Genomic DNA, 55,189 nt, shown 5'->3' with positions numbered 1-55,189 from the left:
GGAGGCGGGCAAGCCCCAGCCGGAGGGGTACGCCGCACGGCTGCCGGAAACCCCGGTCGGCCGGGGGGCCGGCCGCCCCGTGCTGCCCGGCCAGCGGGAGCGCCCCGTAGGGTGAGACGCATGAACGATCGCATGGTGTGGATCGACTGCGAGATGACCGGGCTCTCGCTGGCGAACGACGCGCTTATCGAGGTGGCCGCCCTGGTCACCGACTCGGAGCTGAACGTATTGGGTGACGGCATCGATGTGGTGATCCGTCCCCCGGCCGAGGCGCTGACCACCATGCCGGAGGTGGTGCGGCAGATGCACACCACCTCCGGGCTGCTGGCCGAGCTGGACGCCGGGACGACGCTGGAGGAGGCCGAGGCACAGGTGCTGGCTTACATCAAGCAGCACGTGCCGGAGCCGGGGAAGGCGCCGCTGTGCGGGAACTCCGTCGGCACCGACCGCGGCTTCCTGCTGCGCGACATGCCGACCCTGGAGAGCTACCTGCACTACCGGATCGTCGATGTGTCGTCCGTGAAGGAACTGGCCCGGCGCTGGTTCCCGCGGGCGTACTTCAACAGTCCGGACAAGAACGGCAACCACCGGGCGCTGGCCGACATCCGTGAATCCATCGCGGAGTTGCGCTACTACCGGGAGGCCGTGTTCGTGCCGCAGCCCGGGCCGGACTCGGAGACCGCGAAGGCCATCGCGGCCAAGCACAAGCTGCCCGCCGAACCGGAGGCGGCGGCACAGTGACGCAGCTCGCTCCCGGGGACACGAAACCTGGGAGCGAGCACCCCTCCGGAGCCTGTACACTTTTTCTCAGCCGGTGGGGAAAAGGAACCACACAGCACCGGTCTTGGTGGGTATAGCTCAGCTGGTAGAGCACCTGGTTGTGGTCCAGGATGTCGCGGGTTCGAGTCCCGTTACTCACCCCAGCATCAAGGCCCCCGATCTTCGGATCGGGGGCCTTCGGTGTTTCCGGGTCAGATGCCGCCGCCGGCACCGGCGGCGCCGGAAGCTCAGTAGCCGACGGTGTAACGCTCGCCGACGTGGCGGGGCTCCTCGACCTCGTCGAGGACGGCCACCGCGTAGTCCTCGGCGGAGATCCGGCTGCTGCCGTCCGCGGCGACGATCAGGTCGTCGGTGGCGGTGCGGTAGCTGCCGGTGCGCTCGCCGGGGGCGATGGTGGCGGCCGGGCTGAGGTTGGTCCAGCGGACGTCGGAGACGGTGCGGTAGAAGTCCAGCGCGTCGCCGTGCGCGTGCATGATCTGCAGCAGCGGGACCGGCAGGCCCTCGGCGTCCCAGACCTGGGTGCCGTCGGGCTTGCGGAGCGAACCGGCGCCGCCGACCGTGATCAGGCGGGGCGCGTCGGCGCGCAGCCGCCGCACTCCCTCGACGAGCGCCTCGGCGGCCGGCCGGATGGTGGCGATGTGCCCGGCGCCGTCACCGCCGCCGACCGCGCTGACCACCACGTCCTGTCCCTTGGCCACCTCGGTGACGGACTCCGAGTCGAGCGCGTCGCCGTAGACCACGGTGAGGGCCGGGTGGGTCACGGTGACCTTCGCGGGGTCGCGGACCACCGCGGTGACCTGGTGGCCGCGGCGCAGTGCCTCGTCGAGGATGCGGCTGCCGATGGTGCCGTTGGCCCCGAACAGAGCGATCTTGGACATGGTGGGTTCTCCCGGTGGTTCGGTGTGGGCTAGGTGTGCCCGGGGGTGGGGCGCGGGGTGGCGGCCTCCGTGATGCGGATGCCGTTTTCCGCCATCAGCCGTGCTGACGTCTCCTACGCTAGGGGTATCAACGGGAGATTCCGGGGTAGCGAGGCGACGGGTCATGGTGAAAAAGCGACAGGACCCCCTGGAGGATGGAGGGGAGATCCGCGAAGTGGCGTTCTCCGCGCCGGCCGGGCGGCCCGCCGGGGTGGAAGTGCTGACCCTCGCCGAGCTGCGCGAACGCGCCGACGCCTGCCGGCTCTCGACGCCGCACCGGCCCGGTTTCCATCACCTGCTGGTCCTGGACCGTGGGCGCCTGGTGCACTGCGTCGACTTCCGGGAGCACCTCCTGACGCCCGGGGACCTGCTGTGGTCGCGGCCGGGGCAGGTGCAGCACTTCGGGGACCTGTCCGGGGCGGAGGGGCGACTGGTGCTCTTCGAGTCCGGGTTCGTCGACCCGGCGACCGCCGCCGCGGCCCGCATCGAGGACTGGTACGGGCCGGCGGTGCGGCGCCCCGAGGGCGCCGCGGCCCGGGCGTTGGACGAGGCACTGGCGCAGCTGCACCGGGAGTTCGGGGCGCTGGGCGGGCTGCCGCTGGAGGTGCACCTGGAGGTGCTGCGGCACCTGCTCGCCGTCCTGGTGCTGCGGGCCGCGCACCCCGAGGGGACGGGGAGTCGTCAGGACGACGCAACGTGCGAGGCGAGCGAGACGTACCTGCGGTTCCGGGACGCGGTGGAGCGGGGCTTCCCGCACAGCCGCCGGGTCGCCGACTACGCCCGGACGTTGGGCTACGCGCCGCGCACCCTGTCGCGGGCCACCGAGGCGGCGGCCGGGGTCGGCGCGAAGGAGTTCATCGACCGGCGGGTGGTGCTGGAGGCCAAACGGCTGCTGGCCCACGGCGACCAGCCGGCGTCGCGGATCGCGGACCGGCTGGGCTTCGCGGACGCCACCAACTTCAGCAAGTTCTTCCAGCGGCAGGCCGGGATCACGCCGATCGCGTTCCGGGCGGCCGTGCGGGGCGTCGGCTGACCGGCCCCCGGCGTCGGGGCGGGCCCGCGGACGAAGGGGGGCGGAGCGCAGCGGGTGGGGGGTGGGGCCGCTGCGCTCCGCCGGGGAGCGATCCGGGAGACGGACCCGGACCGGTGGGGGGTCAGCCGGTGTAGGCGCCCAGCGCCTTGGTGAAGGCGAGCGGGGCCTGGTCGACGGAGCTGCAGGTCGGCTGGGCGGAGTGGGACGCTCCGCCGGGGCAGGGCTGGTCGCGGGTGGCGGACCACATGGACAGCCAGGCCAGGTGCTTGCTCCGGGCGAACGACACCAGGGCGGCGGCGTCGGCGGGCGTGAAGACCTCGCCCTGGACGTCGTTGACGCCGATCATCGGGGTGACGGCGACGGTCTTCCAGGCGTCCGCGTCGCTCCGGCCGAGCGCCTTCTTCACCTGGGCCTGGGTGGCGGTGGCGGCCTGGGTCGCGTAGGTGCCCATGTTGCCGTTGTAGGAGGAGCCGTAGTCCATCGCCATGATGTTGACGGCGGAGACCTGCACGCCGTTCTGCTTGGCGTTGCTCAGCAGGTTGACGCCGTCCTGGGTGAGGCCCTCGGGCATCACCGGCAGGGTGAACGAGACGTCCAGGCCCGGGTGTTGCTTCTGGAGTTGGGCGATGGCCTGGGCGCGGCGGGTGTTGGCGGCGGTGTCGGGGAGCGCGCCACCCTCGATGTCGAAGTCGACCGCGGTGAGCTTGAACTGGTCGACGGCCTTGCCGTAGGCGGCGGCCAGTTCGGACGCGGAGGAGCAGGCGGCGGCGAGTTCGGTGCCGCTCGCGCCGCCGAAGGAGACCCGGACGTCGCCGCCGGCCTTGCGCAGCGCCGGTATCTGCCGGGCGACCGCGTCGCCCGCGAGGTCGCCGGCGCCGCCCCACTTGGGGACGCAGCCGCCGCCGGAGGTGAGGAAGGCGAGGGTGAAGTGCTTCACCCCGGTCTTCTGCGCGGTGCCGGTCAGGTCGTAGGCCGGGGTGAGGGAGGTGTCGACGTAGGGGGTGAAGCCGGCCGCGGTGGCCTTGGGGGCGGCGGGGGCGGGCTTCGGGGCCTTGGTGGCCATCGCGGAGCCCGCGACGGTCAACCCGGCGCCGACCGCCAGCGCGCCGGCCGCGGCCGCGCCGATCAGCTTGGTCGTGCGGCTCGTCCGGCGCCGGTGTGCCGAGGAACTCATCTCGTGCCTGCCTGTCGTCACGTGGGGTGGGGGGACGCACCCGTGGGGAGGAGGTGCGCCCCGCACGCTAGCGGCAGCGAAACGGACAAATGCCGGGTTCCGCACGGAGGTTGGCGGAATTATGGCCGCCTTAAGGAAGCGGAAGGGGCCGGTTAAGAGCCGGCGCCCGGCACGGTGCCGCGGGCCGCCCGCCGCCCCCGGCGGCCGAACGCCCCGCCGCCGATCCGACGGCGCAACCGGTGCCCGCGGCGGGCACCGGGGTGGGGGCGCCGCCCGTCCAGCGCCAGCCAGACCCGGATCTCGGTGCCGCCCAGTACGGAACGGCCGATCCGGACGTCGCCGCCGGTGGACTCGGCCAGTTGGCGGACGATGTCGAGGCCGAGGCCGGTGGACCCGTCGCCCCCGCCGCCGTGGCCCCGGCGCAGCGCGGCGGCCGGGTCGGCGATGCCCGCCCCGGCGTCCGAGACCAGCACGATCACCGCGTCGTCGGCGTTGTGCACGTCGACGGCGAAGGCGGTGCCCTCGGGCGTGTGCCGGAAGACGTTGCCGAGCATCGCGTCCAGGGCGGCGGCCAGGTCGGGGCGGGCGACCGGCACCCGCACCGGACGCTCCACGCCGGCGACCCGGGCGGTGCGGCCCTCGTCCTCCGCCAGCGCCGACCAGAAGTCCATCCGCTCGCGGATCACTTCGGCCGCGTCGCAGCCGGCCGCGGCGGTGACCTGGACGGTGTGCTCCCGTTGGGCGCGGGCGGTGCGGATGATCTGGTCGACCTCGCGCTCCAGTTGCTCGACCGCGGCCCGGGTCTGCTCGGCGGCCGGACCGTCGCCGAGCGAGGCGGCGTTGAGGCGGAGCACGGTCAGCGGGGTGCGCAGCCGGTGCGAGAGGTCGGCGGCCAGCTCGCGTTCGTGGGCGAGGAGTTGGACGACCTGGTCTGCCATGGAGTTGAACGCGCTGGCCGCCGAGCGCAGTTCCTTCGGGCCGTCCTCCTGGACGCGGACGCCGAGGTCGCCGCGGCCCAGGTCGTGGGCGGCGGCGGACAGCCGCTCGGCCGGCCGCACCATCCGGGTGCCGAGCCGGTCGGCGACCGCGACCGAGCCGATGACCAGCGCCAGCCCGACGCCGGCCAGCACCGCCCAGGAGGTGGCCACCCCGTTGGTCAGCGCGTCATCGGGGACGTAGACCTCGACGACCGCGATGCCGGAGGCGACCGCGGTGGGCTGGAGCAGCGAAGTGCCGCCGGAGACCTGGGCGATGGAGGCCCGGCCGAGCCGGATCGCGGCGGCGACGTCGGCGGGGGCGGCCCGGCGGGCGCCGATCTCGGCCGGGTTACCGCCCTTGCCGGCGGCCGGGACGTGGATGCCGATCCGCCCGCCGGGACCGGTCTCGGCACTGGCCAGCGCCCGTTCGAGTTGGGTGCGGTCGGTGGTGATCGCGAGGACCGGGCCGAGGGCGGCGGCCTGCCGTTCGGCGCCGCCGTAGGCGCGGTCGGAGGCCATCTCCTTGACCACCAGCCCCAGGGGCACCGCGAACGCGACCACGACCATCGTGGTGACCGCCAGGGCCACCTTGACCAGGGCCCACCTCACGGCGTCCGCCCCGCGGCCACTCGGTCCGCGCCGCGGGCGGCGCTCATCGCGGCGGCTCCAGCTTCACGCCGACGCCGCGCAGGGTGTGCAGATAGCGGGGCCGGGCCGCGGTCTCGCCCAGTTTGCGGCGCAGCCAGGACAGGTGGACGTCGATGGTCTGGTCGTCGCCGTAGGACTGCTGCCACACCTCGGCGAGGAGCTCCCTGCGGGGCACGACCACACCGGGGCGCTGGGCGAGGAAGGCCAACAGGTCGAACTCCCGGCGGGTCAGGTCCAGTGCGCTGCCGTCGAGCGCGGCCCGGCGGCGCAGCGGGTCGATGGACAGCCCGCCGACCCGGATCACTCGTGAGGGCGGTTCTGCGCCGGGGGCCGCGCCCCGGGACCGGCGCAACACGGCGGCCATCCGCGCCGAGAGGTGCTCGACCGAGAAGGGCTTGGTGAGGTAGTCGTCGGCGCCGTCGTTGAGCAACCGGACGATCTCCGCCTCGTCGTCCCGCGCGGTGGCGATGATCACCGGGACGTCGGTGATGCCGCGCAGCATCTTCAGCGCCTCGCCGCCGTCCAGGTCGGGCAGCCCCAGGTCGAGGACGACCAGGTCGAAGCCGACCTGCGCGACCTCGCGCAACGCTTCCAGGGCGGTACCGACGCTGCGCACCGCGTGGCCGGCCTCGGTCAGGTGCCGGATGAGCGCGGAACGTACGAACTGGTCGTCCTCGACCACGAGCACTCGTGCCATGGGCCGCACCGTACGCCATACGGGCGAGTTTCCTTATGCGAGGTTGACACGCGAACGCCGCCCCACCCGGCAACGGGCAGGCGGCAACCGGTGCGGCGGGTGGGGCAAGATGAGGCAGATGCAACGAGGTCTGGTTCATGCGGCGGCCTGGACGCTGGCGACCGGCGCCGCGGTCGCCCTGTCGTGGTTCGGCGTGCACACCGTGCTGGCCGGCACCGTCTACGACGCACCGCGGGCGCTGCCCCTGTCCGACCAGGTGGACTCCTCGGCTCTGCCGCAGGTCTCCTCGACCCACCGGCCCAAGCCGTCCGCCCCGGCCACCGCGAGCCCGTCCTCCCCCGCCGACGACCGGCCGGCCCGGACCGCCGCACCGTCCCGCACCGCCGGCAGTCCCACGCCGTCCCCGCAGGTCGGCGCGGGCGGCGGCACGTCGCCGGCCACCGGCGGCCGGGTCCGCAGCTACGCGACCTCGGGCGGGCGGGTGGTGCTCTCCCTGGGCTCCGACGCCGCCGAGTTGGTGTCGGCGACCCCCAACGCGGGCTGGGAGATGCAGGTGTGGAAGCAGGACCAGTGGCTCCGGGTCGACTTCACGGGCGGCGGCGCGCGCACCTCGGTGATCTGCACCTGGAACGGCCACCCGCCGATCGTGGAGACCAGCAACCACGCGTCGTAGCACCGGGGTTGGCGCCCGCCGCGGGCTTCCTCAGGTGAAGACGCCGGCGGGCGGGGACGGGGAGGCGACCGCGGTGGCGTCGGTGACCGGGGCGGCGCCGCCGGTGAAGTCCAACAGCGCCCGGCCGTGTTCGACCCGGCCGGCGTGCGGGTCGCCGGCCGCCCGTCGGGTCAGCTCGGCGAGCGGCAGCGTGCGGTCCGCGGCGAGCAGCACGGCGTTGCCGAACCGCTTGCCGCGCAGCACGGCCGGCTCGGCGGTCAGCGCCAGTTCGGGGAAGACCGTGTGGACGGTGGCGATCTGTCCGCGCAGGAAGGCCAGCGGGGGCCCGTCGGCGAGGTTGGCCGCGTAGTACCCGCCGGGCCGCAGCACCCGGCGCACCTCCGCCGCCCATTCGACGCTGGTCAGGTGTGCGGGGGTGCGGGCCCCGGCGAAGACGTCGGCGATGACCAGGTCCGCCCAGTCGTCCTGGATCTTGGCGAGTCCGGCGCGGGCGTCCGCGCCGCGCACCCGGATGCGCCAGGTGCTATCCAACGGCAGGTGTTCCCGGACGAGTTGGACCAGGGGGGCGTCGATCTCCACGACCTGCTGGGTGGACCGCGGCCGGGTCGCGGCGACGTAGCGCGGCAGGGTCAGGGCGCCGCCGCCGAGGTGGACGACGCGCAGCGGGGCGCCGGGCGGGCCGGCCAGGTCGGCGACGTGACCGAGCCGCCGCTGGTAGGAGAACTCCAGGTGCGACGGGTCGGCGAGGTCGACGTGGGACTGCGGGGCCCCGTCGATCAGCAGCGTCCAGCCGTGCGGCCGGTCCCGGTCGGGGCGTAGTTCCGCGATCCCGCCGCCGACCGTTGCGGTGACGGTTTCCGGGCCGCCGCGCCCGCGCCTGCTTCGTGCCATGCCTTCCAGTATGGCGTGCCACCGTGCGGGGGTATCCGCTGGTCAGGGCCGGTGCGGAAGCCGGGGCGGCGGACCGCCCAGCGGCCGGGGCCGTGGGCAGTCCGCCTGAGGTGCCGCGTCCCGACCCGGTCCGCAGGTCGGGGCGGACCGGTGCCGGGTCACTTGTTGACGCAGATGTTCCCGAACCCCGGGTTCAGCAGGGAGAGCACGTTGACGGTGTTCCCGCACACGTTGATCGGGATGCTGATCGGCACCTGGATGACGTTGCCGCTGAGGACGCCCGGCGAGCGGACGGCGATGCCCTTGGCGTGGGCACCGCCTCGGCCGTGGCCCTCGTCGAAACGACCGTGGTGGTGCCGACCCTGACGGCCGTGGTGCCCACCGTCAGCGGAGGCGATACCCGCGCCACCCAGGACAAGCGCCGAGGTGACCGCGGCCAGCGCGGCGGTCTTGGCGAACCGCTTCATTCCATTCTCCTCTCAGTTTACGAATGGGGCATCGGACACAACGAACAATATGGACCGGGGATGCGGGCGTTACCACTTAAGCGGATTCATTAGCCTGTCTGGCTGGTATTCGTCTGATCGAAAACCAGGAAGGTACCGCGGCGCGCCTGCCGCGATTTCCAGCATGATTTCTGCCAGAGTGCTCTCCTGTTTGACTGATTTGCAGCCGGAGAGGACGTCATGCCGAAGTCGCTGGACCGCACCGGGCGCGGCGCCGTGGGCGCGCTCGCGGCCCTGGTCCTGTCGGCCGCACTGACGTCTGCGGCGGCGACGGCGCCCCGGGGGCCCGGGGAATCCGCCCGGATTCCTTTCGCGGAGCGCTTCCACACCACCGGGCACGGCGGGATCGCACGGATCACCCAGACGGTGTCCGCCTGCCGGCCGGCGGCGCGCGGGCCGGCCGCAGCGACCGGCCCGTCCTGCTCGGCGCCCCGGCGCACCGACCGCGCCCGGCTGTGGCTGCCGGCCGGCTCCCGGGTGCGCTACGCGCGGCTGTACTGGGGCGGCGACCTGCGAGGCGGCGGGCCCGCGGCGGCCCGGGACGCCGGGCAGGTGCTGCTCGCCGGGCCCCGCGGCCGTTACGAGGCGGTGCGCGCGGAGGGCCCCCTCGGGCGCCGCAGCACCGGCCGGACCGACGACTACCAGGCGTCCGCCGACGTCACGCCGCTGGTGCGGCAGGGCGGCGCGGGCCCGTACGCGGTGGCCCGGCCGGCCCCCGGGCACCGGCGGGCGCGGGGCACGGGGCGGGCCGGCTGGGCGCTGGTCGTCGCCTACGAGAACCCGCGGGAGCCGCTGCGGCGGCTGGCCCTGTGGGACGGCTTCGAACCGCTGGGCGGGCGCCGGCGGGCGTTCGCGGTGGAACTGGCCGGGCTGCACCTGCCGGCGCGGGCGCACGGGCGGGTCGGGGTCGTCGACTACCACGGAACCCGCCAACACCGCCGCACGCTCTCCGCCCAGGCCGGTCGCATTACTCCGGTCGCGCTCCACGATTCCGTCGATCAGCCGAACGGCACGAAGAATTCAGCCGATCCGAATTCCGGTCGGCGGACGTCCGGGGTATCCGTTAACCGCAGCAACCGTGGTTTTGCTTCAGAGGTCTTGGACCTGACGCCGGCGCTCCGGTCCGGGGGCGATCGGCTGACATTCCGCTTCACCACCCGAAAGGCGGGATATCTGCTCGGGGCGCTCTTCGTCCAGGCCGATCTGCGGCGCTGAACGACGGGCCCGGGCAATTCCCGCGGAGTTCTGACAGCTCGGTAATCAGGGGAGCAGTGCGCGTGCTGCCACAAGACCTGCCGTCCCAGGACCGGCTCACGGTCCTCCATGTGTCCCAGCCGGTCGACGGCGGGATCGCCCGGGTCATCGCCGACCTGGTGCGGTCCCAGGTGGCGGCCGGACTGCGGGTGGTGGTGGCCGCACCGCCCGGCGGGATCCTGCACGTGGAGGCCGCCATCGCGGGCGCCGAAGTGGTGCTCTGGCCGGCCCGCGGCACCCTCCGGACGCTGCTGTCCGGCCGCCGGCGACTGGCCCGGCTGGTCCGGCGCGCCGGCCCCCACCTCGTGCACGCGCACGGTCCCCGCGCCGGGTACACCGCCCGAATGGCGCTGCGCGGACGCATCCCGACCGTCCACCAGCCGCACTGCTGGCCGTTCGAGGTGGTCGGCGGGTTGGCGGCGCGGGTCTGGGAGCGGTACGCGGCGCGCTGGACGCACCGGGTGCTGTGCGTGAGCGAGGCCCAGCGTCGGCGCGGCGCGGCCGTCGGGGTGACGGGCCGGTGGGTGGTCATCCCCAACGGTGTGGACCTGCGGCGCTTCGCACCCGCCGCCGATGCCGCCGACGACGCCCGGGAGGCACTGCGCGAGACCCTGCCCGGGCTGCGCGACGCGGTGCCGGTCGGGGCGCCGCTGGTGGTGTGCGTGGCCCGGCTGTGCGCGCAGAAAGGCCAGTCGACGCTGTTGCGGGCCTGGCCCGAGGTGGCCGCGGCGGTCCGGGACGCCCGGCTGGTGCTGGTCGGGGACGGGCCGGACCGGGCGGCCCTGCAGCGGTCCGCGCCGCCCGGGGTGGTGTTCGCCGGCGCCGCCGACAGTGCCGCCCCCTGGTACCGGGCGGCGGACCTGGTGGTGGTGCCGTCGCGGTGGGAGGGGATGGCGCTGGTCCCGTTGGAGGCGATGGCGTGTGGGATCCCGGTGGTGCTCAGCGACGTCGGCGGAGCCCGGGAGTGCCTGCCGGCCGATGCCGCGGACGACTGCCTGGTGCCGCCGGACGACCCGGCCGCCCTGGCCCGGGCCCTGACCGCCCTGCTGTCCGACCGCGACCGGCGGGCCGCGCTCGGCGTCCGGCTGGCGGAGCACGTGCGGATGGCCCACGACGTGCAGCGGACCGCGGGCGCGGTGCTGAACGTCTACCGCGAACTGCTCGCCGTACCGCCCGTCCTGGCCACGACGCGGACCGATCGATGAGCGCCGACCGCGCGGACGCGCCCGCCCGGCACGCCGGGACGCTGCCCCGGCCGGCCGCCCCGGGCCGGCCGCCCCGCCCGGCGTCCGCCGCCCCGCCGGCACCGGTCCGGGCCGGCCGGCCGCTGCCGCGGCGGGCGGCCCCGGTCCTGCTCGCGACGGCGGACGCCCTGGCCACCGCCGGTACGGCCCTCCTCGTGGGAGCGGACCCGGCGGTGCTCGCCGGGCTGGTGCCGGTCCTGCTGCTGCTCAACGCGCGGGCCGGCCTGTACCGTCCGGGCCCCGCGCCGGCCGCGCTCGACGAGACGGCGCCGCTGGTGGGCCGGTCCGCGACCGCCTGGTGCGCCACGGCCGCGGCGCTGGCCGCGCTGCGCCCCGGGGACGCGTTGGGCCCGGTCGCCCTGCCGGCCGCGGTGGCCGCGACGGCGGTGCTGGCCGGCGCCGGCCGGGCCGTGGTGTACCGGGTCCGGCGGGCCGCCGCCCGGCGCCGCCCGCGGTCGGTGCTGCTGGTCGGACCGGAGCCGGCGGGCCGGCAGTTGGCCGTGGCCCTCCTGGCGCACCCGGAGTACGGGCTGCACCCGGTGGGCGTGGTGGCGACCGGACCGGCCGGGCCCGACGGCGTCCCGCCCGGCGCCGGACCGCCGTTGCTGCGCTCCTCCGAGGCGGTGACCCGCGCGGTCATCCGGCACACCGTGCGCGACGCGGTGTTCCTGCTGCCGCCGGAGAGCGACCCCTACTCCGCTGCGCTGCTCCGCCGGTTCCTCGGGCAGGGCGCGGCCGTCTGGCTGGCCGGGGCCGCCGCCGGGCGCGACGGGCGGCCGGCGGCGCCGGGCACCGGCCACCTGTGGGGGTTCGCCTGCCGGCCGTACGAGACCGCCCGGTCGCGGCCCGGCAGTCCGGTCAAACGGGCCGTGGACCTCGTCCTGGCGTCGGTGGCGCTGGTGCTGACGGCGCCGCTGCTGCTCGGCTGCGCGCTGGCGATCCGGCTGGCGGACGGGCCCGGGGTGTTCCACCGGCCGGAGCGCGTCGGCAAGGACGGCCGCCGCTTCGCCCTGCTGCGGTTTCGCACCGGCCGCTCCGATGGCCGGCCCGGCCGCGTCGGGCGGTGGCTGCGGCGCACCGCGCTGGACGGGCTGCCGCAGCTGTGGAACGTGCTGCGCGGCGAGCTGAGCCTGGTCGGGCCGCGCCCCGAACGCCCGTCCCGGGCCGCGGAGTGCGCCCGCCGGGACCCCCACTACACGGCCCGGCTCCGGATGCCGCCCGGCCTCACCGGCCTGGCGCAGGTGCACGGGCTGCGCGACGGCGCCCGGGCCGAGGACCGGACGCGGTTCGACAACCTCGCCATCGACGGCTGGTCGCCCGGGCAGGACCTGCGGATCCTGCTGCGGGCCGCGATCCGGCCGCGGTTCCGGCGGGAGGGCCGGTGACCCCGGCCCCGGCGGCGCCGCGCCGCCGCGCGCAGCCCCACGACGAGGCCGACCCGGCCGCTGACCAGGCCACCCTGGCCGCTACCCCTGGAGGGACCCGGTGAAAGTCCTGCACGTCATCACCGGCCTCGAAGTGGGCGGCGCCGCGCTGCAGCTGCGGCTGCTGCTGCGCCGGCTGCCCGCCCACTGCGAGGTCGTCACCCTGACCAACCCCGGCCCGCTCGCCGAGGCCATCGAGGCGGACGGCACCCGCGTCACCCACCTCGGGATGACCGGCAACCGGGACCTGTCCGCACTCCCCCGGCTGGCCGGCCTGATCCGCGACGCCGGCCCCGACCTCGTCCACACCCACCTGTACCGGGCGTGCGTCTACGGCCGGATCGCGGCCCGCCTGGCCGGTGTCCGGGCGGTCGTCGCCACCGAGCACTCGCTGGGCGACGCGGTCATCGAGGGCCGGCGGCTGACCCGCGGCGTGCGCACCCTGTACCGGGCCACCGAACGGCTGGGCTCGGCGACCGTCGCCGTCTCGGACACCGTCGCCGCCCGGCTGCGTCGCTGGGGCGTCCCCGAGCGGCGCCTCCACGTGGTGCCCAACGGCATCGAGGCGCACCGCTTCGCCTACGATCCGGCCGCGCGGGCCGCGGTCCGGGCCCGGCTCGGCCTGCCGGTCGACGCGTTCGTGGTCGGCGGCGCCGGCCGGCTGGTGCCCGGCAAGCGGTTCGACGTCCTGGTCCGTGCGGTGACCCAGCTTCCCGGCGTCCACCTGCTGCTGGCCGGTGACGGACCGGAACGGGAGCTGCTCCGGCGGACGGCCGGGCAGTTCGGGTCCGGCGACCGGATCCACCTGCTCGGCGCCCGCAGCGGCGTGGACCGGCCGGCGGCCGGCGACGGGCCGGACATCCCCGGGCTGTTGTCGGCCATCGACGTCTTCGTCTCGCCGTCCCCCGACGAGGCGTTCGGGCTGGCGACCCTGGAGGCCCTGGCAGCCGGGCTGCACGTCCTGCACGGCAGCTGCCCGGTCGTCGACGAACTCCCCGACGACCAGGCCCCCGGCGCCCGCCGCTTCGGCCACGGTGTGCACGAACTGACCGCCGCACTGCGGGAGTTGCGACGCACCGAGGTGGTCCGGCTGCCGGTGCCGCCGGTGGTGCGGCGCTACGACATCGACCGCAGCGCGCAGGAGTTGATGGCCGTCTACGAGGAGGCCCGGGCCGCGGCGCGCCGGCCCCGTCCCGGGGCGGCGCCCGTCGGGCCCCCGCCGCAGGGCCTGCCGCCGGGCGTCTCGCTGCCCGACCCGTCCCCGGCGCCGCTGCCCGACGGGCACTCGCTCTCCCAGCGCTGACCCGGCGGCGGGTCGACCGGTCCGGCAACGGCCAAGGGGCGGCACCACGGCCGCCCCTCACCGGCGCCGTCGCCCCGCGGACGGCGGTCACCTCACTGGCAGCGGTCGACCGCCTCGATCGTGCGGGCCGCCTCGCCCAGCGCCGCCCGCAGCACCGTCGGGTCGGTGGCGTCGCCGTACGCCCCCTCCGGCGGGACCAGCCAGCCGGTGCCGTTCACCGGCGGCTCCGGCGGCGCCCCGTCGCCCGGCGCGCCGTAGGCGGCCCCGCGGGCGTAGGTCTGGGTGCAGGCGCTGCCCGGCACGTCCCAGCCGTCGGCCGTGCCCGGCGGGACCAGGAAGCCGAGGGTGTCGCAGGCGCCGTCGTGCAGGACCGGACCGACGCCGTCCCGCCACCGCAGGATGTCCACCGCCTCCAGGCCCTGCCGGGCCGGCACCGTGACCAGGTCACAGGGCTGGACGACGGTCACCGGGGCGATATGCCCCTCGCGGCCCGTGGCCCGGCCCGCGGACTCCTTGCCGCCCCTGCTGACGCCGGTCTCCCACACGGAGAACCCCTCCTCCTGCACGCGCCACACCCTTTACACCGTCTCCAACGGCGAAACGCGTCAACAGCTACGGCGGCGGAACGCTGCAAAGGATGGCACTTCATGGCGGATCGCAGGTGAGATATTCCGGTTTGTCGCCAAACGCAGGGTGTCGGACCCGTCACAGCGGGTACCGTCGTCCCGCCGCACCGCCAGGACGCGGCACGGTCACACGATGGCACGGAGTAGGGCACGGAAGAGGTCCGCCATGGCGTCGCAAGCGCAGCGTTCAGCGTCGTCCCGCACCGTACCCGCCCGTCCGAACACCGCCTTCCGACAGCTGCGCGGCCGGCTGTCGCCCGGTGAGTTCGCGGCGGCGGTCCGACGGGCCGCCCGTGAGATCGGCGAGCAGGTTTCGTGCGACGCCCGCTACGTGGGCCGCGTCGAATCCGGGGAGATCCGGTGCCCGAACTACGCCTACGAACGGGTGTTCCGGCACATGTTCCCCGGGCTGACGCTGCCCGACATGGGGTTCGCGCCGCGCGAGACGGTACGCGGACGGGGGGCCCGTACGTCGCCGGACAGCGCCGCGCCCCTGGCGACCGACCCCGACCACCGCGATACCCGTATCCAGAACTGCGAGGAGAGCGACGTGCTACGTCGCGCGTTCATCACCGGCGGCCCGGCGGCCGCCCTGGGCCTGACCGGCCTCTGCCCGGCCGGTCGGACCGACCCCCCGGTACCCGCACCGACCGCACCGGAGGGCCCCGCAGCGCCCCTTGCCGCCGTGCCGGGGCCCCGTACCGCCCCGGGCGCCCGGGCCGGCGCCACCGAGGCCACCGCCGTCGAAGAGGCGGTGCGCCGGATCCGTCTGCTGGACGACCGGCACGGCGCCGACGGCCTGTACCACCGTGCCACCCAACCCCTGCGCGCCGCCTACGAACTGCTGGACGCCGGCACCCAACGCCGCGCGATCTACGACCGGCTGCACGCCGGAGCCGGCGAACTCGCGATCTCCGTGGGCTGGTTGGCCCACGACTCCGGCCGCTTCGACGACGCCCGTTCGCACTACGCGGAGGCGCTGTCCACCGCCCGGGTCTGCGGCGACGCCGCCCTGGAGGCGCACGCCTTCTGCAACACCGCCTTCCTGGCCCGCGACGCCGGCCGGCCGCGCGAGGCGGTGCGGGCCGCGCAGGCCGCCCAACAGGCCGCCAAGCGGCTCGGTTCGCCGCGGCTGCGGTCGCTGCTGGCGCTGCGCGAGGCCGGCGGCTGGGCGGGCCTCGGCGACCGGACCGGCTGCACGCAGGCACTGGCCCGGGCCGAGCGGCTGTTCGCGGCCGGGCCCGGGGAGCGCGACCCGGAGTGGATGAGCTTCTACGGGGAGGCCGAACTGGAGGGCCTCACGGCGCAGTGCTGGTCCGCACTGGGCGAACGGGGGCGCGCGGCGGAGCACGCACGCCGGGCGGTGGCGCTCCAAGACCCGCACTTCACCCGCAACATCGCCCTGTTCACCGCGGAACTGGCCGGCAACCTCACGGCGAACGGCACCGTCGACGAGGCCGCCACCGCCGCCCTCCAGGCCCTCACGCTGCTGTCCCGGGTCCACTCCGCCCGGATCCGGGCCATGCTGGACGACACGGCGCGGGCGTTGCGCCCGTACCGCAGTTGCGGCCCGGTCGGCGAGTTCCTGGACCGCTACCGGACGGCCGACGCCCCCGTCGGGCGGCAACCGGCCTGAGCCGTGGCCCGGCCCACGGCCCCGTCGGGACGGCCGCGACGGACGCGACGGCGGTGCTCAGTCCAGGTGCCCGGTCTCGTTCCAGCTCACCACGGCCGGCTCGCCGTACGCCCAGCCGAGCACCGACAGGGATGTCGGCGCCAGTCGGAGCCGGGCCGCGAAGGAGACGTCCAGGCCCAGCCAGCGCGCCCCCAGGACCCGCAGGACGTGGCCGTGCGCGAAGACCAGCACGTCCCGGTCGGCCGAGCGCGCCCAGTCGACCACCTCGTCGGCCCGCGCGGAGACCTCGGCGAGCGTCTCGCCGTCCGGCACCCCGTCCCGCCAGATCAGCCAGTCCGGCCGGTCGGCCTTGATCTGCGCCGGGGTCAGCCCCTCGTAGGCGCCGTAGTCGACCTCCAGCAGCGCGTCCCACTCCTGGGCCCGCGCTCCGAAACCGGCCAGTTCGCAGGTCTCCTTGGCGCGCACCAGCGGGCTGGTGCGGACCTCGACGCCCGGCAGGCCGTCCCAGGGGGCGCGGTGCAGCCGCTCGCCGAGGAGCTTGGCGCCCTGCCGCCCCTCGTCCAGCAGGGGGATGTCGGTGCGTCCGGTGTGCCGGCCGGAGACGGACCACTCCGTCTGCCCGTGCCGGGCCAGGAGAATGCGCGGTGCCATGGGTCGTACCTCTCGCCGGATTCCCGGCTTGTCGTCGTGCTTCGCTGGGCGCGGGCGGCGCTGACCGCGGCCCCTCCATCATCGCGCACCTGGCGGAAAACCCCGGCGGGGGTCCTGGCGGGGGTCCTGGCGGGGGTCCTGGCGGGGCCACCGGCACGGGGCCCGGGCGGCACCCCCGGCGCCCGCCGTCGCGGTGGAGGCGATGCCCGCGGCGGGCGTGGTGGATGCGAGACTTCGGCAGGTGAACGTTTCCCGCGAGAGCCCACCGAGCCCGCCGCCGGGGGCGCCTCCCGGCGTGATCCGGGGGAGTTTGACGGAACTGCGCGGGCCGGGGGTGCGCCCCCGGTCGCTGGACGCCCGCGCGCTGGCCGCGCTGGCCGCCAATCCCGGCTGTCGACGCCGGGCGCTGCTGGACGGCGCGGGCGTCGACAAGGGCGCGCTGGCCCGCGCGCTGGGATCGCCCGCGGGCTACGGGCAGTCCCAGTTCGCGCTGGTCCGCGGCAACTCCTTCGAGGCCCGGGTGAAGGCCGACGGCGGCGTCGAACTGCTGCGGCTGGTGTGCGAGCGGCTGGCACCGGGCACCGCCCTGCCGGAGGTCGACGCGGTCGCCCGGCCCGACCTGTCCGCGGCCGGCCCCGAGGGGCGGGCGGCGCGCACCGCGCTGGCGCTGCGCGAGGCGACCGCGGCCGGCGACTGGGCCCTGCTGGACCACCCGCTGCTGGCGATGGACGTCGCCGGCTCGCCGGCCTACGTGGAACCGGACGCCGTGGTCGTGCATCCGGACGGCGGCTGGACGGTCGTCGAGATCAAGTCCTTCCCGATGATCGACGGGGCCGCGGACGCCGCGAAGGTCGGTGCCGCGGCCCGCCAGGCGGCGGTCTACGTCCTCGCCCTGGAGCCGGTGGCCGAGCACACCGCTGCGCACACCGGCCGCCCCGTCGCCGTCCACGACCGGGTCCTGCTGGTCTGCCCCAAGGACTTCTCCAACCTCCCGACCGCCGCCACCGTCGACGTCCGCAAGCAACTCGCCACCACCCGGCGCCAGTTGGCCCGACTCACCCGCGTCGAAGAGATCGCCGCCGCGCTCCCCCCGGGGACCACCTTCGACCTCGGGCTGAGCGACGACGGCCAGACCGCGACCCGCCCGGCCGCCGAACTGACCGAGGCGGTGGAAGCGGTCCCCGCGGCCTACGCACCCGAGTGCCTGGCCGCCTGCGAACTGGCCTTCCACTGCCGCAAGCGCGCCCGCGAGGACGGCGTGGTGGAGGCGCTGGGCCGCGGCGCGCGGGGCGAACTGGGCGGGCTGCGCACCGTCGACGAGGCGCTGGCGGCGGCCGCCGGCGACCCCGGCGCGGACCCCGACGACCCGGCCGTCCAGGCCCTGCGCGCGGCCGCCGCACTGCGCCGCGCGGCCCTCGCCGACGCCTCCGGCGCACGCGCCGGCTCCACCGGAGCGGCTGACGCCGCGCCCGTACCCGCACCGCGGACCGGGGAGGACCCGTGTCACTGATCGAGACGCTGGCCAGGATGGAGGCGGCGGCCGCCGGCCGCGCCCAGCCGCGGACCACGGTCCGCCACCGCCACCTCGCCGCCCGCCCGTTGGTCCTCGTCCCGCTGACCACCGCCGGTGAGGCCGGCGCCCCGTTGGGCGCCCTGGTCGGCACGGACCGCGAGAAGCCGCTGCTGTTGACGGTCCCGCAGCCCCGGGACCGCGACCTGCGGTTCGCCTTCCTCGCCGACCTGGCCGAGGCGGTGCTGCCCCACGTGGACGGCTTCGCCGACGACGTCGAGTTCGAGGAGCGCAAGGAGACCGACGCGGAGACCGGCAAGAAGGTTCCGGTCCAGGTCGAACTGTGCGCCGACGCGCCCCAGTTGATCGTGCCCAGCACCGCCGGCATCGAGTACGTGCGCCTGTTGGGCCGCTCGATGCGGTTCCGGCGGACGGCCGAGCAGGAACCGGAGACGCCCTTCCCGGCGCCGCCGCACGTGCCGCTGCTGGGCCGCTGGTTCACGCACTTCGGCGAGCGGGCCCGGGTGCCGGGCGCCTGCCTGCTGCTGTCCCTGACGGAGCTCCTGACCCGCCACTGGGCGACCGGCCAGAGCGCCCTGGAGGACCAGCACCTGGGCGCGCTGCTCGCCTGGATCGCCCCGCCGCCCGGTGTACCGGCCCAGCGGGCCGCCGAGTTCGCCGAGGCGGGCCGCGACGCGGGCGGCCAGCTCTACTGCCCGCCGGCCGGACCGGCCACCGACCCGGCGTTCGACAACCGGCTGCTGGCGCCCGCGATGGCCCGTTACGACGCCGGCACCCCCGGGGCGGAGGAGGAGGTCCGCGCCCTCGTCGAGAGCCAACTGCGCCCCACCTGGGACGCCGTCTGGCAGGGCATCGACCTGCTCCGCGGCCTGCCTGAGGGCGCCCGGGTCGCCGACCGCTGGAAGCGCGACCGCTGGTCGTACACCGCCCACCGCGACCGGATCCGCGCCGGCGAACCGCCGCAGCCCAAGCGGGACGACGCGGTCACCGCCGCCCAGAAGCTCGCCGCCCGGGAGGGCGCGCAGGCCCAACTGGACGCCCACGAAGCCCTGGACGACCCCCTGGTGATGGCCGCCCGCCGGCTCGCCGGTGAGGCGCTCCAAGGCGCCGTCGCGGACGTGGAGATGGCGTTCTCCGAGGGCAAGCGGCCGATGCCGCGCCCCTTGGTGACGCTGCGCACCGACGACCGTCCGCCGCTGGCCGAGGGCACCAAGCTCCACCGCACGCTGCCCGACGGGCGCACCCAGACCGCCGAGTTCGTGGCGTACGCCGCCGGCGCGGAGGGCGCCCCGGTGGTGCGGCTCACCGGCGGCATGGGCCGTGGCCGCGCGCCGGAGCCGGGCTCGGTCCCGGAACCCGGCGACGTCCTGTGCTGGACGCTCTTCGAACACGCCCCGCGCGGCGGCCCCACCCTGCCGGAGCCGGAGGACACCCCGTGGACGCACGGCGGCCCGCCGCCCGGCCCCGGTGACGCGCCGCCCGTCGCCGATCCGGTCACCCCCGAGGACTTCCTGTGACCCGCGCCGCCCGCCCCACGCCCGCCAACTCACCGGAAGGCGACCCGGCATGACGCCCCCGCCGCCCCTGCCCGCGCCGCCGCCGACCGACCCCGCCGCGGCGGCGGCCCGGGCGACCGACGCGATCCTCCACGACACGCTGCACAGCACCCGGCGCGGCGTGGTCGTCGACTCCCCGCCGGGCGCCGGGAAGTCCACCCTGGTCGTCCGCGCCGCCCGCGAACTGGCCGCGGCGGGCCGCCGTCTGATGATCGTCGCGCAGACCAACGCCCAGGTCGACGACCTCGTCCTGCGCCTCGCCGCGAAGGACCCCGAGCTGCCCGTGGGCCGCCTCCACAGCAGCGAACCCGGCGCGTTCGACCCGGCCCTGGCCGAGCTGCCCGCCGTCCGCACCTCCGCCAAGATCGCTGAGCTGGCCGCGCTCGACGTGGTGGTCTCCACCGCCGCCAAGTGGGCCTACACCAAGGTCGAGGAGCCCTGGCGGCACGCCATCGTGGACGAGGCGTACCAGATGCGTTCCGACGCGCTGCTGAGCGTCGCCGGCCTCTTCGAGCGGGCGCTCTTCGTCGGCGACCCGGGCCAGCTCGACCCGTTCAGCGTGGTCGGCGCCGACCAGTGGGCCGGCCTGTCCTACGACCCGTCCGCCAGCGCCGTCTCCACCCTCCTCGCCCACAACCCCGACCTGCCGCAGCACCGCCTCCCCGTCTCCTGGCGGCTGCCGGCGTCCGCAGCGCCCCTGGTCTCCGGCGCCTTCTACCCGTACACGCCGTTCCGCAGCGGCACCGGGCCCGACGACCGGCGGCTGGCGTTCGGCGTCCGGGGCGACGGTTCGGCCGTGGACCGCGTCCTGGACGAGGCCGCGGAATCCGGCTGGGGGCTCCTGGAGCTGCCGGCCCGGCACACGCCGCGCACGGACCCGGAGGCGGTCCGCGCCGTCGCCCGGGTCGTGTGTCGGGTGCTGGATCGCGGCGGGGTCGCCACCAGCGAGCAGGCCGACGGCGGGCAGCCGCTGACGGCCGCCCGGATCGCGGTCGGCACCGCCCACCGCGACCAGGCCGCGGCGGTCCGGGCGGCCCTCGCCGAGCTGGGCGTCACCGGCGTCACGGTGGACACCGCCAACCGCCTCCAGGGCCGCGAGTTCGACGTCACCGTCGTCCTGCACCCGCTCTCCGGCCGCCCCGACGCGACCGCCTTCCACCTGGAGACCGGGCGCCTGTGCGTGCTCGCCTCCCGGCACCGGCACGCCTGCGTCGTCGTCTGCCGCGCCGGGGTCGCCGAACTCCTCGACGAACATCCCGCCACGGATCCCGTGCAGCTGGGCGTCACGGTGAAGTTCCCCGACGGCTGGGAGGCGAACCACGCCGTGCTCGCGCACCTCGCGGAGCACCGGGTGCCGCTGCGGGGGTAGTGCCGCCGAGTGCCCCTGCCACCGGGCTCCGGGCGGGCGCGGCGGCAGGGGCGGTTCCAGCCGGTGCCCCCGGTGCCGGCCGGCGGCTGGGGCCGTCGTCACGGGTGCCCCGGTGGCCCCCTTGCGGAGGGCGGGACAATGGAATGCGGCACACAACCATGGAGGTAGGTACATGTCCGAGCCGCAGCCGGCTCCCGATCCACGCGGTACGGCGCCCGCCCCCCGCCGCATGAGGCCCGCGCAGTTGCTGTTCGAGCCTCCCGAGGCCACCGCCGACCCCGAGCACTTCTTCGGGCTGGAGTCGGTCGAGGACCCCGGCGCGCTGCTCGGCCGCGCGACCGAGCTCGCCCTGGCGTTCCGCGCGGCGGCCGACCGCGCGACGGAGTTCCAGGCGATGGCCGCCGCCCAGCTGACCGACCCCCGCCGCTTCGACCGGCTGCCGCTGGCCGTGGTCGCCGAGCGGGCCGACTGGACCGAGGACTACGCCCAGAAGATGGTCGAGTTCGGCCAGAGCCTGCTGCGGAGCGGCAGCACCGTGCCGCCCGACATCGACTGACCGGCGCCCGGGCCCCCGCGGCTCCACGGGGGCCGGCGCGCGGCGGGCCGGCCCACGAACGCCGTGGTCACAGCAATCACTCCGACCCCAGACACCCCTCTCGGCTCATGGTTCTAGATCATGAGCCGCTGGCATATGCGGCGCGGGGAAGATACTCCCCAGCGCCCCGGCCTGTCCCGGTTTCCGCCAATCAGGACTGCCGGGGGCTCCGAGTCGGTAGACCTGTCCCATGAGTGACTGGCTGCCCGAGACTCCGCGGAACCTGGCTTTCCCCACCACGGCGTACGTCACGCTGGCCGGGGCCGACTGGCTCGCCTCCGCCAGCCCGCACCCGGAGGGCATGCACATGCTGTGGGCGGAACGTCCCGACGCACCCACCGTGCTGCCGTGCGGCGCGGCCTTCGACGTGATCAACACCCCGGCGCTCTTCGGACGGCGCATGGTGGACCGGCTGTGGTCGAGCGGCCCGGGCTCGGGGCCGGTGGCCACGCACCGCGGACGGATCCTGCTGTTCGCGGCGCCCGGCACCGCCCAGCGGCTGCCCTCGCTGCTGGCCTGGGAGGAGTGGGGCAGCGCCGTGCCGCCCCTGCTGTGCCACGGGAGCGGGGACGCGGTGACGGTCCCGCCGCTGCATCCCCGCCCGCACGCCGCGGGTGACGCGGTGGACGAGACGCCCGCCGGGTCGCGCTGGCTGGTGGCGCCGGACGTCCGCGATCCCTGGCTGCCGGGGCCGGACATCCTGCTGTGGGCTTGCGTACGGGCCGCCCGCGGCGGGCTCGGCGCGGACCGGGAAAGTGCCCGTCCGCACCACGAAAGCGCTGTTCAGGGCGGGGATCCCGTACTGACAGGCGGCTGAGGGGAATCGATTTTTGCCCTCCCCGGCCAGGATGCTAATGTTTTCCCCGTCAGCAGGCGCCGCTAGCTCAGTTGGTTAGAGCAGCTGACTCTTAATCAGCGGGTCCGGGGTTCGAGTCCCTGGCGGCGCACAGACGGTCGAAGGCCCCCACTCCGGTGGGGGCCTTCGGCGTGTGCGGGGGGTCACGGCGTGCTGCGGGTGACCTTGACCGCCCATTCGCCGTCGGTGGTCCGGCCCTGGACCTGGATGCGCACGCCGTCCTCGGTGTCGTTGAGGCTCTCCCCCACGCCGAGCGGGGCGTCGGCGAGCGGCGGGTAGACGGAGGTGCCCCAGCAGGCGGAGGTGCCGGGGTGGCCGTCGAGCACCTGGACGGGGCCGGCGCCGGAGGCGGTGCCGCTGCGGACGCGGTAGACGAGGACGCCCTCGGTGCAGAGCGAGCGGTCGTTGCCCTCGGCGCCGCGGGCCTCCATGGCGAGGGCACTGTCGGGGCCGGTGCGGACCACCAGGAGGCGGGGGCGATGGCGGTCGCCGGGGTCCTCGGGGGCGGAGAGGGTGCGCAGCGAGTGCATCCGGGGGTGGTCCAGGCTGACGCAGTCGACCTGGGCGTCGGTGATCCAACCCAGCCGCCACTTGTGCCAGGCGAAGGGGTCGGGGGCCAGTCCGAACTGGCTGCCCATGAGGTCCCAGTCGCCCACGTAGGTGTCCCAGTCGCCGTGGCCGTTCTCGGGGCGGTGGTAGAGGTCCGGCAGGTCGAAGACGTGGCCGGTCTCGTGCGCGAGGACGTTGCGGTCGGGCGGGCTGTGTTCGAAGACGGTGACGAAGCGGCGGAGCTCGGCGCCGTCGGCGTACATCGGCTGGTCGAGGTTGACGACCTTGGTGGCGTCGGAGTCGACGCCCGGGGCGGACGGGTCGGCGACGAGGTAGACCAGGTCGTAGCGGCTGAAGTCGATAGTCGGGTCGGCCGCGGCGACCGCGTCGCGGAGGTAGGCGGAGCGGCGCCCGGATTCCCAGTCCCGTTGTATGCCGTACCAGGTGGAGCGGTGCGGCATGCGGACCCAGCGGCGGTGGATGTGGGTGCGGAGGTGGAACTTGCCGTAGGAGGCACGCTCGAAGAAGCGGGAGGTGCCGGGGAAGTAGTCGGCGGACAGCTGCTGGAGGGTGGTGGTGGGGCGGGCGTCCGGGAAGGACAGGAAGATCATCACCGCGTCGAGGCGGCGGTCCGGCCGGGGGTAGGCGCCGTTCCAGTTGTCGACGCCCTCGGAGTGGTGGGCGTCGGTGCGTCCCAGGGCGCAGGACAGGGCCGCCTCGGAGGCGGTGGCCGGGCCGGCCACGATGGAGGTCGCGATGAGCGCGCTCAAGGAGGTGGCGACGGCTGCGACGCGCCGCATGCGGCGGCGGTCCACCCCGTGGGGTGTCTGGGCGCGCGGCACGTAGACCTCCAGGGGTGGATTCGGGACACCCACTTACCCTGTGGTGATTTCATGCTCTTCGTCTCGTTATGGCAGCCCAGATGAGTGATGGTCACGCCCCCGTCAGGTCGTAACGGAAAGTCACAAGCGACCAACGGGGCAATAGGGACGAACAGAGCCGGGCAGAATTGGCTGAACTTCCGTCATGCGTGCGGATGGTCACGGCTTCGTCGCTGGATCGGCCCTCGTGCCAGCCTCTATGATCGCCACACTTTCCAGGGCGAGGTCCCCCCTCCGTCACGAGACAAGCGCCATGCGGGAGCGAGCAGTGAGCGGACACCCCGACAGCACGGGCCGCACGCCCGGAGCGACACTGCCCTCGGTGACGGAGCGTGAGGGTTCGACCAACGAATCGACGTCCCGGCCCGCTCCTCCGTCCGCCTGCGACGCCTCCGCCCGGTGCGACGACACCGCCGCCTCGCTCGGCGACTACCGCGCCGCCTTCCACACCGCGAGCCTGCCGATGGCCGTCCTCAACCGCGACGGGCTGGTGCTCGCCGCCAACCCCGCACTGGGCGAGCTGGTGGGCGCCGACCCGGACGACCTGGTCGCGGCCACCGCCGCCGACCTGACCGACCTGGGCGCCGACCCGCGGGTGTGGGCGGCGTACCGGGAGGTGCTGTGCGGCCGCAGCGACCGGCTGCGCTCCACCCGTCGGGTGAAGCGGTCCGACGGGAGTTCGGTGTGGGTGGAGGTGACCGTCGAGGCCGTCGCCGAGGGGCCACTGGGCGGTGCGGAGCGGGTCCTGCTGTCGCTCGCGGACATCAGCGACCGGCACGACCTGCTGGCCCGGCTGCGGCATCTGCAAATGCACGATCCGGTGACCCGGCTGCCCAATCGCACGCTGTTCTTCGAGCGGCTCACCGCGGCGCTGGAGGCGGCCGCGTTCGAGCGGTCGGGCACCGGCCGGATCGGGCTGTGCTACCTCGACCTGGACGGCTTCAAGGCGGTCAACGACACCTTGGGGCACCGGGTCGGCGACCGGCTGCTCAGCGCCGTGGCACAGCGGCTGACGGGCTGCGCGGAGCACACCGGGGAGCGCGGGCCGGGCCGCGCCGGACACCTGGTGGCGCGCCTGGGCGGCGACGAGTTCGCGCTGCTGGTCGAGGACTCCACCGGCACCGACCAGCTGGCGGAGCTGGCGCAGTCGGTGCTGGACGCGCTCCAGCGGCCGTTCGACCTGGCCGGGCAGCGGCTGTCGGTGTCGGCGAGCATCGGCGTGGTGGAGCGGACCGCGAGCGGCACCACGGCGACCGGGCTGATGCAGGCCGCGGACACCACGCTGTACTGGGCCAAGGAGGACGGCAAGGCCCGCTGGACCCTCTTCGACCCGGAGCGCAACGCGCACCGGATGACCCGGCAGGCGCTGTCCAGCACGCTGCGGCCGGCGGTGGACCGCGGCGAGTTCACCCTGGAGTACCAGCCGCTGGTGGGGCTGGGGGACGGCCGGGCGCAGGGCGTGGAGGCGCTGGTGCGCTGGCGGCATCCGCAGTTCGGCGTGCTGTCGCCGAATCGGTTCATCGCGCTGGCCGAGGAGAACGGCGCCATCGTCGAACTGGGCCGCTGGGTACTGGAGCGGGCCTGCTACCAGGCGCGGGCCTGGCAGCTGGCGCATCCCGGGGGCGAGCCGCTGTTCGTCAGCGTGAACGTGGCCGTGCGTCAGGTGTGGGACTCCGACCTGGTGGCGGACGTCGCCGGGATCCTGGCGGAGACCGGGCTGCCGCCGCAGCTGCTCCAGTTGGAGCTGACCGAGTCCGCGGTGATGGGGTCTGCGGGCCGGCCGTTGCAGGCCCTCCAGGCGCTCAGCGACATGGGCGTGCGGATCGCCATCGACGACTTCGGCACCGGCTACTCCAACCTTGCCTACCTCAGCCGGCTGCCGGTGTCGGTGCTGAAGCTGGACGGGTCGTTCGTCCACGGCTTCCGCTCGCAGGAGCACCCGAACCCGGCGGACGAGATGATCGTGGAGGCGCTGGTCGCGCTGGCGCACCGGCTCGGGCTGACGGTGACCGCGGAGTGCGTGGAGAGCGCCGAGCAGGCCGAACGGCTCCGCCGGATCGGGTGCGACACCGGTCAGGGCTGGCTCTACTCCCGGCCGGTGGCCCCGGACCTGGTGGAGGCGCTCTTGGACGCGGGGCGCGCCTGTAGTTGAGCCGCGCGCCCCGCGCCCGCGCCGTGCGTCAGCCCTGCGGGAGTCCGTAGGCGTCGGCGATGAGGTCGTAGGAGCGCCGGCGCACGTCGCCGGTGTGGGCGTTGGCGGTGATCATCAGCTCGTCGGCGCCGGTGCGCTTGGCCAGGTCGTCGAGCCCCTGGCGGACGGCGTCGGGGGTGCCGTGGACGACGTTGCCGAGCCAGCTGTCGACGAAGTCCTGCTCGACGGCGCTGAAGTGGTGGGCGGCCGCCTCCTCGGGGCTGGGGACGAGGCCGGGGCGGCCGGTGCGCAGCCGGATCATGGCGAGGGCGCCGGTGCGGACCTGGCGCAGGGCCTCCTGCTCGTCCTCGGCCGCCAGCGCGGAGACGCCGATCAGGGCGTACGGCTCGGCGAGCACCTCGGAGGGGCGGAACGAGGCGCGGTAGAGGTCCAGGGCGGGGACGGTGTTGGCCGCGGAGAAGTGGTGCGCGAAGGCGAACGGCAGGCCGAACGTGCCGGCCAGGCGGGCGCTGAAGCCGGAGGAGCCGAGCAGCCACAGGGGCGGGCGGTGCGGGGACTGGACGCCGCCGGGGGCGGTGGCCTGGACGGGGCCGGGCACGGCGTGGATCCGGGCGTAGGGGTGGCCGTCGGGGAAGGAGTCGTCGAGGAACCGGGTCAACTCGGCGAGCTGCTGCGGAAAATCATCGGCCCCCTCGTGCAGCCGGTCGGTGCGGCGGAGCGCGGCGGCGGTGGCGCCGTCGGTGCCGGGGGCGCGGCCCAGGCCCAGGTCGACGCGGCCGGGGGCCATCGCCTCCAGGGTGCCGAACTGCTCGGCGATGACCAGGGGGGCGTGGTTGGGCAGCATGACCCCGCCGGAGCCGAGCCGGATGCGGTCGGTGTGGGCGGCGAGGTGCGCGAGGAGCACCGCCGGCGAGGAGGACGCGACGCCGGGCATGGAGTGGTGCTCGGCGACCCAGAAGCGGTGGAAGCCGCGACGCTCGGCGCTGCGGGCGAGTTCGACGGCGGTGCGGATCGCGGTGGTGGCGGTGCTGCCGGCGCCGACCGTCACCAGGTCGAGCACGGACAGGGGGACTGGTGCGGTGCCCAGGGCCGTGCCCCGGATGCCGTCGCCTCCGGGCCGGCCGTCGGTGCCCGGGGTCTGCTGCTGTTCGCCGCTCACGGTGCGGGTCCTCCTCGCGTCGCGCGTCCTTGACGTCGTTGCTGTGCGAGGAGGTTAACCGGAGCAATTCTCCGGTTATTCCCGAGCGGGGCGGCGATTCCGGCCGCGGCGCGACCCCGACCGTTCCCGGCCGCGGTCGACGGGGTCCCGGCCGCGGGCCGAACGGCTGCCGGTCGCGGCCGGGATGACGGGCCGGGGCGCTACCCGCGGGCCGTACGGGAGAACAGCGTGCCCAGCTCCGGGCAGGCCAGCGGGCGGTCGAGCAGCCGCAGGCCCTCCCAGACCGTCACCTGATTGGCGGTGAGGACCGGTTTGCCGAGCGCGGCTTCGAGGGCGGGCAGGTGGGCGGCGGTGTGCAGGGCGGTGTCGGGCAGGAGGACGGCCTCGGCGTCCGGGTGGTCGCCGGCCCGGGCCAGGGCGAGCACCTCGTCGCGGCCCCAGGTGCCGACCTCGGCGGCGGTGATGATGCCGCTGCCCCGGGTGGCGACGACCTCGGCGCCGGCGGCCTTGAGGAACGCGTGGAAGTACTCGGCGACGTCGGCCGGATAGGTGGCGGCGATCGCGACCCGGCGGACGTCCAGCGCCCGGACGGCGTGCGCGAAGGCGAAGGAGGTGCTGGAGGCGGGCAGCCCGGCAGTGGCCGACAGCTCCCGCACCTGCTGCTGGGCGCCCTCCCAGCCGTAGATGAAGCTGGCGCTCGTACACGCCCAGACGACGGCCTGGGCGCCGCGGTCGCGCAGCGCGCCGACGCCGGCCCCGAGCCGGGCCGCGGAACCCATCTCCAGCAGCGCGTCGACGCGGTGGGCGTCCTCGCCGATGTCGGTGTGCACGAGCGGCAGGCGGACCGCTCGGCCCAGGAGCGCTTCGAGCCGGGGGTAGTCGTCTTCTGCGGAGTGGCCCGGGTAGAGGAAGCCGACCGATGCCATGCAGTTCTCCCTTGCGGGTGGTGGGTGCGGTGTGCGGTGCGGACCGGACTCAGCCCGGGGGCTGGTGGCCGGGATCGTCGGGGAGGTAGGGGGACGGTTCGGTGCCGTCGCCCGCGTCGACCTCGGGCGGCACCGGCGGGCCGGCGAAGGCGGCCTCGGGGGTGGGACAGGATCCGCCCGGCGGCTGGCTGCCGGTCATCGCGGCCGGGCCGCGACGCGCCACCGGATCGAGCAGCGCCTGGTACGGCCCGACGGCCTGGATGCCGATCGCGCGCAGCGCGGCCCACACCGTCACCTGATTGGCGGAGAGCACGGGCATCCGCAGCTCCGCCTCCAGTTGGGGGATGACGTCGTAGGTGGGGAGGTTGGTGCAGCTGATGAAGAGGGCGTCCGCGCCGCCGACGACGGCCTCGCGGGCCATGTCGACCACGTCGCGGTAGGGGACCTTCCAGATGTGTCGGGTGAGTCCAAGGTAGGCGCGGCCGGTGACGGTGATCCCGGCCTCGCCCAGGTACTCCTCCAGGGAATCGGTGACCGACTTGGTGTACGGGGTGACGACGGCGACGCGCCGGGCCCCGATCTCCTGGAGCGCCGCGATCGCGGCGCCCGAGGTGGTGAGGGCGGGTACCTCCCCCGCCTGGGTCATGGCCGCGCACATCGCGCGTTCGCCCGCCATGCCGCCGACGAAGCTGCCGGACGTACAGGCATAGGCGATGACCTGGGGCGATACCGCGCACAGCGCCTGGACGGCGGCGTGCAGGGTCTCGTGCTCGCTGACCAGGCGGGCCAGGTCGAGGCTGACCTCGACGGGTACGAAGGGAGTTCGGGTGAGGTGGAGGGACACGTCGTCGGGGACCCAGCGCCACAGCTCGCGGTCGAGTGCGAAGTCGAAGGGGGCGACGACGCCCACGCCAAGCTGAGGCTGTGGGCCACCCAGGAAAGAGACGTCCATGAAGGCCCCTAGAAGGCACGAAGGACTGATACGGCGCGGCCAGAGGCCGGGGGAGGTGGTGCAGCCGGACAAGCCGGGACGTCGGAACAGAGCCGTTGTTGACACGGTAGATACGACTTCTTAGCGTGGTCAATCCTCGCATCTCAGGCATCTGTCGGCGCCCTGTTCCGCGATACGGGGCACACGTTTCAGAATGGTTTCTGACCTATGTCCGATAGCCCCGGCAGCACCCTCCTCGTACTGGGTTCCGACCCGCTCCCCCAGCTGGACCGGCTCACCGGCCGGGCCGATGTCGTCTTCGCCGACGAGAAGACGCTGGCCGACCTACTCCCCACCGCCGACGTGCTGTTGGCCTGGGACTTCACCTCCGACGCGATCCGGGACAGCTGGCCGGAGCGCGGCCCGCGGCCGCGCTGGGTGCACACCGCGAGCGCCGGCGTGGACCGGCTCATGTGCCCGGCGCTGATCGCCGACGACACCGTCGTCACCAACGCCCGCGGGGTCTTCGAACAGCCGATCGCCGAGTACGTCGCCGGACTGGTGATCGCCATGGCCAAGGACTTCTACGGGAGTTGGGAGCTCCAGCGGCAGCGGCGCTGGCGGCACCGGGAGACACTGCGGCTGGCCGGCACCCGCGCGGTGGTGGTGGGGTCCGGGCCGATCGGCCGGGCCATCGGCACCACCTTGCTGGCACTGGGTGTCGAGGTCGAGCTGGTGGGCCGCCGGGAGCGGACCGGTGATCCGCAGTTCGGCCGGGTGCACGGCGCGGAGGGGTTGAACGCGCTGCTGCCCCACGCGGATTGGGTGGTCTGCGCGGCACCGCTGACGGCGGCGACCCGGGGGATGTTCGGGGCCGCGGCGTTCGCGCTGATGCCGCGCCGGGCCCGCTTCGTCAACGTCGCGCGGGGACCGCTGGTGGACGAGGAGGCGCTGGTCGCGGCGTTGCGGGAGTGGCGGATCGCGGCCGCGGCACTGGACGTCTTCCAACATGAGCCGCTGTCCACGGACAGTCCGCTGTGGGACGTGCCGCACCTGATCGTCTCGCCGCACATGAGCGGCGACACCCTGGGCTGGCGGGACGCGCTCGCCACCCAGTTCCAGGACAACTTCGACCGGTGGGCGGCCGGGGAGCCGCTGCTCAACGTGGTCGACAAACGCCTCGGATACGTACCGGTGCAGTGACCGCGCGGGCCGTCCGGGTCCGGCCCGCGGCGGTCCGCGCCCCGCCCGCCGTCCCGCTCGGGGCGGCCGACGCTCGGAGGACGCATGACCAACGGATCCACCCGCCTCGCCGACCTGTCCGCCACCCGACTGACGGCCGGCTACGCCGCCGGCGAGTTCTCCCCCGTCGAGGCGACCCGGGAGGTGCTGGCGCGCGCCGAGGCCGCCCAGGCCGCCGTCAACGCCTTCACCCGGATCGACGCGGAGTCGGCGCTGGCACAGGCGGCGGAGTCGACGCAGCGCTGGCGGCGCGGGGAGCCGGCGGGGCCGGTGGACGGGGTGCCGGTCACCGTCAAGGACCTGCTGCTGACCCGGGGCGCGCCGACGCTGCGCGGGTCGCGGACGGTCCGCGCGGAGGGCGCGACGTGGGACGAGGACGCGCCGGCGGTGGCCCGGCTGCGGGAGTCCGGGGCGGTGTTCGTCGGCAAGACCACGACGCCGGAGTTCGGCTGGAAGGGCGTCACGGACAGTCCGCGGCACGGGGTGACGGGCAATCCGTACGACCCGGGGCGCACCTCCGGCGGTTCCAGCGGGGGCAGTGCGGCGGCGGTGGCGTTGGGGGCCGGGCCGCTGAGCCTGGGGACGGACGGCGGCGGGTCGGTGCGGATCCCGGCGTCGTTCTGCGGGATCTTCGGGCTGAAGGCGACCTACGGGCGGGTGCCGCTGTATCCGGCGAGTCCGTTCGGGACGCTGGCGCACGTGGGGCCGATGGCCCGGGACGCGGCGGACGCGGCCCTGATGATGGACGTGATCTGCGGTGCGGACTGGCGGGACTGGTCGCAGCTGGCCCCCGAGTCGGGGTCGTTCCGGCAGGCGCTGGCCACGAAGGTGACGGGGCTGCGGGTGGCGTACAGCCCGACGCTGGGGTGGGACGTGCCGGTGGCGCCGGAGGTGGCGACGGCGGTCCGCCGGGCGGTGGACACGCTGGCCGGGCTCGGCGCGGACGTCGAGGAGATCGATCCGGGCGTGGCGGATCCCGTGGAGGCGTTCCACACGCTGTGGTTCAGCGGCGCGGCCCGGGTGGTGCAGCCGCTCGGGGCGGCCGATCTGGAGCTGCTGGACCCGGGGCTGAAGGAGGTCTGTGCACAGGGCGCCCGCTACAGCGCGCTGGACTACCTGGCGGCGGTGGACGTCCGGATGGCGCTGGGGCGGGCGATGGGGCGTTTCCACAGCGTCTACGACCTGTTGGTGACGCCGACCGAACCGCTCACCGCCTTCGCGGCCGGCGTGGAAGTGCCGCCTGGTTCCGGCCACGCCCGGTGGACGGGCTGGACGCCGTTCACCTATCCGTTCAACCTCACCCAGCAGCCCGCCGCGACCGTGCCCTGCGGGCTGGACGGCGACGGGCTGCCGATCGGGGTGCAGCTGGTGGGTGCCCGGCACGCGGACGCGCTGGTGCTGCGCGCCGCGCACGCCCTCTACGAGGCGGGGACGGCGGACATCCCGGCGCCGCCGGCCCCCTGAGGCGATCGGCGCCGCCGGTCCCCAGGGTGCGGGCGAACACTTCCCGTAGGGGGCGCCGAGGCCCCCTGCGGGGCCACAACGCGGAGGGGGCGGAGGGCATTCCGGCGCCCCCGGGCGGGTGGCGGGGTGGCGGGGGTCAGGCCCGGCGGAAGGTGAGGGTCTCCCCCAGGGCGCCGGCCCGCCACAGGTCCTGGCAGGCGTCGGCCATCCGGTCCAGGCCGTCGACGACCGAGCCCCAGACGATGCCCGGCACCCAGCCCGCGTCACCGTTGATCAGCAGGTTGTTGCGCTCGTAGAAGAGCGCGAGGTCGACGACGGTGGCGCGGCCGCGGTGCTTGGCCGCGCTCTCGTAGCCGTAGGAGGCGGTGCCCAACTGGGTGTCGCTGAAGGTGAAGTAGCACAGGTCGCCGGGGATCGGGGTGATCGTCGGGTTCTCCAGCGGCGGCTCCTCGGGCGCGAACGGCGGGACCAGCGCGTAGATCTCGTTGCGGGCGTACTTGGCGTGGTAGACGTCGCCGCCGAGCGGGAGGGCGTCCCAGACGGCTGCGCACGTGAGCGGGGCGCGATCGTCGAGCAACTTGGCCGTGCAGCTGACGCCGCGCTTGTCCAGGGAGACTTCGATGAAGCGATCGGTCATATCCCGAGCGTAGGGGGCATTACCGGCGTACGGAACATCTCCCGTGCCGGTGTGAAGGGCTGGAAACCATCGGCATAGGTGTGAACGGTTCGGGTAGCCGCGCGCCCATGGCTCCACCACAGAGCACGACCTCAGACAATCTGATATCTCAGCCTCCGCTAAGACATCACACCCAGGGACACGACATCACCGGACAACGGACCAGTGGCATCCGTCGCCGGTCGCTGCTCGCGGGGGTAGCGGCGCTCGGTGCAGCGGGTGCGATGGGCGCGGCGAGCGGCTGCAGCCGGGTGCCGACCACGAACGCGACGGGCGGCGGCGAGTTGCTGGGCCGGCTGCGCAAGAAGGGCTCGGTCACCCTGGGCCTGGCCGGGGAGCAGCCGTACGGCTACATCGGCACCGACGGCAAGATGACCGGTTCGGCGCCCACCATCGCCCGGGTGATCTTCAAGCGGCTCGGCGTCCCGCGCGTCGAGCCCTTCCCGACCGACTTCGGTTCGCTGATCGTCGGGCTGAACTCCCAACAGTTCGACGTGGTCGCGGCCGGGATGTACATCAACCCCGACCGCTGCGCGCAGGTCATCTTCGCCGATCCCGAGTACCAGATGCTGGACGCCTTCATCGTCCGCAAGGGCAATCCGCTGAAGCTGCTCACCTACAAGGACATCGCCCGGACCGGGGCGCGGATGGCCACCGGCGTCGGCTACGCCGAGATCGACTACGCCAAAGAGGCCGGGGTCACCAAAATCACCACGCTGCCCGACCAGTTGGCGGGTCTGCTGGCGGTCGAGCAGGGGCGGGTGGACGTCTTCGTCGGGACCGCGGTGACGGTGCGCAACGTGGTGAAGCAGTCGCGGACCACCAAGGCGGAGGCGACACCCGAGGTCACCCCGTACGTGAAGGGCAAGCCGGTGATCGACGTCGGCGGCTTCGCGTTCCGCACCCCGGAGACCAACCTGCGGGACGCGTTCAACCGGGAACTCCACAAGATGAAGCGGTCCGGGGAACTCCTGGACCTCATGCGGCCCTTCGGCTTCACCGCGCAGCAGATGACGAAGATCACCGCCAAGGAGAAGTGCCGGCCATGAGCGACATCACCTGGGGTCTGTGGGAACTCCTCCTCAAAGGCGTCTGGATCACCGTCCAGCTGACCGTCTACAGCGCGGCCCTGGCCGCCGTCGTGGCCTTCGGGATCGGCCTCGCGCGCACCCACCCGCGGTGGATCGTGCGGTTCCTGTCCGGGGCCTACTTCGAGGTCTTCCGCGGAACCTCCGCGCTGATCTTGATGTTCTGGATGTTCTTCGTGCTGCCGATGGGATTCGGCTGGCAGTTGGCCCCGATGTGGGCCGCGGTGCTCACGCTGGGCCTGACCTACGGCGCTTACGGTTCCGAGGTCGTCCGCGGCGCGATCGCCGCGGTGCCGGCGGGCCAGCGCGAGGCCGGCATCGCGCTGAGCTTCTCGCCCGCCCAGCAGTTGCGGAAGGTCGTCCTGCCGCAGGCGTGGCCGGGCATGGTCCCGCCGTTCAACAACCTGCTGATCGAGCTCCTCAAGGGCACCGCGTTGGTGTCGATCCTGGGCGTCGGCGACATCGCGTTCGGCGCCTCCCTGGTGCGCAACGCCACCGCGCAGAGCGCCCCCGTCTACACGATCATCCTGGTGATGTACTTCGTCCTGGCGTTCGCCCTGACCCGCGGGATGCGGGCGGTGGAGCGGCACGCCAAGGCGGGCGTCGGGCAGGCGCCGGCCAAGCGGTCGCGGCTGCGGTCCGCCACCGGCCCGGCGGTCACCGGTACCGCCGCTCGCGCGGAAGGTGAGGCCCGATGACGTTCGACTGGTCCGCGATCGGCGCCTTCCTGCCGATGTTCTGGAAGGGCGTGCTGGTCACCCTGCAGGCCCTGGCCCTGGGTTCCCTGATCGCCTTCGCACTCGGCCTGGTCTGGGCGCTGGCCCAGCGCTCGTCCTTGAAGGTGGTGCGCTGGCCGGTGACCGTGGTCACCGAGTTCGTGCGTAACACCCCGCTGCTGGTGCAGCTGTTCTTCCTCTTCTACGTGATGCCCGAGTGGGGGCTGACGCTCAGCGCCCTGGCCACCGGCGTGATCGGGCTGGGCCTGCACTACTCGACGTACACCGCCGAGGTCTACCGCGCCGGCATCGACGGCGTCCCGGCCGGCCAGTGGGAGGCGGCCGTCGCGCTCAGCCTGTCGCGCCGCCGCACCTGGACCGCGGTGATCCTGCCGCAGGCGATCCGCCGGGTGGCCCCCGCCCTTGGCAACTACGTGATCGCGATGCTCAAGGACTCGCCGATGCTCTTCGCCATCGGCGTGCTGGAGATGCTGGGCGAGGCCCGGCAGTTCTCGTCGCAGACCTTCCAGACCATCGAGCCGTACACGCTCGTCGGGGTCGCCTTCATCGCCATCGCCTACCCCGCTTCCCTTCTCCTGCGAGCCCTGGAGCGCCGCCTTGTCCGCTGAGCACAGCACCCCGAACACCCCGCCCACCGTCGGCGACGGCGTGAACTCCGGGGAGACCGAACTGATCCACTTCGACAAGGTCACCAAGCGGTTCGGGACGCACACCGTCCTCGACGCGCTCGACATGAAGGTCTTCGCCGGCAAGCACGTCACCCTGATCGGCCCGTCCGGCTCCGGCAAGACCACGATCCTGCGGCTGATGATGACGCTGCTGAAGCCCGACGAGGGCACCATCAAGCTGGGCGACCGGTACCTGACCCACGAGGAGAAGGGCGGCAAGCTCGTCCCGGCGAGCGACCGCTACAGCCGGGAGATCCGCAAGAACATCGGCATGGTCTTCCAGCAGTTCAACCTGTTCCCCAACATGAAGGTGCTGCGGAACATCACCGAGGCCCCGGTGCACGTCCTCGGACTGGACAAGGACGCGGCGGAGGAGCGCGCCCGCGAGCTGCTCGAACTCGTCGGCCTCACCGCCCACCTCGACAAGTACCCGACGCAGCTCTCCGGCGGTCAGCAGCAGCGGGTCGCCATCGCCCGGGCCCTGGCCATGCGCCCGCAGGTCCTGCTGCTGGACGAGGTGACCTCGGCCCTCGACCCGGAGTTGGTGGCCGGCGTCCTGGACCTGCTGCGGGACATCGCGCACTCCACGGACATCACCATGCTCTGCGTGACGCACGAGATGAACTTCGCCCGGGACATCTCCGACTGCGTGATGATGTTCGACGCCGGGCGGGTCATCGAGTTCGGCCCGCCGGAGCAGATCTTCACGGAGCCGGAGAACGAACGGACCCGGGAGTTCCTGAGCGCGGTGCTGTAGGCGGCGCGACGGGCGGCGCCCCACGAGGGCGCCGCCACGGGGCGTGCGGGAGTGCACCGCGTGGTGCGTGCTCCGGCGCGCCCCGTCCGCCGTCCCCTTCCCGGGCATTCAGGGGCCGTTCCCCGGCGCACCGGGAGTTTTGAGACATCCGCGTCCCCTGCGTCGGACGTGACGGATGAGGCGTACGCATCCCTGGCGGAAATGAGCGCACCAGGCGGAACGGTGAGGCGCCCGAGCCTCAGGCGAAAACCCGACGCTCCGTCAACTTTGCACGTCACCACCGGCCGTCAACCCCGGCCGTCAGCGGACCGTGCACGCCGCCCCGGCCCGCCGTTGTCGCCGGTCCGCGCCGGATCCCCCGTTCCGTTCATGACGAGGGCATATGCCAGAGTGCAGGGCGCCTGCACAGACGCGTGAACCGACCCGGTTTTCAGTCAAGACCCCCTCCATCCGGGCCCGTTGACCGCTATCGTGATACGAGCCCGTTGTCCGGAAGCGGCCCGCGTACCCCGCGGTCGCGGCCGAAAACGACGATCACGACGCAAGCGGTACCAACCTGCTAGGGGGACACCGTGGCGCTGAAGCCCGAGCCGACCGCGCCGTTCCATTCGGTGCAGTACGCCCTCCGCGTGCTCGAAACGATCTCCCGGCACGCCGATGGCGTGACGGACGCGCAGATCGCCCGCGAGTCCGGACTGCCGGCAGCCCACCTCACCCAGCTGCTGTCGATGCTGCGCCGGGAAGGCTACGCGCAGCAGCTCGCCGACGGCGCGTACGTCGTCGGCGAGTCGCTGCTCCTGCTCGGCTCAGGCGCCGACCGCAGCCGTGCCCTGTGCGACAAGTTGCAGCGCACGCTGGACCAGCTCCGCGATTCGGTCGGGGCGGCGGTCTACATCAGCCGGTACATCGACGGCGAGGTCAAGATCCTCCACTACGCCGACGGCCCACTGGCGCCCAAGGTCAACGAGTGGGCCGAGTTCCGCCGCACGGCGCACGCCAGCGCGGTCGGCAAGTGTCTGCTGGCCCAGCTCGACCACGACGGCCGGATGGACCACCTCTCGCGCCACAAGACCGCCCGGCTCACCTCCCGGACGATCACCAACGAGAAGGTGCTGTTCCACAAGCTGGACAGCCAGCCGCCGACCGTCCCCGTCCTGGACCTCCAGGAGTACGCGGTGGGCACGGTCTGCGCCGCGGTGCCGATCACCGCCGGCAAGACGGTCGGCTGCCTGGCCCTGTCCATGCCGCTGGAGCACGCCCACCGGCTGCGGCAGGCCGCCGACACCCTCAACCGCAAGGCCGCGCCGGTCCTGCTGTCGCTGGCGATCTGAGGTCGGCGCGGTCCCGGTGCGGGCCGTGCCGGGGCTGATCGCACCGGTGGTCATGAGCACCCGTCTCGACCAGGTAGTATTTCTTTTGTCAGCGCGCGCCGCTAGCTCAGTTGGTTAGAGCAGCTGACTCTTAATCAGCGGGTCCGGGGTTCGAGTCCCTGGCGGCGCACGTACGAAGTGGGCGCCCTCGGTTTACCGGGGGCGCCCACTTCTTTTGCGTTCCGGACCGCGGCCGGCCGGCGCCGGGCCGGGCCTCAGCAGTCGATTTCAGCGATCGACTTCAGCGGTCGAGGAGGTGCTCCCGGCCCTGCTCGCGGTACTGCGCCAGGAGAGCGGCACGGTCATCGTCCGTGAAGCGGCGGTACCTCGCCGAGGGGGCCGGGGCCGAGGCGGTGGGAGCGGGACGGTCGGCCGGCCGCTGATCGGCCGGGGCGATCGGCCGCCACCAGACCGCATCCGGGCAGCGGAAGCCGGCCCGTCGGAGGGCGACCCGGTGCACCTTGTGGGTCGCGGTGACCGGCAACGCGGCGACGGTCCGCACGAAGCGGGGCGCCATCTTCGTGCCGAGGTCGGGCTGGGCGGCGAGGAAGGCGGCGAAGTCGTCCGCGTCGAAGGCCGTGCCGTCGGGGAGCACGAGGGCCGCCATGACCTGGTCGCCGGCGACCGGGTCGGGCACGGCGTAGACGGCGACGCCGAGGGCCGGGGCGTAGCGGGCGAGGATGTTCTCGATCATCGCGGCGGCCAGGTTCTCGCTGTCGACCCGCAGCCGGTCGTGCGCCCGCCCGGCGAAGTGGAAGAACCCGGCCGGGTCGCGGAAGAACAGGTCGCCGGTCCAGTACCAGCCCGCTCCGACGCCGTCCGGCGACCGGCCCCGGGTGCGGGCGGCGGTGGCCTCCGGGTTGCGCCAATAGCCCTCGAAGGCGCTGCGCCCGCGGTTGACCAACTCCCCTATCGCCTCGTCCCCGTTGAGCAGCCGGCCCGCCCGGTCGAGGCGGGCGTGCGGCAGCTCCTCGCCGGTCTCCGGGTCGACGACGGCGAGGTCGTCGCCGGGGGCGGGCCGGCCGAGGGCGCCGGGCGGGGTGTCCGGGGTGCGCTGCAACGCGGCGCCGCCCTCGGAGGATCCGTACCCCTCGACGAGGCGGACGCCGAACCGGGCGGTGAAGCGGGCGGCGTCGACGGCGCCCGCCTCGGTCCCGAATCCGGTGCGCAGCGCGTGGTCGCGGTCGTCGGGGGCCGGCGGGGTGGCGAGGAGGTACTGCACGGCCCGGCCGACGTAGGTGAAGTAGGTGGCGCCGTAGTGGCGCACGTCGGGGAGGAAGGCGGAGGCGGAGAAGCGGCGGCGCAGGGCGACGGCCGCGCCGCCGGCGAGCGCCGGGGCCCAGCCGGCGATCACGGCGTTGCCGTGGAACATCGGCATGCACAGGTAATGGACGTCCGACCTGCGCACGTCGAAGTGACCCACCAGGGATCGGCCGGCGGCGGCCAGCCTGCCCTGGCTGCACAGGGCGGCCTTCGGCGCGCCGGTGGAACCGGAGGTGAAGTAGAGGAGCATGCGGGTGGTGGGGTCGGGGGTCCGGCGCGGGCCGGGCCCCGTGCGGAGCGCGGAACCGGTGACGTCGTCCGGTCGGGCGCCCTCGTAGGGGGCGAGCAGCTCCTGGTAGGCGGGGTCGTCGACGATCAGGACGCGTTCGGGCGGCAGGGGCAGGTCGAGGCCGGCGAGCAGCGGGAGGTGCGCCCGCTCGGTGATCAGCAGCGCGCAGTCGGTGTGGGTGATGTCGCGGGCCAGCTCCGGGCCGCGGCGGGTGGGGTTGATGCCGGCGACGGCGGCCCCGGCGAGCGCCGCCGCGCCGAGCCACAGCGGGAACTCGGGGACGTTGTCGAGCAGCACCGCGACGTGCGGCTCCGCGCGGGGCGGCAGCAGGTCGCCGAGCAACGCCGCCCGGGCGGCGGCCGCTCCGGCGACCTGGTGGTGGGTGAGCACCGTCTGCTGGTGCTTCAGGGCGGTGCGGTGGTCCCCCCACTGTGCCTGGACGAGCTCGGCGACGGTGCGGGGAGCGGGCGAGGTGCGCGCGTGGGCGTCGCGGGCGCGCGGGCTGTCGCTGCGGGAGCTGTCGGCCACCATGGCGGCGGAGCCTAGCTGACATAGCGTCAGATTTGGAGGGGTGGGGAATGCCGTGCGGCGACCCGTCACCCCCTGGTCCACTCGCGCCCCGTCGGGAGACCAAACCGTGGTGTGACGCCGCCAACTCCGCTCTTCCGTAGCGTTCTTGCACAGAGAGGCAGTGGCGGTCGTCACATGAGGGCCGCAGGCGGATACCGGGGTGGCGAGGGCCTCCCCGGAGGAGGACGGGGAGGCCCGATGAAGACACCACATCTGCCGCCGGTCACGGGGCGCCGGGGCGGTACCGAGGTCAGGACAGGTCGACGTCCGAGCAGGCATAGAACGCGTTGCCCGTGTCAGCGATGTTCCATACGCCCAGGATGATGTGGCGCCCGGACTTGAGGGTGGGGACGGTGCCCTGGTGCTGCACCGTCGACCCCGGCTGCGCGCCGCCCATCGGCACCGTCATGAACGGCTCGGGTTCGAGGTCGGCGCGGGTGAGCGGCTTGCTGGGGTCGTAGCCGTCCTTGGTGATGAAGTACTCGAAGTCGGTCGTGGCGTGTCGGGCGGTCAGCCGCCAGGTGAAGGTGTAGCCCTGCCCCGCGGAGAGCTTGGTCCCGGGCCACTTGCCGCCGCGCGGGTCGTCCAGCTCGCCGAAGCCGTCGTGCCCGCCGGAACAGATCTTGCCGTCGGCCGGCCCGGCGGCCGGGAAGCCCTTGGGCCCCTCGACGCTCTGGGGTTCGTACTGGATGGCGCCGCAGTCCTTGACGGTGCCGTTGGCGCAGAGCGCCTGGCGGCTGGGGGGTGCGTCGCTGTAGCCGTGACTGGAGGCGCTGCCCGTCGCGAGGACGGAGGCCCCGACGATACCGAGGCCGATCACGGCGGCACTGAGCTTCTTGCGCATGCTTCGCTCCTGAAGAACGTGGGGGGCGAGGGGAGTTCCGCGAGTCGAGTGCAGTGCGGTGCTTGTGGTCCAGACCAACTGGCAGACTAGTGAGGGGAATTGAACATGTCTAGACCATGAAGCGATCATGTCCGTTCACCGTCCGCTCGCCCACCGCGGGTGCGGCAGGGGCATCGGGGACGGCAGTGGCATCGGGGCGGCTGTAACGACGGCCAGGGCGCTCCTCGGCTCCTGCCGGTCGCCTCTTCGGGCGTGCGGGGTTCTCGGGCACGGCGCCTGCGCCATCCCGGCGGGTGTCAGTGGTCCGTGCGAGGGTGACGGACATGGATACGACACCCGATGGCCGCCCCGTCCCGCCCCCGCACGCCGGGGAGCGCGAAAACCTCGTGGGCTGGCTGGACTTCCACCGCGCCACGCTGGAACTGAAGTGCGCGGGCCTCGATGACCGCCAGCTGCGACTGGCCCCGGTGGCGCCGTCCGCGATGACGCTCCTGGGGCTGGTCCAGCACCTGACGGAGGTCGAACGGAACTGGTTCCGGCGGGTGTTCGCCGGTCAGGACGTACCGCCGGTGTACGCGGGGGCTTCGGGCGACGGGTTCGCGCTCGCACCGGACCGCGGGGTCGACGAGGTCCTGGAGCGCTGGCGCGCGGAGGTCGCGCGGAGCCGGGAGCTGATCGCCGGCTCGGCACTGGAGGAGTCCGGCACGCTCTCGGAGGCGGAGGCCGGACACGTCGGCGATCGGGGCGTCTCGTTGCGCTGGATCCTGGCCCACATGATCGAGGAGTACGCACGCCACAACGGTCACGCGGACCTCATCCGAGAGTGCATCGACGGCACGACGGGCGCCTGAATCGCCCCGGGACACAACTGAACCGGTGGGCGCTGCGGGGCCGGTGGGCGCTGCGGGGCCGGTTCGCACCGCGGGGTGGGCAGGTCCTGCCCGGCCGGCCCGGGCCGCTCGCCGGTGCCCGCACTCCGCTCGGTGCGGCTCGTCGGCGCGGCGCTCCGCTCGGCATCACTCGTCGCGCGGCGCTCCGCGCGGCGCCGGGCGTCGGTGCGGTCGAGCCGCCTGGTACCGCTCGCTGTCAGAGCCGAGGCGCTGGTGGCGTTGGGTGGCGCGGGTCAGTGCAGCCGCTGCGCGCCGGTGTCGGTCGTCGATGCCGATCGTCGGTGCCGTCACGCGGCTTCCGGGAACGGGCCCGGGGTGGGGGCGGCGGCGGCGTGGACGAGGGCGGTGTAGGTGCGGCGGAGGGCGATGAGCGACTCCTGGGCCTCGCGGTAGACGGCGGCGTCGGGGCCGCCACGGTGGGCGAGGGTGCGGACGGGGGCGCAGTGCCGGTCCATGGCGCTGAGCCAGGCACGGTGTTGGGCCGGGAGGTGGCGGCGCAGGTGTTGGCGGCGGCCCTCGCCGAGGCGGCGACCGCCGATGCCCAGGACGGCGTCGGCGGCCTGGAGGACGGGCGGTTCCAGGGCGCCCTGTTCGGCGAGCGCGCCGAGCACCGCGCGCTGCTGGTCGGTGGCCGGGGCCGCCGCCAGTTCGGCCGCCTCGGAGTGCAGCTGGGCGCGCAGCGCGTGCTGGATGCGGACCAGGCGGCGCAGCGCCATCGGGGTGGACGAGTCGTCGGGGGCGCGGCCGGCCAGGGTGTCGGCGAGGCGGAAGAGCCAGATGCCGTGCGCCTCCAGCCGGGTCGCGGCGAGCATCAGCCGGTCGAGGCGGCTGAGCGGCTGGCCCTCCGGGGCCCAGCGCACGATCGGGACCAGCTGTTCGGTGCGGGCGAGTTGGTCGATGGGGATGTGCCGGCGCGGTTTGCGTTCCGGGGCCCAGTTGTGGAGCGCGAGGGTGGGCAGGGCGACGAACTGGTCGTGGTCGATGCGGTGTGCGATGGCCGCCCAGAGTTCCAGGAACGCCTCGTTGGCGACCTCGCGGGCGGCCGGCGCCTGCGGGTCGAGGGCGCTCCAGCCGCAGGACACCGCGATGACCGCGACGCGCATGGCGGCGGCCTCCGCGTTGCGCGGCGAAAGGCGGGAGACGCGCTGCCGCAGGGCGGTCAACTCGTCCGCGCGATGGGCGCGTTCGACGACGGCGAGGGCGCTGGCGCGATCGGGGGCGACGGCCGCTTCGCGGGCCATGGCGTCCAGCCGGGTCCAGGTGCCGATCATGGAGCGCACGGGGGGCCGCTCCGGGAGGAAGCCGTGGGCGCACGGGTCGTGCGGGGCGGGGGCCCCGGAGGCGTCGCCGTCGGCGGATGCGGCGTCGGCCGCCCCGGCCGGTCCGGCGGTGGCGACGGCGGGCCCGCCCTGCGCCGGGATGCGGACGGCGGGATCGGCGCCGGTCCGGGCGGGCGGGATGCGGTGGGCGGCGGGACGGCCGCCCGCACCGCCCGCGGTCGCGTCCCGCGGGTCGGCGGTCGCCGTGGTGCCGGGGGCGCTCGCTTCCGTGGTGGCCCGCGCGCGTATGGCGAGGCGGGCGTCGGGCGTCGTCGTCATGGGAGTGGGAGTCATCAGCACTTCCCCGCTAGCAGGCGGGCCAGGTGGGCGTCCATATCGAGATAGCGGTCCTCGTGGCCGGGCGGGACGATGGCCGCGGTCTGCTCCAGCCAGGCGGTGAGCTCCGTGGCGCGCACCGTCAGCTCGCAGACGTTGTCGTCGGTGGCGAGTTCGACGTGGATGCGGTGGGACGCGCCGGCCCGGCGGTCCGGCCACACCCGCACGTCCCCCTGCCCGACCTCGCCGCAGACGCCGCCGAGCAGCAGTTCGCGGGCGAACAGCCAGGTGGCGACGGTCTCGCCGCGGCTGAGGAACGCGACCTCGACCTCGTAGGGGCGGTCACTGCGGTAGCTGAACCGGCCGGCCACCGGAACGGCTTCGTCCGGCCCGAGGAGCAGCTGCATCTCAAGGGTGCGCTTGGCTGTCGACACCACGACGATCAACCTTTCCAAAGAGGGGCGAGTCCCGGGGCCCCGGTTCGGGGCTCGCGTCCTAGCAGACGTCGGCTCGCGGGATGGGGTTGCAGGTGAGGGCGGAGTAGTGATGGACGCCATGATCCGCGGAGGAAGTGTGCGCGGGCGTGGGGGCCGGGTGACCGGGCCGGACGGAGGGTGCCGGGGGCTGCGTGCACCGGGACCGTCATCCCCGTTCACCTCCGGCGCGGCTGCTCGTGCGGGTCCGCGCGCCCCGGCGTCGGCCCCGCCGCGCCCCGGCGCTGGCCCCACCCTCTCAACGGCCGGGAGATACCGCATGTTGACGGGGCAACTGATGCATTACGGCTTGAACTCGATCTTCACAGAACCCTTCGGGCGCCTCGGTAGGCGAAGGTCCCGAGGCGCCGGGACTTTGGCCCCGGGCCGAAAGGGTCCCCCGTGAGATACGGGGCGGATGGGGCAGCTGGGACGGAGCGCGGTCGGTGAGCGGGGGCGTTGTCGGGGGTGGGTGGCTGCACGGCGGGACGGGTGCGGGGGTGGCGGGGATCACAGGGGGTGGAGGCGTGGGCGGCGCGTTCCTGGGTACGGACCACCCCCGGAGTTCGTGTAGAGTTTTCTTCGTCAGCGCGCGCCGCTAGCTCAGTTGGTTAGAGCAGCTGACTCTTAATCAGCGGGTCCGGGGTTCGAGTCCCTGGCGGCGCACGTAGGACTGAGGCCCCTCGCAGTTGCGAGGGGCCTCAGTCGTGTTGTCCCGCGGTGCCGTGGGACGACGGGGCCCGACGGTTCGGCGCGGACGTGCGGGCCTGGTGCGACGGGTCGGCCGGGGCTCGGCCGACGGCGGCGGCGTCACCGGTCACGGGGAACCGCGCCGGACCGCCGCCCGGCGGCCCGGGGCCCCCGCCGCAGAGCCAGCAGATCAGCAGCAGCACCACCCCGACCAGGCCCGCCAGGAGGCGGGACGCCGGGGCGGCGGGGTGCGGAGGCGTCGGCTCCGCACGCTCGGCCGGCCGCGGGACCCTCGCCCGGGCGATGCGGGTTCCGCCGTGGGGGCGTCGGCCGGGCCGGCCGGCTGTTTCCGCGCCGCCCCGCGGGGCGGTCGGATCCGCGCCGTCCCGCGGAGGGGTCAGGTGCGCGGCGTCCGGGCGGGCCGGACGGTTCTCGGTGTCCCGTGGTGTGGTGGCGTCACTGTTCGTCGGCACTGTCGCCCCCCTGGCGTTCGCGGCGGAGCCGGAGCCTGAGGCGGAGCAGCTGGCCGGCGATGACCAGGATCGCGCCGCCCGCCAGGACCAGGGCGACGGCCGAGGTGCTGCTCAGTTCCCGGTGGGCGGTGACGCGGTGGGGTGCGAGGTGGATCCGGGCGGCCAGGACGGGCGCGGCGTCGCCGGGCGCCGTCGCGACCGGGGCGGTGGCACGGGCCGGGGCGATGGCACGAGCCGGGTCGGTGGCGGTTTCGGTGGAGTGCGGGCCGGTGGGCGCAGGGCGGTGCGGGCCGTGGGCGGCCGGGGCGGTGACGACGGCGATCTGGGGGGTGCGTGCGCCGCGTCCTGCTTCGGCGTACGCGGGTGCCGTCGTCACCGCACACGCCGCGACCGCGGCACAGAGTGCGAGCTGCGGTGAGCGCATGGTGTACCTCCGGATACTCCGAAGGTCCGTCGGCGCGCCGCCGGGCGCATCCGGGGCGGGGCCGGACTGCGCCGTTCAGGTGGAGGGAGGCCGGTGCGGCCCGGGGACGGCGGGCGTGCGGCCGGCCCCGGGGCGCAGGTCAGACCAGGTCAACCAGGTCCGCGATCGAGTCGACGACGCGGGAGGGGCGGAACGGGTGGCGTTCGATGTCCTCGGGGCGGGTCAGGCCGGTGAGGACGAGGAAGGTCTCCATGCCCGCCTCCAGGCCGGCGACCACGTCGGTGTCCATCCGGTCGCCGATCATCGCGGAGGACTCGGAGTGGGCGCCGATGGCGTTGAGCGCGTGGCGCATCATCAGCGGGTTGGGCTTGCCGACGAAGTACGGCTCGACGCCGGTGGCCTTGGTGATCAGCGCGGCCACCGACCCGGTCGCGGGCAGCGCGCCCTGCGGCGAGGGGCCGGTCTCGTCGGGGTTGGTGGCGATGAAGCGGGCGCCGGCGTCGATCAGCCGGATGGCCTTGGTGAGGGCCTCGAAGCTGTAGGTGCGGGTCTCGCCGAGGACGACGTAGTCGGGGGCGTGGTCGGTGAGGACGTAGCCGATGTCGTGCAGCGCGGTGGTGAGGCCGGCCTCGCCGATGACGTAGGCGGTGCCGCCGGGGCGCTGGTCGTCGAGGAACTGGGCGGTGGCCAGCGCGGAGGTCCAGATGGACTCCCAGGGGACGTCCAGGCCGATGCGGTTGAGGCGGGCGTGCAGGTCGCGCGGGGTGTAGATGGAGTTGTTGGTCAGGACGAGGAAGGGCTTGCCCGATTCGCGGAGTCGCTTGATGAAGGCGTCCGCGCCGGGGACCGGGACGCCCTCGTGCATGAGGACACCGTCCATGTCGGTGAGCCAGGACTCGATCGGCTTGCGCTCTGCCACTGCCACTCCTGTCGTGCGGGTTGACCAGGCTGGCCGAACGGCCAGGGCGCCGGCCGGCCCGAACGGGCGGCCGACGGCCCCAGCCTAAGTCAGCCGGGGCCCGCGGGCCCCGGTCAGTGGTGGTCAGCTTCCGGTCGCGGTCTTCCAGGCGTCGATGTAGGTGTCGAGGTTCTTGTCGATGTCGTTCCAGTCGGGCTGGAAGACGTCGACGCCCTTCATGATCTTGGCGAGGGCCACGGCGTTGGGGTCGGTGGCCTTGACGTCCCGGCGGGCGGAGAAGCCGCCGCCGACGGCCGAGACCTCCTCCTGGACCGGCTTGCTGAGCAGGTAGTCGAGGAACTTCCGGGCGTTGGCGGCGTGCGGGGCGTTCTTGACCAGGCCGGCGGCGTACGGCAGGGCGAAGGTGGCGGGGCGGGCGCCGGGCTTGGCGGCGGGGAAGAAGATGCCCTGGTTGGGCATGGACTTCATGTTGGCGTAGTTCATCTGCACGTCGCCGTTGGCGACGAGGAGTTCGCCCTTGTCGGTCTTGGGGGCGAGCTGGCCGGTGGAGGAGGACGGGCCGACGTTGTTGGCCTGGAGCTTCTTGAGGAAGTCCATGGCCGGGCCCTGGCCGCCGAAGTCGTGCAGGGCCTTGATCAGCACGGCGGTGCCGTCGCCGGCGACGCCGGGGGTGGAGTACTGGAGCTTGCCGGCGAAGCGGTGGTCGGTGAGGTCCTGCCAGGTGGCGGGGGGCTGCTGGAGTTCCTTCTTGTTGTAGATGAAGCAGAAGTAGTTGTTGACGATGGAGACCCACTTGCCGTTGGGGTCCTGGTCGGCGGCGGCGACGTGTTCGGCGCCGCGGGGACGGTAGATGTCCAGCAGGCCCTTGCCGTCGGCCTGTTGGATGAACGGCGGCAGGGTGACGAGCACGTCCGCCTTGGTGTTGGTGCGTTCCCGGGCCAGGCGCTGGACGGCGGCGCCGGAGCCGGACTCGACGTAGTTGACCTTGATGCCGGTCTGCTTCTCGAAGTCCTTGAAGACCTTGTCGTAGAAGCCGTCGCCCTGTTCGCTCTTGAGGCCGTCGGCGCTGTAGACGGTGATCTCCTTGGCGTTGGGGTCGGCGGCCGAGGATCCGCAGGCGGTGACGGAGGCGGCCAGGACGAGGACGGCGGCGCCGGCGGTCAGGGGGCGGTGCAGGCGGCTGGGCATGGTGGGTGCTCCTGGGGAACGGTCGGGGCGACGGGGAGGCGGGGGGTGGCGTGGGGGTCAGCGGTGGGCGGCCCGGGTGCGGATGCGGGAGACGCCGAGCAGGACGAGGAGGGTGGCGGCCATCAGGGCCACCGCGAGGGCGGCGCCGGTGAAGAGGGCGCCGCGGTCGGTGGCGGCGAAGATCTGCACCGGCAGCGGCATCCAGTCCGGCGGGTAGAGCATCATCGTGGCGCTCAACTCGCCCATGGACAGGGCGAAGCACAGGCCCGCGGCCGCGGTCAGCGACGGCAGGAGCAGGGGGAGCTTGACCCGCCACAGGACGTAGCCGGGGCGGGCGCCGAGGCCGGCGGCGCTCTGTTCGTAGGCCGGGTCGAGGCGGGCCAGTGCGGCCGTCACCGACTGGTAGGCGAAGGCGGTGACCAGCACGGTGTGGGCGATGATCACGATCTGCGGGGTGCCGTTGAGGAGGAACGGCGGCTGGGAGAAGGCCACGAGGAGGGCGAGGCCGACGACGACGGAGGGGACGGCGACCGGCAGCAGGAAGAGGGCGTCCAGCACCCGTCGGGAACGCCGGCCGAGCTTCTCGGCGGCCAGCGCGGCCCAGGTGCCGGCGGTCAGCGCGGCGAGGCTGGCTGCGAGGGCGGTGAGGACGCTGGTGGTCAGGGCGGTGAGCGCGTCGCCCGTGGCGATGTCCCGATAGTGCGTCAGGGTCAGGCCGGAGGGCAGGGCGCCGCTCCAGCCGCCGGCGAACGACGCGGCGACGACCACCAGCAGCGGGAGGGCGAAGACCGGGACGAAGAGGAGGAAGAACACCGCCCAGACGACCCGGCGGGCGGCTGCGCTATGCACGAGCACGGTCGGCACCTCCTGCGGTGAGGGCGGCGGGGACGGCGGGGACGGGGGACACAGAAGGGACAGCGGGGACAGTGGAGGCAGCCGGAATCGCGGAGGCCGCCTCGGCCCGGCCGACGGTGGCGGTGGCGGCCGGCTCGGTGTCGGCCGCGTCGGCTGCGTCGGTGGAGGCCCGGGGGCGCTTGCGGCGCCCGGGGGTGCCGCCCGTGCGGGCCGTCACCGCCCGGTAGAGGGCGTACAGGGCGACCGACAGGACGATGTTGACGACGGCGACGACGCAGGCCCCGGTGTAGTCGCCGTCCAGGATCGCCTTGGTGTAGACGAGCACCGGCAGGGTGACGACGTTCTTGGCGCCGGTGAACAGCACGATCCCGAACTCGTTCAGGCACATCACCAGGACCAGGGCACCGCCGGCGGCGAGCGAGGGCAGCGCCTCGGGCAGGATCACCGTCCGCACGATCCGCCACGGCCGGGCGCCCAGCGAGCCCGCGACCTCCAACTGTGCGGTCTCCACCTGCGAGAACGCCGCGAGCAGCGGGCGCATCACGAACGGGGTGAAGTAGGTGACCTCGGCCAGCAGGACGCCCCAGGGGGTGTGCAGGAAGTCCAGTGGCCCGTTGGCGGCGCCGGTGAGGTCCGTCCACAGGCCGTTGGCGATGCCGACGGTGCCGTAGAGGAACAGCAGGGCGAGGGTGATCAGGAAGGAGGGGAAGGCCAGGAAGATGTCGATGAAGCGGGCCAGCGCCTTGCCGCCGGGGAACGGGACGAAGGCGATGACCAGGGAGAGCAGCAGGCCGAGGAGGAGCGCGCCGAGGGTCGCGCCGACCGCGATCAGCACGGTGTGCGTGAGCGCGTCCCGGAAGGAGGTGGTGGCCAGCACCGCGGTGTACGGGGCGGTGGACGGCCCGCCGCCGTTCTCCGGGGTGAAGGACTGGCGGACCACCAGGGCGAGCGGGTAGAGGAACACCACCGCGAGGGCGGCGACCGGCGGCAGGGCCCACAGGGCGGCGGCCCGGCCGGGGCGGCGGGCGGCGCGCGGCCGGGTCCCGTCGGGCGCGGTGCGGTCAGGCATGGTGCGCCCCTCCGCCCGCCGCGACCGCCGGGTGGTCGGCCGGGTGGTCGGCCGCGGCTGCGGTCGGGGTTCCGGTCGGGCCCGCCGCCTCGATGCCCGCGGGGATGAGGACCGCGTCCTCGGGGGCGAAGTGCAGGGTGAGCTCGGTGCCGAGCGGCGGGGTCTCGCGCAGTTCCCGCAGGTCGGCGAGGACGCGGTGGCCGTCGACCGTGAGGTACAGCCGGTGGGTGGCGCCGCGCCACTGGACCTCGGTGACGGTGCCGCGCAGGGTGTTGCCGTGCGGGTCGGGGCCGGGGCCGGTGGCGAGCCGGTGCGGGCGGACACACAGCGTGGCGGTGGCGCCCGGGGTGGCGTCGCCGGTGGCGACGGCCAACGGCCGGCCGGCGAACTCCACGCCGCCCGCGCCGCGCACGGTCACCGGCAGGAGGTTCGCGGTCCCGACGAACGACGCGGTGAACGCGGTGCGCGGGCTGCGGTAGAGCTCCTGCGGGGTGCCGCACTCGCGCAGCCGGGCCGACTCCAGGACGGCGATCCGGTCGGCGAGGGTCAGCGCCTCCACCTGGTCGTGGGTGACGTAGAGGATCGAGACGTCCGGCAACTCCCGGTGCAGTCGGGCGAGTTCGGTGAGCATGCCGGAGCGGAGCTGGGCGTCGAGCGCGGACAGCGGCTCGTCCAGCAGCAGCACGCCGGGGCGGATGGCGAGCGCCCGGGCGATGGCGACCCGCTGCTGCTGACCGCCGGACAGCTCGCGGGGGTGCCGGTCGGCGTAGGCCGCCATGCCGACCAGCTCCAGGGCTTCGGCGACCCGGCCGGGGATCTCGGCGCGCGGGACCTTCTGCGCCTTGAGGCCGAAGGCGACGTTCTCGGCGACCTTCATGTGCGGGAAGAGCGCGTACTGCTGGACGACCATGCCGATGCCGCGCTTGTAGGGCGGCAGGGCGGTCACGTCCCGGCCGCCGATCAGGACCCGCCCGGAGACCGGCCGGACGAATCCGGCGACCGCCCGCAGTGCGGTGGTCTTGCCGGAGCCGGACGGGCCGAGCAGGGCCATCACCTCGCCCGGTGCGACGGTGAGGTCGAGGGAGTCCAGCACGACGTGCTCGCCGTGCCGGCCGTGCGCGACGGTGACGTGGTCGAAGCGGATGCCGGAGGCCGGCGGTGCGGACGGCGCGGCGGGTCGGGCGGGGGCCGCGGCGGAGGGGGCGGGCATCTCACACCACTCCCAGCAGGGCGGGCAGTTCGGCGACCGAGCCGAGGACGTGGGTGGCGCCGGCCGCCGAGAGCTGCGGGGCGTCGTGGGCTCCGGTGAGCACCCCGGCGACCACCGCGGCGCCGCTGCGGCGGCCGGCGGTCATGTCGTACGAGGTGTCGCCGGCCACCGCGATCTGTGCGACGTCGTCGGCGGCGCCGGTGCGCAGCAGGGCGGCCAGCACCATGTCGGGGTAGGGGCGGCCGCGGCCGCCGGCGTCGGCCGGGCAGAGGGTGAGCCGGACCAGGTCGCGCCAGCCGAGGGCGTCGAGGATGGCGTCCTGGGTGACCCGGGCGAATCCGGTGGTGAGGACCACGGTGCGCCCGGCGTCCTGGAGGGCCTCGATGGCGGCGCGGGCGCCGGGCACGGGCGCGATCCGGCCGTCGTCGACGAGGGCGCCGTAGGCCGTCTCGAAGGCGTGGTTGGCGCGCTGGGCGGCGTCCTCGGTGGCCTCGGGGTCGCCGTCCGGGGCGGCGAACAGGTGCCGGAAGACGGAGATCTTGGATTCGCCCATGGTGGCGCGGACGTAGGCGAGGTGCTCGGCGTGCCGGGGGCTGCCCGGCTCGACGCCCATGTGTCGGGCGGCGGTGTCGAAGGCCCGCTCGACCAGGCCGTCGTCGGCGACGGTGGTGCCGGCCATGTCGAGGACGACCAGGCGGACGTCCTCGGGGCGGTCGGGGTGTACGGGGTGCGTGGTCGGGTTCGTCAACGGGCTCACCATCCCAGTTCGTTCGCGGTGGTTTCGGCGATGGCCGGGGAGCAGGTCATGCCGCGGCCGCCGGGTCCGGTGACCAACCAGACGCCGTCGCGGACCTGCTGGCGGTGGACGACCCGGCTGGTGTCGGTGCACTGGGCGTAGACGCCGGCCCAGCGGTGGCGGATGCGGGGCAGCGGGCGGCCCAGGATCGTCTCGACGACGCCGGTGAGGTGCTCGTAGGGCTCCTCGACGGTGTCGAAGGCGAACGGCGTCTCGTACTCGTGGGTGTCGCCGATGGTCAGGCCGCCGTCGGCGCGCTGGACCATCAGCAGCTGCATCTTGTGGGCGGCGGCGGTCGGGGTCTGCGCCTGGCCGGCGTCGAGGGCGTCCAGGGCGTCGCCGCGGTAGGCCGGGTAGTAGCGGAAGCTGTCGGCGTCGGCGACGGAGGTGGTCAGCGCTTCGCCGAGCGGGTCGGTCTGCATCATCTGCAGGCGCACCCGGCGCACCGGCAGGTCGGGGACGAGTTCCCGGACCAGGCCGCCGAGCCAGGCGCCGGTGCACAGCACCACCGCGTCGCCGTGGTGGGTGGTGCCGTGGTCGTCGCGGACCGCGCGCTCGCCGACCACGTCCCGGACCTCGCGGTTGCCGAGGTAGGCGTACCGCCCGGACGCCAACAGGGCTTCTTTCAGGGCGCGTTGGGCGACGCGGGGCTCCACGGCGGCGTCCCGTTCGCACCACAGGGCGCCGGTGAAGTCGCCGCGCAGGGCCGGGTTGAGGGCGCGGGCCCGGTCGGCGTCGAGGAGCCGGTAGCCGCGGGCGGCGGCGTCCGGTCGGCGGGTGGCGGCCTCGGCGACCGCGCGTTCGGCGTCGTTGCGGACGACGGTCAGCGAGCCGATGGCCCTGAAGCCGATGCCGGGGACCCGGGCGCCGATGCCCTCCCAGAGTTCGCGGGCGCGCAGCGCGGTGTCCAGTTCCTCGCCGCCGGCGCGGCCGCTGACCCAGATCTGCCCGAAGTTGCGGACCGAGGCGCCGCGGGCTTCGGCCTCCCGCTCGATGTGGAGGACCTCGTGGCCCCGTTCTATGGCGTGCCAGGCGTGCAGGGTTCCCAGCACGCCGGCTCCGACGACTATGACTCGCATGCCCCAGACGGTCGCTGCGGCGGGTGGCCCGTGGGGGACGGTTCGGCGACGGGCCGGTTAACACGGCTTCAAACTTGGCCTAGACCCGTTATTGTTCCGTTATCGGAGTGGCCGATGGACGCCGCGCGGCGGACCGCGTCAGGACTCCCGGCCGCCGCCCAGGTGGGTGGTGAACGAGAACCGGTCGCCCCGGTAGAGCGAGCGCACCCGTTCCAGCGGGCGGCCCCCGGTGTCCCGGGAGAGCCGGTGGATCAGCAGCATCGGCAGGGCGCCGGGCGTCCCGATCAGCAGCGCCTCGCGCGGGGTGGCCAGGACCGTCTCCAGCCGTTCGTCGGCGTCCCCGAAGTCGATGCCGAGCCGCTCGTGGAGGTAGGCGTAGAAGGACGAGTCGGGCTCGAAGTCGGTGGCCAGGTCGGGGACCCGGGAGACCGCGACGTAGGTGCTCTCCAGGCCGACCCGTTCGTCGTCGGCGAGCAGCACCCGCTCCATGTGCCACACCGCGTCGCCCGCGGCGAGGCCCAGGTCCTCGGCGAGCGCGGGCGGACTGGCGAAGCGGTCGAGCGAGACGAGGTGCCGCCCGGGCGCGCGGCCCTGGCGGCGGACGCCCTCGGTGTAGCTGGCGAGCGAGAGCGGCTGCGCCATCTTCGGCCCGGCGACCACCGTGCTCCGCCCCGACCTGCGCAGCCGCCCCTCCAGCACCAGTTCCCGCAGGGCCTGGCGCAGCGTCTCCCGGGAGACCTCGAAGCGCAGGGCCAGTTCGCGTTCGGCGGGCAGGGGTTCACCCTCGCCCAACTCCGCGAGCAGGGCGGCGATGTCGACCTTCGCCGCGTAGTACTTGGGGATGCGTCCGTGCTCGGGGATGCCGGACCGGACGGGTGCGCCAGGATCCTGGCCGTACGGGAAATCCACCCGGCGATCTTCGCACCCGCGGCGGCCCCGAGGCGCCGGCGCCCGGTCGAACCGGCCGTCCGCCCACGCCTCCCGGCCGGCCCCGGACGCCCCGCCTCAGCGGAACAGCGCGGTCAGCACCAGTTCCGCGGCGCCGTCCGCGACGGTGCGGGCGCCGCCCCGGGCCAGGGCCACCGGCACCGCGGACCCGGCACCCGGCCGGCCGCGCAGGGCCGCGTGGTCGGCGAGGACCCGGGCCACGCCGTCCCGGAACCACTCGGGGTGCGCGAGCACGGTGCGGCCCCCGAGCAGCACCCGGTCGACGTCGAGGAGTTCGACGAGGTTGGCCGCGGCCACACCCAGCACCCGGGCCGCCGCCGCCAGGTCACCGCGGGCCACCGCCGCCAGGCAGAGCGCCTCGACGCAGCCGCGCCGCCCGCAGTCGCAGCGCGGCCCGTCCAACTGCACGACCTGGTGGCCGAACTCGCCGGCACCGGTGTGCGGTCCGCGGTAGAGGCCGCCGTCGAGGACCAGCCCGGCGCCGAGCCCGGTCCCCAGGTGGAGGTAGGCGAACGAGGCCCCGCCGGCCTCGGCCGGGGCACGACGGAGGCCGAGGGCCGCCGCGTTGGTGTCCTTGTCCAGCACCACCGGCAGGCCGAGGGCCTCGGCGAGCGCGTCCCGCAACGGGAAGCCGTCCCACCGCGGGGCGCCGGTGACCTGGCGCAGCACCCCCGTCGCGTGATCCAGCGGGCCCGGGCAGGCCACGCCCGCGCCGAGCACCGGCGGCCCGCCCGCCGCGTCCCGCAGCGCCGCGACCTCGCGGGCCGCGGCGGCCAGCACCGTCCCCGCACCGGCCCCGAAGTCCAGGGGCGCGCGGCGGACGGCGACCGGCCGGCCGGTGAGGTCGGCCAGGACGCAGGTGAGCTCGTCGCGGTCGAGGTGGACGCCGACGGCGTGCCGGGCGCCGGGGACCAGCCGCAGCACGGTGCGCGGTTTGCCGCCGGTGGAGGCCCGGCGGCCCGCCTCGGCGGCCAGCCCGTCGGCCCGCAACCGGGCAGTGATCTTGCTGACCGCCTGCGGGGTGAGCCCGGTCCGCCCGGCCAGCTCCAGGCGACTGACGCCCTCCTCCCCCGCCGCGCGCAGCAGGCCCAGCACGAGGGCGGTGTTGTGCCCGCGCAGGGCGAGGAGGTTGGCGCCGGGGACGGCGGCGTCCGGGCGGGTGCCGAGATCCGGAAGGGCGGGGTCGTGGTCGCTGCTCACCCCTCCATTCTCCGCGCTGCTTGCACTTTGGCAACAGCGTTGCGAAAGTGGACGGCATGAGCGATCCCGAAGCAGTCACCGCCCCCCGCCGCGTCGGCCTGATCGGCTACGGCCTGGCGGGATCGGTCTTCCACGCCCCGCTGATCGCCGCCACCGACGGGCTGCTGCTCGACACCGTCTCCACCCGCAGCCCCCAACGGCAGGCGCAGGCCCGCGCCGAACACCCCCAGGTCCGCACCGTGGCCACCGCCGAGGAGGTACTGGACCGGGCCACCGCCGGCGCACTCGACCTGATCGTGGTGGCCTCCCCGAACAAAACGCACGTCCCCCTCGCCACCGCCGCACTCGAAGCCGGCGTCGCGGTCGTGGTCGACAAACCGCTGGCCGCCACCGCCGCCGAGGCCGAGGCGCTCGCCGCACTCGCCGACCACCGCGGACTACTGCTCTCGGTCTTCCAGAACCGCCGCTGGGACAACGACTTCCGCACCGTGCGACAACTGGTCGCGGACGGCGCACTGGGCGAGGTACAGCGCTTCGAGTCCCGCTTCGAACGCTGGCGACCGCAACCCAAGGGCGGCTGGCGCGAGTCCGGCGACCCGATCGAACTGGGCGGACTCCTCTACGACCTGGGCAGCCACCTCGTCGACCAGGCACTGACCCTCTTCGGCCCGGCGATCTCGGTCTACGCCGAGTCCGACATCCGCCGCCCGGGCGCCGAGGCCGACGACGACACCTTCTTCGCCCTCACCCACGCCGGCGGCGTCCGCTCCCACCTGTGGGTGAGCGCCACCACCGCCCAACTCGGGCCACGCTTCAGAGTGCTGGGCAGCCGGGCAGGCTACGTGAAGTACGGCCTGGACCCACAGGAAGCCGCACTGCGCGCCGGCCTGCGGCCGGGCACCGAGGGCGACGCCTGGGGCGTGGAACCCGCGTCCCACTGGGGCCGACTCGGCGCCGAAGGAGACGCCCCCGCGCCCGGCACCGAGTCGCCGGGGACCCCATCACCCGGCGCCGGGCAGCCGGTACCGACCCTGCCGGGGGCCTACCCGGCCTACTACACGGCGGTGGCGCGAGCCCTGCGCGACGGCGGGGCACCCCCGGTGAGCGCCACCGAGGCAGCCGCGACGCTCCGCGTCCTCGAAGCGGCGCGACGCTCCGCGACGGAGGGGCGGACGGTGTCGCTCTAACGATCCTGGTGGGCTTCCCACGTTGTCGGCTGTCCCGCCGTGGGGGTTGTTGTCTTTGCGCCTGCGGCGCGTTGCCGCTGCGCGGGGCGTTGTCCGCTGCGCGGGGGCTTCGTCGTACGTCGTCGGCCGTCCCGCCGTGGGGCGTCTCGCCGTTGCGCCTGGCGGCGCGGGCGTTGTCCGCTGCGCGGGGCTTGTGGGTGCGGTGCCGGGTTGGCGGGTGGTGGGGTGCCCGGACAGCGGGCCGGTAAGGGCGGGCCCCCCAACAGCACCCCACCCCGGCCCGGCC

At 74.4% G+C, this 55,189-nt stretch carries 50 protein-coding genes, 4 tRNA genes and 2 pseudogenes (1 of these 56 cut by a window edge); 28 read left to right on the top strand and 28 right to left on the bottom strand.

Going from position 1 to position 55,189, the window contains the following annotated elements; all coding sequences use genetic code 11:
- The 3 genes from ACLJT4_RS32100 to ACLJT4_RS32090 all read left to right on the top strand — a co-directional run.
- On the top strand, positions 1 to 115 hold the 3' end of the coding sequence (locus ACLJT4_RS32100) for a GlxA family transcriptional regulator (protein ID WP_037634766.1). The gene continues 1,154 nt to the left of window position 1, outside the view; only the last 115 of its 1,269 coding nucleotides appear in the window; its start codon lies off the left edge, out of view; it ends in the stop codon at positions 113 to 115.
- 5 nt (positions 116 to 120) lie between these two features.
- Entirely contained in the window at positions 121 to 741 is a 621-nt protein-coding gene (gene orn / locus ACLJT4_RS32095) for an oligoribonuclease (RefSeq protein WP_016574403.1), read from the top strand.
- Between the two features lie 106 nt (positions 742 to 847).
- A tRNA-His gene (locus ACLJT4_RS32090) sits at positions 848 to 923 on the top strand.
- A gap of 84 nt (positions 924 to 1,007) precedes the next feature.
- Here ACLJT4_RS32090 and ACLJT4_RS32085 read toward each other — a convergent pair.
- Positions 1,008 to 1,658: an NAD(P)-dependent oxidoreductase gene (locus ACLJT4_RS32085; RefSeq protein WP_275464574.1), complete on the bottom strand. Its 651-nt coding sequence runs from the start codon at positions 1,656 to 1,658 to the stop codon at positions 1,008 to 1,010.
- Between the two features lie 163 nt (positions 1,659 to 1,821).
- Here ACLJT4_RS32085 and ACLJT4_RS32080 point away from each other — a divergent pair, with 163 nt between their 5' ends.
- On the top strand, positions 1,822 to 2,730 hold the full coding sequence (locus tag ACLJT4_RS32080) for a helix-turn-helix domain-containing protein (RefSeq protein WP_411127673.1): 909 nt from the start codon (positions 1,822 to 1,824) through the stop codon (positions 2,728 to 2,730).
- Positions 2,731 to 2,851: 121 nt separating this feature from the next.
- Here ACLJT4_RS32080 and ACLJT4_RS32075 read toward each other — a convergent pair.
- The 3 genes and pseudogenes from ACLJT4_RS32075 to ACLJT4_RS32065 form a co-directional block, all read right to left on the bottom strand.
- Positions 2,852 to 3,751, bottom strand: a pseudogene (locus tag ACLJT4_RS32075) (chitinase); the annotation flags it as partial.
- 305 nt (positions 3,752 to 4,056) lie between these two features.
- A complete protein-coding gene (locus ACLJT4_RS32070) occupies positions 4,057 to 5,490 on the bottom strand; it encodes an ATP-binding protein (RefSeq protein ID WP_411127671.1) in 1,434 nt (477 codons plus the stop codon).
- A gap of 43 nt (positions 5,491 to 5,533) precedes the next feature.
- Entirely contained in the window at positions 5,534 to 6,226 is a 693-nt protein-coding gene (locus ACLJT4_RS32065) for a response regulator transcription factor (RefSeq protein WP_411127669.1), read from the bottom strand.
- 118 nt (positions 6,227 to 6,344) lie between these two features.
- Here ACLJT4_RS32065 and ACLJT4_RS32060 point away from each other — a divergent pair, with 118 nt between their 5' ends.
- Complete coding sequence (locus ACLJT4_RS32060) at positions 6,345 to 6,899, top strand: hypothetical protein (protein WP_411127667.1); 555 nt, start codon at positions 6,345 to 6,347, stop codon at positions 6,897 to 6,899.
- 30 nt (positions 6,900 to 6,929) lie between these two features.
- Here the strand turns inward: ACLJT4_RS32060 and ACLJT4_RS32055 are convergent, their stop codons facing one another.
- Positions 6,930 to 7,790, bottom strand: coding sequence for a spermidine synthase (locus tag ACLJT4_RS32055; RefSeq protein ID WP_411127665.1), 861 nt, complete (start codon positions 7,788 to 7,790; stop codon positions 6,930 to 6,932).
- Positions 7,791 to 7,948: 158 nt separating this feature from the next.
- On the bottom strand, positions 7,949 to 8,257 hold the full coding sequence (locus tag ACLJT4_RS32050) for a chaplin (RefSeq protein ID WP_016578451.1): 309 nt from the start codon (positions 8,255 to 8,257) through the stop codon (positions 7,949 to 7,951).
- Positions 8,258 to 8,476: 219 nt separating this feature from the next.
- On the opposite strand from ACLJT4_RS32050, the gene ACLJT4_RS32045 reads away from it, so the two are divergent.
- From ACLJT4_RS32045 to ACLJT4_RS32030, 4 genes are all read left to right on the top strand, one after another.
- Positions 8,477 to 9,511 (top strand): hypothetical protein, encoded by a 1,035-nt coding sequence (locus tag ACLJT4_RS32045; protein ID WP_411127663.1) that lies wholly within the window; start codon positions 8,477 to 8,479, stop codon positions 9,509 to 9,511.
- A gap of 62 nt (positions 9,512 to 9,573) precedes the next feature.
- Entirely contained in the window at positions 9,574 to 10,755 is a 1,182-nt protein-coding gene (locus ACLJT4_RS32040; protein ID WP_411127661.1) for a glycosyltransferase family 4 protein, read from the top strand.
- Complete coding sequence (locus tag ACLJT4_RS32035) at positions 10,752 to 12,179, top strand: sugar transferase (protein WP_411127659.1); 1,428 nt, start codon at positions 10,752 to 10,754, stop codon at positions 12,177 to 12,179. The genes ACLJT4_RS32040 and ACLJT4_RS32035 overlap by 4 nt, the downstream gene beginning before the upstream one ends.
- Positions 12,180 to 12,279: 100 nt before the next feature.
- Positions 12,280 to 13,521, top strand: a complete 1,242-nt coding sequence (locus ACLJT4_RS32030; RefSeq protein ID WP_411127657.1) for a glycosyltransferase — start codon at positions 12,280 to 12,282, stop codon at positions 13,519 to 13,521.
- 92 nt (positions 13,522 to 13,613) lie between these two features.
- Here the strand turns inward: ACLJT4_RS32030 and ACLJT4_RS32025 are convergent, their stop codons facing one another.
- On the bottom strand, positions 13,614 to 14,087 hold the full coding sequence (locus tag ACLJT4_RS32025) for a hypothetical protein (RefSeq protein ID WP_411127655.1): 474 nt from the start codon (positions 14,085 to 14,087) through the stop codon (positions 13,614 to 13,616).
- Positions 14,088 to 14,313: 226 nt separating this feature from the next.
- On the opposite strand from ACLJT4_RS32025, the gene ACLJT4_RS32020 reads away from it, so the two are divergent.
- Positions 14,314 to 15,783, top strand: coding sequence for a tetratricopeptide repeat protein (locus tag ACLJT4_RS32020; protein ID WP_411127653.1), 1,470 nt, complete (start codon positions 14,314 to 14,316; stop codon positions 15,781 to 15,783).
- A gap of 57 nt (positions 15,784 to 15,840) precedes the next feature.
- On the opposite strand, the gene ACLJT4_RS32015 is transcribed toward ACLJT4_RS32020, so the two are convergent.
- Positions 15,841 to 16,434, bottom strand: coding sequence for a histidine phosphatase family protein (locus ACLJT4_RS32015; protein ID WP_016576076.1), 594 nt, complete (start codon positions 16,432 to 16,434; stop codon positions 15,841 to 15,843).
- Positions 16,435 to 16,636: 202 nt separating this feature from the next.
- On the opposite strand from ACLJT4_RS32015, the gene ACLJT4_RS32010 reads away from it, so the two are divergent.
- The 6 genes from ACLJT4_RS32010 to ACLJT4_RS31985 all read left to right on the top strand — a co-directional run bounded on the left by ACLJT4_RS32010 (position 16,637) and on the right by ACLJT4_RS31985 (position 22,432).
- Positions 16,637 to 17,944: a hypothetical protein gene (locus tag ACLJT4_RS32010; protein ID WP_411127651.1), complete on the top strand. Its 1,308-nt coding sequence runs from the start codon at positions 16,637 to 16,639 to the stop codon at positions 17,942 to 17,944.
- Positions 17,935 to 19,482: a hypothetical protein gene (locus tag ACLJT4_RS32005; RefSeq protein WP_411127649.1), complete on the top strand. Its 1,548-nt coding sequence runs from the start codon at positions 17,935 to 17,937 to the stop codon at positions 19,480 to 19,482. Before ACLJT4_RS32010 ends, ACLJT4_RS32005 begins: the two co-directional genes overlap by 10 nt.
- Before the next feature lie 49 nt (positions 19,483 to 19,531).
- Complete coding sequence (locus tag ACLJT4_RS32000) at positions 19,532 to 20,890, top strand: AAA domain-containing protein (RefSeq protein ID WP_411127647.1); 1,359 nt, start codon at positions 19,532 to 19,534, stop codon at positions 20,888 to 20,890.
- A 172-nt stretch (positions 20,891 to 21,062) separates the two neighbouring features.
- Positions 21,063 to 21,446: a hypothetical protein gene (locus tag ACLJT4_RS31995; protein WP_411127645.1), complete on the top strand. Its 384-nt coding sequence runs from the start codon at positions 21,063 to 21,065 to the stop codon at positions 21,444 to 21,446.
- 229 nt (positions 21,447 to 21,675) lie between these two features.
- A complete protein-coding gene (locus ACLJT4_RS31990) occupies positions 21,676 to 22,302 on the top strand; it encodes a bifunctional DNA primase/polymerase (protein ID WP_411127643.1) in 627 nt (208 codons plus the stop codon).
- A 56-nt stretch (positions 22,303 to 22,358) separates the two neighbouring features.
- Positions 22,359 to 22,432: transfer RNA gene (locus ACLJT4_RS31985), tRNA-Lys, on the top strand.
- 52 nt (positions 22,433 to 22,484) lie between these two features.
- On the opposite strand, the gene ACLJT4_RS31980 is transcribed toward ACLJT4_RS31985, so the two are convergent.
- Positions 22,485 to 23,690: a M6 family metalloprotease domain-containing protein gene (locus tag ACLJT4_RS31980; protein WP_411127796.1), complete on the bottom strand. Its 1,206-nt coding sequence runs from the start codon at positions 23,688 to 23,690 to the stop codon at positions 22,485 to 22,487.
- Between the two features lie 403 nt (positions 23,691 to 24,093).
- On the opposite strand from ACLJT4_RS31980, the gene ACLJT4_RS31975 reads away from it, so the two are divergent.
- Positions 24,094 to 25,923, top strand: coding sequence for a putative bifunctional diguanylate cyclase/phosphodiesterase (locus tag ACLJT4_RS31975; protein ID WP_411127641.1), 1,830 nt, complete (start codon positions 24,094 to 24,096; stop codon positions 25,921 to 25,923).
- Between the two features lie 28 nt (positions 25,924 to 25,951).
- Here ACLJT4_RS31975 and ACLJT4_RS31970 read toward each other — a convergent pair whose 3' ends face one another.
- From ACLJT4_RS31970 to ACLJT4_RS31960, 3 genes are all read right to left on the bottom strand, one after another.
- Positions 25,952 to 27,082, bottom strand: a complete 1,131-nt coding sequence (locus ACLJT4_RS31970; RefSeq protein ID WP_411127639.1) for an LLM class flavin-dependent oxidoreductase — start codon at positions 27,080 to 27,082, stop codon at positions 25,952 to 25,954.
- A 200-nt stretch (positions 27,083 to 27,282) separates the two neighbouring features.
- On the bottom strand, positions 27,283 to 28,008 hold the full coding sequence (locus ACLJT4_RS31965; protein WP_016574266.1) for an aspartate/glutamate racemase family protein: 726 nt from the start codon (positions 28,006 to 28,008) through the stop codon (positions 27,283 to 27,285).
- Between the two features lie 49 nt (positions 28,009 to 28,057).
- Positions 28,058 to 28,960, bottom strand: a complete 903-nt coding sequence (locus tag ACLJT4_RS31960) for an aspartate/glutamate racemase family protein (protein WP_411127637.1) — start codon at positions 28,958 to 28,960, stop codon at positions 28,058 to 28,060.
- 207 nt (positions 28,961 to 29,167) lie between these two features.
- On the opposite strand from ACLJT4_RS31960, the gene ACLJT4_RS31955 reads away from it, so the two are divergent.
- Positions 29,168 to 30,142, top strand: a complete 975-nt coding sequence (locus ACLJT4_RS31955; protein WP_411127635.1) for a D-2-hydroxyacid dehydrogenase — start codon at positions 29,168 to 29,170, stop codon at positions 30,140 to 30,142.
- An 84-nt stretch (positions 30,143 to 30,226) separates the two neighbouring features.
- Entirely contained in the window at positions 30,227 to 31,645 is a 1,419-nt protein-coding gene (locus tag ACLJT4_RS31950) for an amidase (protein ID WP_411127634.1), read from the top strand.
- 136 nt (positions 31,646 to 31,781) lie between these two features.
- Here ACLJT4_RS31950 and ACLJT4_RS31945 read toward each other — a convergent pair whose 3' ends face one another.
- Positions 31,782 to 32,282 (bottom strand): DUF3830 family protein, encoded by a 501-nt coding sequence (locus tag ACLJT4_RS31945; RefSeq protein ID WP_016573444.1) that lies wholly within the window; start codon positions 32,280 to 32,282, stop codon positions 31,782 to 31,784.
- 263 nt (positions 32,283 to 32,545) lie between these two features.
- Here ACLJT4_RS31945 and ehuB point away from each other — a divergent pair, with 263 nt between their 5' ends.
- From ehuB to ACLJT4_RS31915, 6 genes are all read left to right on the top strand, one after another.
- Complete coding sequence (gene ehuB / locus ACLJT4_RS31940; RefSeq protein ID WP_411127631.1) at positions 32,546 to 33,370, top strand: ectoine/hydroxyectoine ABC transporter substrate-binding protein EhuB; 825 nt, start codon at positions 32,546 to 32,548, stop codon at positions 33,368 to 33,370.
- Positions 33,367 to 34,107 (top strand): ectoine/hydroxyectoine ABC transporter permease subunit EhuC, encoded by a 741-nt coding sequence (gene ehuC, locus ACLJT4_RS31935; protein ID WP_020963671.1) that lies wholly within the window; start codon positions 33,367 to 33,369, stop codon positions 34,105 to 34,107. Before ehuB ends, ehuC begins: the two co-directional genes overlap by 4 nt.
- The gene (ehuD, locus tag ACLJT4_RS31930) at positions 34,104 to 34,754 is read left to right on the top strand and encodes an ectoine/hydroxyectoine ABC transporter permease subunit EhuD (RefSeq protein WP_411127629.1); all 651 of its coding nucleotides are present in this window, start codon (positions 34,104 to 34,106) and stop codon (positions 34,752 to 34,754) included. The genes ehuC and ehuD overlap by 4 nt, the downstream gene beginning before the upstream one ends.
- Positions 34,744 to 35,571, top strand: coding sequence for an ectoine/hydroxyectoine ABC transporter ATP-binding protein EhuA (gene ehuA / locus ACLJT4_RS31925; protein WP_411127627.1), 828 nt, complete (start codon positions 34,744 to 34,746; stop codon positions 35,569 to 35,571). Before ehuD ends, ehuA begins: the two co-directional genes overlap by 11 nt.
- A 572-nt stretch (positions 35,572 to 36,143) precedes the next feature.
- On the top strand, positions 36,144 to 36,902 hold the full coding sequence (locus ACLJT4_RS31920; protein WP_055583808.1) for an IclR family transcriptional regulator: 759 nt from the start codon (positions 36,144 to 36,146) through the stop codon (positions 36,900 to 36,902).
- A 95-nt stretch (positions 36,903 to 36,997) separates the two neighbouring features.
- Positions 36,998 to 37,071: transfer RNA gene (locus ACLJT4_RS31915), tRNA-Lys, on the top strand.
- 111 nt (positions 37,072 to 37,182) lie between these two features.
- Here the strand turns inward: ACLJT4_RS31915 and ACLJT4_RS31910 are convergent.
- Together ACLJT4_RS31910 and ACLJT4_RS31905 are read right to left on the bottom strand one after the other, a co-directional pair.
- Positions 37,183 to 39,024, bottom strand: a complete 1,842-nt coding sequence (locus ACLJT4_RS31910; RefSeq protein ID WP_411127625.1) for an AMP-binding protein — start codon at positions 39,022 to 39,024, stop codon at positions 37,183 to 37,185.
- Positions 39,025 to 39,313: 289 nt separating this feature from the next.
- Entirely contained in the window at positions 39,314 to 39,907 is a 594-nt protein-coding gene (locus ACLJT4_RS31905) for a lytic polysaccharide monooxygenase (RefSeq protein ID WP_016575434.1), read from the bottom strand.
- 323 nt (positions 39,908 to 40,230) lie between these two features.
- On the opposite strand from ACLJT4_RS31905, the gene ACLJT4_RS31900 reads away from it, so the two are divergent.
- The gene (locus ACLJT4_RS31900) at positions 40,231 to 40,758 is read left to right on the top strand and encodes a DinB family protein (protein ID WP_411127623.1); all 528 of its coding nucleotides are present in this window, start codon (positions 40,231 to 40,233) and stop codon (positions 40,756 to 40,758) included.
- Positions 40,759 to 41,084: 326 nt separating this feature from the next.
- On the opposite strand, the gene ACLJT4_RS31895 is transcribed toward ACLJT4_RS31900, so the two are convergent.
- Both ACLJT4_RS31895 and ACLJT4_RS31890 read right to left on the bottom strand, forming a co-directional pair.
- Positions 41,085 to 42,410, bottom strand: coding sequence for a hypothetical protein (locus ACLJT4_RS31895; protein WP_411127621.1), 1,326 nt, complete (start codon positions 42,408 to 42,410; stop codon positions 41,085 to 41,087).
- Positions 42,410 to 42,829: an SsgA family sporulation/cell division regulator gene (locus ACLJT4_RS31890; RefSeq protein ID WP_037637176.1), complete on the bottom strand. Its 420-nt coding sequence runs from the start codon at positions 42,827 to 42,829 to the stop codon at positions 42,410 to 42,412. The genes ACLJT4_RS31895 and ACLJT4_RS31890 overlap by 1 nt, the downstream gene beginning before the upstream one ends.
- A gap of 628 nt (positions 42,830 to 43,457) precedes the next feature.
- Between ACLJT4_RS31890 and ACLJT4_RS31885 the strand changes: the two genes are divergently transcribed.
- Positions 43,458 to 43,531: transfer RNA gene (locus ACLJT4_RS31885), tRNA-Lys, on the top strand.
- 35 nt (positions 43,532 to 43,566) lie between these two features.
- Here the strand turns inward: ACLJT4_RS31885 and ACLJT4_RS31880 are convergent.
- The 11 genes and pseudogenes from ACLJT4_RS31880 to ACLJT4_RS31830 form a co-directional block, all read right to left on the bottom strand.
- Positions 43,567 to 44,028 carry a hypothetical protein gene (locus ACLJT4_RS31880; protein ID WP_411127619.1) on the bottom strand — a complete coding sequence of 154 codons (462 nt, stop codon included), beginning with the start codon at positions 44,026 to 44,028 and terminating at the stop codon, positions 43,567 to 43,569.
- The gene (locus ACLJT4_RS31875) at positions 44,012 to 44,452 is read right to left on the bottom strand and encodes a hypothetical protein (protein WP_411127617.1); all 441 of its coding nucleotides are present in this window, start codon (positions 44,450 to 44,452) and stop codon (positions 44,012 to 44,014) included. The genes ACLJT4_RS31880 and ACLJT4_RS31875 overlap by 17 nt, the downstream gene beginning before the upstream one ends.
- A gap of 139 nt (positions 44,453 to 44,591) precedes the next feature.
- Positions 44,592 to 45,371 carry an HAD-IIA family hydrolase gene (locus ACLJT4_RS31870; protein ID WP_020931251.1) on the bottom strand — a complete coding sequence of 260 codons (780 nt, stop codon included), beginning with the start codon at positions 45,369 to 45,371 and terminating at the stop codon, positions 44,592 to 44,594.
- A 123-nt stretch (positions 45,372 to 45,494) separates the two neighbouring features.
- A complete protein-coding gene (locus tag ACLJT4_RS31865; protein ID WP_411127614.1) occupies positions 45,495 to 46,559 on the bottom strand; it encodes a 2-aminoethylphosphonate ABC transporter substrate-binding protein in 1,065 nt (354 codons plus the stop codon).
- 57 nt (positions 46,560 to 46,616) lie between these two features.
- Positions 46,617 to 47,414 carry an ABC transporter permease gene (locus tag ACLJT4_RS31860; RefSeq protein WP_411127612.1) on the bottom strand — a complete coding sequence of 266 codons (798 nt, stop codon included), beginning with the start codon at positions 47,412 to 47,414 and terminating at the stop codon, positions 46,617 to 46,619.
- A gap of 199 nt (positions 47,415 to 47,613) precedes the next feature.
- Positions 47,614 to 48,483: pseudogene (locus ACLJT4_RS31855) on the bottom strand (2-aminoethylphosphonate ABC transporter permease subunit); the annotation flags it as partial.
- On the bottom strand, positions 48,476 to 49,693 hold the full coding sequence (locus tag ACLJT4_RS31850; RefSeq protein ID WP_411127610.1) for an ABC transporter ATP-binding protein: 1,218 nt from the start codon (positions 49,691 to 49,693) through the stop codon (positions 48,476 to 48,478). The pseudogene ACLJT4_RS31855 and the gene ACLJT4_RS31850, both read right to left, overlap by 8 nt.
- Before the next feature lies 1 nt (position 49,694).
- On the bottom strand, positions 49,695 to 50,453 hold the full coding sequence (locus ACLJT4_RS31845; protein WP_411127608.1) for a phosphonatase-like hydrolase: 759 nt from the start codon (positions 50,451 to 50,453) through the stop codon (positions 49,695 to 49,697).
- Complete coding sequence (locus tag ACLJT4_RS31840) at positions 50,447 to 51,568, bottom strand: TIGR03364 family FAD-dependent oxidoreductase (protein WP_411127606.1); 1,122 nt, start codon at positions 51,566 to 51,568, stop codon at positions 50,447 to 50,449. The genes ACLJT4_RS31845 and ACLJT4_RS31840 overlap by 7 nt, the downstream gene beginning before the upstream one ends.
- Positions 51,569 to 51,706: 138 nt before the next feature.
- Positions 51,707 to 52,477, bottom strand: coding sequence for a GntR family transcriptional regulator (locus tag ACLJT4_RS31835; protein WP_411127604.1), 771 nt, complete (start codon positions 52,475 to 52,477; stop codon positions 51,707 to 51,709).
- Positions 52,478 to 52,573: 96 nt separating this feature from the next.
- Entirely contained in the window at positions 52,574 to 53,716 is a 1,143-nt protein-coding gene (locus ACLJT4_RS31830; protein WP_411127602.1) for an ROK family protein, read from the bottom strand.
- 56 nt (positions 53,717 to 53,772) lie between these two features.
- On the opposite strand from ACLJT4_RS31830, the gene ACLJT4_RS31825 reads away from it, so the two are divergent.
- Positions 53,773 to 54,903 carry a Gfo/Idh/MocA family oxidoreductase gene (locus ACLJT4_RS31825; protein WP_411127600.1) on the top strand — a complete coding sequence of 377 codons (1,131 nt, stop codon included), beginning with the start codon at positions 53,773 to 53,775 and terminating at the stop codon, positions 54,901 to 54,903.
- Positions 54,904 to 55,189: the final 286 nt, after the last annotated feature.

Origin of the sequence: Streptomyces sp. x-19, from assembly GCF_046549115.1 — a bacterium.
Lineage (GTDB): Bacteria > Actinomycetota > Actinomycetes > Streptomycetales > Streptomycetaceae > Streptomyces > Streptomyces albulus_C.
Note: the sequence above shows the minus strand (reverse complement) of the source record. Positions and strands in the feature narration are given on the sequence as shown.

What these genes read in the sequence shown, in the direction of transcription:
- ACLJT4_RS31950 (WP_411127634.1), top strand. Translation starts at nt 30,227, where the DNA reads ATGACCAACGGATCCACCCGCCTCGCCGACCTGTCCGCCACCCGACTG.
- ACLJT4_RS31990 (WP_411127643.1), top strand. Translation starts at nt 21,676, where the DNA reads ATGAGTGACTGGCTGCCCGAGACTCCGCGGAACCTGGCTTTCCCCACC.
- ACLJT4_RS32085 (WP_275464574.1), bottom strand. Translation starts at nt 1,658, where the DNA reads ATGTCCAAGATCGCTCTGTTCGGGGCCAACGGCACCATCGGCAGCCGC.
- orn (WP_016574403.1), top strand. Translation starts at nt 121, where the DNA reads ATGAACGATCGCATGGTGTGGATCGACTGCGAGATGACCGGGCTCTCG.
- ACLJT4_RS31825 (WP_411127600.1), top strand. Translation starts at nt 53,773, where the DNA reads ATGAGCGATCCCGAAGCAGTCACCGCCCCCCGCCGCGTCGGCCTGATC.
- ACLJT4_RS32065 (WP_411127669.1), bottom strand. Translation starts at nt 6,226, where the DNA reads ATGGCACGAGTGCTCGTGGTCGAGGACGACCAGTTCGTACGTTCCGCG.
- ACLJT4_RS31900 (WP_411127623.1), top strand. Translation starts at nt 40,231, where the DNA reads ATGGATACGACACCCGATGGCCGCCCCGTCCCGCCCCCGCACGCCGGG.
- ACLJT4_RS32000 (WP_411127647.1), top strand. Translation starts at nt 19,532, where the DNA reads ATGACGCCCCCGCCGCCCCTGCCCGCGCCGCCGCCGACCGACCCCGCC.
- ehuB (WP_411127631.1), top strand. Translation starts at nt 32,546, where the DNA reads ATGGGCGCGGCGAGCGGCTGCAGCCGGGTGCCGACCACGAACGCGACG.
- ACLJT4_RS31875 (WP_411127617.1), bottom strand. Translation starts at nt 44,452, where the DNA reads ATGCGCTCACCGCAGCTCGCACTCTGTGCCGCGGTCGCGGCGTGTGCG.
- ACLJT4_RS31980 (WP_411127796.1), bottom strand. Translation starts at nt 23,690, where the DNA reads ATGCGGCGCGTCGCAGCCGTCGCCACCTCCTTGAGCGCGCTCATCGCG.
- ACLJT4_RS31945 (WP_016573444.1), bottom strand. Translation starts at nt 32,282, where the DNA reads ATGACCGATCGCTTCATCGAAGTCTCCCTGGACAAGCGCGGCGTCAGC.
- ACLJT4_RS32035 (WP_411127659.1), top strand. Translation starts at nt 10,752, where the DNA reads ATGAGCGCCGACCGCGCGGACGCGCCCGCCCGGCACGCCGGGACGCTG.
- ACLJT4_RS32060 (WP_411127667.1), top strand. Translation starts at nt 6,345, where the DNA reads ATGCAACGAGGTCTGGTTCATGCGGCGGCCTGGACGCTGGCGACCGGC.
- ACLJT4_RS32015 (WP_016576076.1), bottom strand. Translation starts at nt 16,434, where the DNA reads ATGGCACCGCGCATTCTCCTGGCCCGGCACGGGCAGACGGAGTGGTCC.
- ACLJT4_RS32080 (WP_411127673.1), top strand. Translation starts at nt 1,822, where the DNA reads ATGGTGAAAAAGCGACAGGACCCCCTGGAGGATGGAGGGGAGATCCGC.
- ACLJT4_RS32045 (WP_411127663.1), top strand. Translation starts at nt 8,477, where the DNA reads ATGCCGAAGTCGCTGGACCGCACCGGGCGCGGCGCCGTGGGCGCGCTC.
- ACLJT4_RS32010 (WP_411127651.1), top strand. Translation starts at nt 16,637, where the DNA reads ATGCCCGCGGCGGGCGTGGTGGATGCGAGACTTCGGCAGGTGAACGTT.
- ACLJT4_RS31955 (WP_411127635.1), top strand. Translation starts at nt 29,168, where the DNA reads ATGTCCGATAGCCCCGGCAGCACCCTCCTCGTACTGGGTTCCGACCCG.
- ACLJT4_RS31905 (WP_016575434.1), bottom strand. Translation starts at nt 39,907, where the DNA reads ATGCGCAAGAAGCTCAGTGCCGCCGTGATCGGCCTCGGTATCGTCGGG.
- ACLJT4_RS31865 (WP_411127614.1), bottom strand. Translation starts at nt 46,559, where the DNA reads ATGCCCAGCCGCCTGCACCGCCCCCTGACCGCCGGCGCCGCCGTCCTC.
- ACLJT4_RS32055 (WP_411127665.1), bottom strand. Translation starts at nt 7,790, where the DNA reads ATGGCACGAAGCAGGCGCGGGCGCGGCGGCCCGGAAACCGTCACCGCA.
- ACLJT4_RS31845 (WP_411127608.1), bottom strand. Translation starts at nt 50,453, where the DNA reads ATGGTGAGCCCGTTGACGAACCCGACCACGCACCCCGTACACCCCGAC.
- ACLJT4_RS31995 (WP_411127645.1), top strand. Translation starts at nt 21,063, where the DNA reads ATGTCCGAGCCGCAGCCGGCTCCCGATCCACGCGGTACGGCGCCCGCC.
- ACLJT4_RS31960 (WP_411127637.1), bottom strand. Translation starts at nt 28,960, where the DNA reads ATGGACGTCTCTTTCCTGGGTGGCCCACAGCCTCAGCTTGGCGTGGGC.
- ehuC (WP_020963671.1), top strand. Translation starts at nt 33,367, where the DNA reads ATGAGCGACATCACCTGGGGTCTGTGGGAACTCCTCCTCAAAGGCGTC.
- ACLJT4_RS31910 (WP_411127625.1), bottom strand. Translation starts at nt 39,024, where the DNA reads ATGGTGGCCGACAGCTCCCGCAGCGACAGCCCGCGCGCCCGCGACGCC.
- ACLJT4_RS31965 (WP_016574266.1), bottom strand. Translation starts at nt 28,008, where the DNA reads ATGGCATCGGTCGGCTTCCTCTACCCGGGCCACTCCGCAGAAGACGAC.
- ACLJT4_RS31850 (WP_411127610.1), bottom strand. Translation starts at nt 49,693, where the DNA reads ATGCCCGCCCCCTCCGCCGCGGCCCCCGCCCGACCCGCCGCGCCGTCC.
- ACLJT4_RS31895 (WP_411127621.1), bottom strand. Translation starts at nt 42,410, where the DNA reads ATGACTCCCACTCCCATGACGACGACGCCCGACGCCCGCCTCGCCATA.
- ehuD (WP_411127629.1), top strand. Translation starts at nt 34,104, where the DNA reads ATGACGTTCGACTGGTCCGCGATCGGCGCCTTCCTGCCGATGTTCTGG.
- ACLJT4_RS32020 (WP_411127653.1), top strand. Translation starts at nt 14,314, where the DNA reads ATGGCGTCGCAAGCGCAGCGTTCAGCGTCGTCCCGCACCGTACCCGCC.
- ACLJT4_RS32050 (WP_016578451.1), bottom strand. Translation starts at nt 8,257, where the DNA reads ATGAAGCGGTTCGCCAAGACCGCCGCGCTGGCCGCGGTCACCTCGGCG.
- ACLJT4_RS31840 (WP_411127606.1), bottom strand. Translation starts at nt 51,568, where the DNA reads ATGCGAGTCATAGTCGTCGGAGCCGGCGTGCTGGGAACCCTGCACGCC.